We start from the raw sequence: 57,671 nt of genomic DNA on the forward strand, positions 1-57,671 counted from the left end.
TTATATATTTCAGGCCTTGGGGTTGCCCGTGGTTACTTAAACCGCCCTGAACTCAATGCTGAGCGCTTTATTGATAACCCGTTTAGTCACGACCCCGCCCATAGCAAGCTGTACAAAACCGGTGACCTTGCCCGTTTCCTAGACAACGGCGACTTGGTGTACCTTGGTCGCAACGATGAGCAGGTGAAAATTCGTGGTTATCGTGTCGAACTAGGCGAGATTGCCGCTGCTATTGTCGACCAGCAAGGCGTACAAAACGCGGTAGTGATTGATGTGCCTGCACCACAAGGCAAAGCGCTGGCCGCTTATCTTATCGCAGAGCCTAACCTTGAAATTACCGAATTAAAGCTCGCCCTAAGTGCTGCTTTACCTGAATACATGGTGCCCAGTCACTTTACTCTAATTGAACATATTCCACTTACGGGTAATGGTAAGCTTGACCGCAAGGCACTCCCCGCGCCAGAGCTTCAAGCCGACAACCTTTATGTAGCACCACGCAATGCTTTAGAGACCCAGCTTTGTGAGATTTGGCAACAGGTACTTGGCCTTGAGCAAGTGGGGATTGAGGATAACTTCTTCCAAATCGGCGGCGATTCAATTGTCAGTATTCAGCTGGTTTCACGCTTAAGAGAAGCAGGATTAACGGTACAAGTTAAAGAGATATTTGCCGCCCCAACTCCCGCGCGGCTGGCAAAGCTTATCAGTGCGAATGGCGACAAGAAGGTTACGATAAAAACCGAACAAGGCCAGCTTGAAGGCGAGTTCGATCTGCTGCCTATCCAGCAGTGGTTCTTCGCAAATCAGTTTGCTAACCCCGCACACTTTGCCCAAACTTTTGCCACTGTAATGCCAAGCGCAATCAGTGATGAGAGATTAGTTGAGCTATTGTCCGAGCTTGCTGAGCAACATGATGTGCTACGCCTTGTTTTCAATCAAAAGACGGCGCACATTACCCAGCAGTACCAACAAAATAATACCATGGCACCTCTAGTTAAACTTGATGCAGACACACTTAGTGACGACGAGCTTGCCAAGCAATTAACTCGCTTGCAGTCACAGTTTGAGTTAAATTCAGGCCCTTTATGGCAGCCAATTCGTGTCAAACGCCAAAGCCAAGATGTATTGGTACTGGCCTTCCACCACCTGATCATTGACTTTGTCTCTTGGCGGATCCTAATTGAGGACTTAAATAGCCTTTATCAAGGCAAAAAATTGGCGCAAAAAACCTCAAGCTATCGTCAATGGGTTGAGACCTTAACCCAATACGCACATGTTCAAGCCGAACAAATCGATTACTGGCAAGAAGTACTTGATACTTGTCAAACACACTTAACAGCGAAGAACACACCGACAAACCAAGTGATTAGACTTGACTCTGCATTTACACAAACGCTGCTGTTTGACGCTAATCAAGGCTACCACACAGAGCCTCGAGACCTTGTCGTCGCCGCACTGTCCCTAACTCTCGCTCATATCACTGGTAGTAATGATCAGGTTATTGCGCTTGAAGGTCATGGTCGTGAACACATCGCCGAAGATATAGATCATTCACGCACCGTGGGCTGGTTTACGTCATTATATCCACTAGCACTCCATGCGGGTTCTAGTCTCGAAAGCGCTATTGTCAATGCCAAAGAGCAGCTGCGTAAATTGCCAGACAATGGCGTTGGTTTTGGTCAATTCTATTTTTCCAAACAAGTGACGGGGACTTTACCAACCGTTGCATTCAACTATTTAGGCCAAATCGGTGGCACTAAAACGCAGCAACCTCATGGCGACTTTTACTTGACCGAAGCCATTACAGGTCAACCAGTCGCGAGCGAAAATAATGGGCATTACGTTCTTGATATCAACGCGGCTATTATTCATGGTCAGCTTGTCTTAAATTGCACCACAGCATTGTCTGAAACCGAATTTGCCCTATTCCAAAGTCAGTTCACTGCCAGTCTACAAGCGGTGCTGGACACGGCATTGCATACCAAAGCGCTTGGCGCCAAACAAACGCCGAGCGACTATAACCTGACAGGCGTCAGCTTCGCCCACTTAGATGCACTGCGCACACGTTACGACCTAGCCGCGGTTTATCCCGCAACAAACTTGCAGCAAGGTTTTATCTTCCACCAGCTTAATAGCCCAGAAGATACCGCCTATCGCGTGCAGTCACAGATGCAGTATTTTGATAAAATTGACACTGCGCTTTACTGTCGTGCGTGGCAACTAACCTCGCTGCAATATCCAGCGCTGCGCTGTGCTTTTGATGTTGAAGAAACCATGCTGCAACTTATCGTGGATCACACCTGTGTTGATGCAGATAACTTTAGCGTGATTGATATCAGTCAATACTCAAAAGCAGAACAACAAGCACACATAGAAAAGCTTGCAAACCAAGTGCTAAATCAGCCATTTAATTTTGCAAGACCAGGGTTATTTACACTGCATTTGGTAAAACGCGGTGAAGCGCATTATCACCTAATAAAAACAGAGCATCACAGCATTTGTGATGGTTGGAGTGGCCCGTTAGTTATGCAGACCGTTCACCAGAACTATACGCAATTACTACAAGGTCGAGAACCTGTTTTACCGGTGGATAACGCCTATTTAGATGCCCATGCTTACCTAAGAGATAATCAGGCCGCCACCAAAGCATTTTGGCAATATCATGTCGCTGATTTATCACAGGCAAACGATCTTAACACCCTGTTTAGTCACTCAACAGATTTAGAAACGCTCCGTCATAATCATGACCCGCAGACGCTGCATTTTGCTCTACCAAACGAGGCGTTAAGTAAGTTGCAGCAAGCGTGTCAGCAACATTCTGTCACGCTCAATGCTGCGGTACAATTTGCCTGGCATAAGCTTATCCAAATCTATACTCGCGACGAATTTACTTTAGTAGGTACAACTATCGCAGGTCGTGACTTACCAATTGACGGCATAGAGCAAAGTGTTGGAGCTTACATCAATACGCTACCGCTTTATCTTGATTGGCCTACAGATGCTACCATCGCGCAACAACTCGAGAAGATCCAAACTGCCATTTTGGACTTAAATAGCCATGCGAATGTATCACTCGCGTCACTGCAACAAGGTGGTAATCGGCTATTCCAAAGCCTAGTCGTTTTCGAAAACTACCCAAGCCTTGAAAATGAACAAGCAGAGGCACAACAAGCTCGCTGGCAGTTTGACGCAGCACCAGAGCAAGTTGAATACCCACTTGCATTGATAGCAAAGGAGCAAGGAGAGCTGCAACTCGAGCTGATGTACGACGCCAGTTTGCTTTCGCCAGCACGTGCCGTACAACTGCAATCTCAACTGCTACTTATCCTCAAGCAAGTCGCTGACAATACTCACTTACCTCATCAACACATTGAAATTGCCAATACAGTGGAAAAGGCCCGTATTCTCAACGAGTGGAATGAAACCGAGCGCCAGTTATGTGGCTTTGAGAACTTCAACGACTTATTTAGTGAAAAAGTCGCCGTATTCCCAGATGCAACCGCTGTGGTCTGGCAAGATGAAGCACTAAGCTATCAAGCACTCAACCGCCAGGCTTGCCTGCTTGCCCAACAATTATTGGTGATTAAGGCTGAGGTTTACGGCAACGAGTATCAAGGTGATTTCCCAGTCTTATTGCTGCATGAAAAACAGTTGGATTCTATCGTTGCGATCCTCGCTATTCTTAAAGCAGGCGGTGGTTATGTTCCTGTATCACCGGAATTTCCTGACTCAAGGATTGAATATATTGCCAAGGACTGTGGTGCGAAAATCGTGGTCACCCAATCGGGATTAATGGATAGAGTTGAGAGTACAACACTTGCCTCACTGACACGTGTACTCAGCGATGCACCAATGGAGGAAACAAACTTAGACCAAGCGGTATCGGTGAGCCCGTCTGATTTGGCTTATATTATCTATACCTCTGGCACCACAGGCAACCCCAAAGGCGTAGAAATCAACCATGAGGCACTATTAAACTATGCCACGGACGACCATTTTATCGACCCCACACAACTGAACAAGGTACTTAGCTTATCGAGTATTAGCTTCGACGCGTTTATTTTTGACTGCTTTGTCACACTCAGTAACGGCGCAGCGCTACACCTGATAGATAAACAGACTCAACTTGATCCAGAACGACTGATTGAGTACTGCCAAGCACAGCAGATTGATACGTGCTTTGTAACCACTGCGCTATTTAATCGTTTAGCTAGCGAAGACTTCTTCTTACACGCCGGACTTAAACAGATTAATTTTGGTGGAGAGGCGGTCGACTTAGCTATGGTTGAGCGAGTAAAGCACCAAGCGCCAGAGCTGATGCTTTACCACGCCTATGGCCCAACAGAGACCACCGTTTATGCGACTTGCTGCTTACTCAACTCTGTAAATCACGGAGCACCTATTGGCCGCGCTATTGCCAATAAATCTGCTTACGTGTTGTCACCTGCTGGCAAAATACTTCCACCGGGCGTGGCAGGAGAGCTTTATATTGGCGGCGCGGGTATGGCAAGACGCTATTTACACCGTTCAGATTTAACCGAACAAGCATTCTTAGTTAATCCATTCGCATCGGATAGATACCTCGCAAGCGGTTGGAACAAAATGTATAAAACGGGAGATTTGGTTAAATGGCGTGAAGATGGCTTATTAGAGTATGTTGGTCGTAATGATTTTCAGGTGAAAATTCGTGGTTACCGCATCGAACTTGGCGAGATTGAAACTGCAATTAAGCAACAAGCGCAAATTCATACTGCGTTTGTAAACGTGAATGAACAAGATGGGGTTAAACGTATCGTGGCCTACTTGGTCATGGCAAATACTGAGTCACTAGATGAGGCAAAGCTCAAGCAAACACTCTCTCACATGCTACCGAGTTATATGCTGCCAAGTGCCTACCTCACATTAGACGCCCTACCGGTTACGGTTAATGGCAAGATTGATGCCCGAGCACTGCCACAGCCCGATTTTAGCCAAACTGAGACTCACCATGCTCCAAACACAGAACAGCAAAAGCATATCGCTAAAATCTGGTGTGCTGTATTGGGGATTAAGCAGATTGGCTTGGAAGATAACTTCTTCCATATTGGTGGTGACTCAATTATGAGCATTCAGCTTATGTCGGCTCTCAAACGTGCTGGCTATTCGCTGTCGACCAAAGACATATTTACGTATCCAACCCTAGAAGCGCTTTGTGCATTTTTGGCAAATAATGAACAGGTAGAAATCGAGGCTGAACAAGGTGAGCTCAGCGGAGAAATCAAGTTATTACCTATCCAGCAATGGTTCCTCAACTCCCATTACCGTCATAAAGCGCATTTTAATCAGTCGGTCATGCTCGCACTTCCGCACAATACCGCGCTGGATACTTTGGAGCGTGCACTTGCGCAGCTGCATCAACAACATGACATGTTGCGCGCTCAGTTTAGCAAAACCGAGACTTGGCAATCCCAATATCAAAGCGTTGCTGCTTGTCCAACACCAAAGCTTATCCATTTGGACACCTCGGGGCTTGATGAGCAGCAAACCGCTCTGGCGTTGACTAAAATACACGCCCGTTTTGAACTCGGTTCAGGTGCTTTGTGGCAACCGGTTTTACTCAGCGATGATACACCGCTAACTAGGCTTGTACTTATCGTTCATCACCTTGTTATTGATGGTGTTTCGTGGCGTATTTTGGTCGAAGACTTAAGTCGCTTGCTGCAAGGCGACATCTTAAGCGACAAAACCAGCAGTTATCGCCAATGGTCAGACGTTGTGGCCCTGCATCCTTTTGAACAACAAATACCGTATTGGCAAAATGTGCTAAGCACACAACAAAACGTACCTTACGGTAAATCACAACAGCGTCTTACGCATCAATTTGATACTCAGCTTACTGAGCAATTGCTACGCCTTGCTCCTGCTGGGTTTAACACAGAAATCAATGATCTCTTAATGAGTGCGTTTACTCGGGCTTGGTGCAATACCTTTGCTACAAACTATTGCCATCTCACGTTAGAAGGCCACGGCCGAGAACATCTGAGTGACCATATTGATACCTCAAGAACACTAGGCTGGTTTACTAGTATGTTTCCGGTTGCCCTGAAAAATGACACGGATTTATCGACGCTGATTATTCAAAGCAAAGAAACGCTTCGTGCCATTCCAGATAAAGGGCTAGGCTTCAGCGAGTTGGTCAGACGTGGGGAATTTTCCTTCAATCAATTACCTAAAGTTAGCTTTAATTATTTGGGACAACTTGATAGCAACAATGATGCACAAGATCAGGGCATACGAATGCTAAATGCACACTCAGGCGATGCCAGCAGCAAGGATAATCAGGATGAAATGGCACTCATCGTTAATGCCGAAGTGCGTCAAATGAAACTGCAAGTGAGCATTGCAAGTCAGTTAGATGAGACGCAAACCACCGCATTCATAGAGCAGTTCGATGCTGCCCTTCGAGCCGTCGTTTCACATTCGATTACAGCCGCAAGTCCCCAAGGCATAAAAACCCTAAGCGATATTGAGATCGGCGTATTGGTGAATGAAGCCGATGCTCCTATTGAATGGTTTTTCTTCCCTCCGGGTGGCGGTGGTGCTGAGAGTTACTTGCAATCCATTGCTCCCAAGATTTCCGCGCCTTGTTATTGCTTCAATAACATCTATGCCGCACAGGAAAAACCAAAGGGCTCGCTCGCCTATGACTATTATCAGTTCCAAACATTGGCGTTGCAGTATGCTATTCATCTTAAAAAGCTAAAGCCTAGTGGTCCTTATCGGATTTTTGGTTGGAGTTTTGGCGCAACGCTGGCACTTGAGGTTGCCAAACTGCTGCAAAATGAGGGGGACACAGTCGAACACTTGGTGTTCGTCGACCCTTGTTTTGACTATGCCGCGATGCATGATGAAGTTTTTGCTCTACACCCAGAGCTCAGTCATCTTGAGCCCGATAGAATTAATTATCACTACCAAAATGATCCAGCATTTTCTAGCACCGCAAAGGTGACGCTATTTAGTGCTGGTTGTGCGGTTGAAGTGGCTCAGTCGGATAGCCTAGAGTTGCAACTTTCCAGTCATATAATCAACCGATACCTTGATAAGAATCAAAATCTTATCGAAGAAGCAATGCAACCCAGTCAGGTTCAAGTGTTCACCATGAAAGGGTCGCACAACAGTTGGGTAAAAACACCGGAAGACTTAATAAAAATGTCAGAAATTATGAACACTCTTTAACATTTTATTCGTTAATATAATGTTAAATTAGATTTTCTAGAGTGAGGCATTAAAGGGAGCTCCCCTCTTCACTCTAGGATTAATTAATTGCCACATTTTCTCACAATATATGATTAAGGAATTACAAAATGGCTAAGGAAAATGTAGATGTACTTATTATCGGCGCTGGACCTGCTGGGACAATGACCGCTGCAAAGCTAATTCAAGCAGGATTAACCGTGAAGATCGTTGAACGTAGCCACTTTCCGCGCTATGTCATCGGTGAAAGTCTTCTACCACAAAGTATGCAGCATTTGGAAGATGCTGGATTTATGGATGCGTTAGTTGCACGCAATTACCAAAAGAAAATCGGTGCTAATTTTAAACAAGATGACTTCCAAGAGTTTTTCGATTTCTCTAAAAATTACACCGATGGCTGGACATGGACATGGCAAGTTCCAAGAGATGACTTTGACAATGTATTGGCTGAAGAAGTGCAAAAAATGGGTGCACCTATCGAATTTGGCACTTCAGTAGTCGATGCCAACATGGATCTAGAAGAGCCTATTATTAAGGTAGTCAATGAGGCCGGTGATGTGCAGGAAATTCAAGCCAAATTCGTTGTTGACTCAAGCGGCTATGGCCGAGTACTCGCAAACCTGCTTGATTTAAATGAACCTTCATCGGCGCCAACTCGCGCAACTTTGTTCGCGCAATTTAAACCTGCTGATGGCATAGAGACTGGGGCTGAAAACAATAAAGTAACGATTCTGGTTCACGAAGAGGATGTATGGGTTTGGCTAATACCTTTCTCTGACGGTCGTGTTTCAGTCGGTTTTGTTGGTAACCCTGAGTATTTGGAAAGTGCCCAGGGCGATGCTAAAACACGCTTTCTAACCTACCTTGCTCGCGATCAACATGCATCAGCAATGTTGGAAGGAATGGCACTGTGTATGGAGCCAAAGGAAATTAAAGGCTACTCAAAAGGTATTAAACAACTGTTCGGCAAAAACTTTGTGCTAACCGGTAACGCCAGTGAATTTATTGACCCTGTATTTTCAGCCGGTGTTATGTTTGCGATTGAATCAGGCGCGCGCGCCGCTGATCTCATAGTCGCTCAGTTAAATGGCGAGGAAGCAGATTGGCAGCAAGATTATGAGGCGCATATGCTTAAAGGTATTGCTGTCATGCGCACCTACATTGAAGGCTGGTACGACGGACGTTTGCGCCGCCTATTTTTCTCAGACAACAAGCCTGAAAAAATTAAGAGCCAAATCACTTCTGTGCTTGCGGGCTATGTATGGGATGAGACTAACCCATTTGTAAACCGCAGCGAGAAAACCCTGAACCTGCTATCTGAACTCCATAACAACCCTGAAATGGCGTGATTTTAGCTTTTTAGACCGGCGTGGGAATAGTTTCTCACGCCACATAATATACTAACAAAGATGCGTTTCAGTAGTAGTGAAAGTAGTTGTGTGATGCCTATAGTTTCCCTAATTGATGATTAAGCAAAGTGGGAGAATTTTATTGTAGGCCGACCATAGATGTGGCACTTGGCGCTTTAAAGGACTTAGACAATGAAAACTAACTTTGTATACACTGCTGCACTTTCTGCGTTATTAACAGGCGCTGCACTTGCAACTCCCGCGCAGGCCGCTGAATATAAAACAATTCTAATTCATGGCTTTCAAGCGGACCAACTTAACCGCCCTAACAGTACCAATGTCGAGCTTGAGGGTGAAGAATATTGGTCATCTTTTTGGATAAACCACGCTGATGAACGTATTGATTGGCCTTCTTATGAACGCTTGCAAGGCAAAATCGCAACAGATTATATTTGGCCAAAGCTAAAAGCATTTGCAGAAAATGGCACTTGTAATCCTGGCTGCGTCTTTGTTACCCACTCAACGGGTGATTTGGTTGCGCGCTATATCTTAGATAATCAAGCAACTTGGCTTGAAAATGCGGGCCTTCAACCACTTAATATCGTTGCTACTTTTGACCTTGCAGGTGCGGGCGGCGGAAGCGAACTCGCAGACACTGCTATCAACGCTGCGACTTCTGGTGGTGTAGTTGGTGAACTAACTCGCCAAGCTGTTGAGGCTTGGCTTGGTAGCATGCCTGAAGAGTTTGGTATCATGTGGGATTTAAAAGTAAATAACGCGCGACAAGTTGCTCAGTACCCAAGTGACAACGCACCTCGCCTACGTTTCGTCGCTGATGCAAGCGACTACTACGGCCTCACTTCAGGTTTCTTACCAGGTAATGATGATGGTGTTGTATCAACACACTCTTCTTGTGGTGCATCGACAAAAGGTGACTTTGGTAGTTGTAGTACAAGCGTTGCTATCAACGGTCAGCTAGCCTCTCAAGATGATGCAGTAACTAGCTTTATGCCATACCACTACCCATTACTAATGAGCGCGGAATATAGCCACGGTAACCTGCCAGATGCTGGATACCAAGGCAAAGTAACAGCGGCTCGTACTCAGTTTAACGCGGGTTATAAAACGATTAGCTACAACACCTATGAAGAAACAACGGGTAGCTGGTTTTGGAAAAAAACTTACCGTTATGTAAGCGAGTCTAACTCACAAAGTTTTTCACAGTTAATACTAAACTCACTGTAACTTAACGGTTATTTTGCTAATTTCGATACCCAAGGAACTGCTCCATGCAGTTCCTTATATTAACCGAGTATTGCTATGAAAAAATTTTTGTTGATTAGTGTCATTCTTATTGTGATCTGTATCACTGCAGGCTATTTTGCCTTGCAGCGCGAAGCTCTACCCTCACCTGAGTTACCAGCACCACAAGTCACCACAGCTATTTTGACACCACCAACAACGCAACCCACTACACCTAAAACTGCGATAACACAAAAACAATCACTGGTTGAATCACTACCACTGGCACAAGCTGCGCAAACAGCTGCGGCACATTATGAGTATAGTATTTCTCTACCTCCTTATTCACAGCCCCTTGGCAAAGGTGATTTTGATAGGCTCAATCCAAATCATTTTTATGCCGTCGAAATGCCAATTGAAGAAAATAACGAACAGGTGTCTTTGTCGCTGAATCAATATCGCTTTGTGCACCCCGCTACTATCGAGATAAGTTTATCTGGTAGTCAATTTTCTAATGCAACCGCAACGATACTTGACCCTACATCACAGCAAACCTTATCCACCACCCGCCTCAAAGAGTCTGATGGTATTTGGCTTGGTGCAGTCGATGGCGAGACAACATGGCCTCAAGAGCTGAATGTCGTCGTGCGTGCTAAGCCAAACTCGGCTAAGGCTGTTGCATTAACGGCAAGTATCCGCTATTACCAACCCAGCGCCACACTGCTCGCCATTGCTAAACCTTATCCCGAGCAAGCAGACTTGATAATTCCATTGCAGCTTGAAGTAAAGCAAAGTGGTACTTATCGTATCCGTGCAAACCTATTTACTCCCGATGACACACCAATCAGTCATTTGGTTGAAAAACAAAAGTTAAGCGAAGGGAAACAGGTATTCAACTTAAAAGCACATCAGTCAGTGCTTGCTCCTTTTTCAGCTAAATCAGGCCCATCCCAGTTCACGTTAAAGACATTTGTGATTGAGAGAATGTCGCCAATGCCCGGAGAGCTTGCGCAGTTTGGTGATAGCAAAATAACCGAATACCACATCACTGATTTCTACTTTGACGCACTGGAGAAGCGCCCATATCAGCCCTCGGCTGCCGAGCGTCAACGTCTGGGTTACTTGCAAAAAATGGCGGGTAAGTAAAGTAACTAACCTTTGCTTCGGATAATTAAACGGTGACCCTTTTTAGGTCACCGAGTTAGCTAAGCTATATCGCTTCAGCCGTCGTCTTAGGCTTCAGCTCAGCAATGCGATAAAACCCAAGCGCGGTGATAGATACTAAGGTCATGATGATAAACAGCATCATGCCGGAGTAAAAATCTAATATAAGTCCGCCTAAAATGGGTGCTAATGCATATCCTAATGAACACAAGCCAGCAGCACCAAAATAGCTAGCTTTCAGGTTATCTGGTGCCAACCTGTCAATATAGACATTGATGTTAGTAAACATAATTGCTTCGCTCAGACTCAACACCATCATGGCTGCAATCCACCCCCAGATATTTTGCACATCATTCAAGGCCATCATGACTTGTGAAATGATCAATATCACGCCACCCGCATAGAGTCTATTTTCAATACGCCAATTACGCATCAGATGTAGTAATGGAAACTGACAAACGATGATCACACTAGAATTAGCGATGATTAAGCTAGAAATTAGCCAAGCCAGATCGGGGACCTCTGCACGCGTCAAATACTGCACTAGGCTAGAGTCACATTGCGCATAAACCAAATACACTAAAGTTGTAGCGATGAGCACAATTAAAAAGACTTTATCTTTTCGTAAGATCCCCAGCCATTTTGCGAACTTCGGTACCGACTGAGCGGCAGACTGCAAAGCGAAAGTCTGCGCTTCACTCAGTTTAGGTCTAAAGTAAAGCAGCGCGAGCAACAAACCAATATACGAAATACCAGTATAGATAAAGCTAAACTGCTCACCATTAAGCCCCGCCCATAGCCCGTACAATGGTCCTAAAGCCGCTCCCACATTCACGAGAAAATAGAGTAAATGCAGTGCAAGCTCTCTGTCTTTTGCGTCGGCAAGTTCTTCAGTAAGTAACGCTTTACTAGGCGCATCCCAAAGCGTCCTAGGTAGACAAGCTAAAAACACTGAGGTTGCAAACAACCACAACGACTCAGCCACAGCCAACAGTGAAAAAGAAATCACACCAACAAACACTGCCGTGTAGAGCATTTTGGTGCGACCAAAGCGATCAGCGAGATTCCCCGTATAAAACCCCAAAAATACGGCAAAAGTCGCTGACACCGTCAGCAATAAACCGACCTCTGTTGCACTCAGTCCATAATTTTCGTAAAGAATAACAGCCAAAAAAGGCCATACCATGTAGTAACTAGCGCGAACGAAAAAGTTACCAACAAGCATTACCCAAACTAAAGGTGTAAAGCGCTTTAACCGCTCAATTGCAGAGCTATTCTCCATTGATGTTCCTTGATTATTATTGATTTACGCAGAACCCTAATTCCTAAACCTTAGTTTAGGTCAAGCGTTTAACTGCATTCTATTATCTTGGAAACTGGAACTCTATAAAGAAAAAATGACGTTATTTTAGCGTTATTTAGTAAGAAAAAATTTCATCCTTGAAATCACAAAGGGAGATAAAACTAAATCAATGACATTAAGCGTTAAAACCGCTTAACGTAGAACACATTTAAAAAATCAAGACCGGGGTTGTGGTCGCTCAAACCTGCATTAGAATAATGCAGATATCGGATCCCAACTTTAGTACTGGGATTCAAATTAACACTAAGCCCAATGCGGTCTTCAAACTGATAGTGAACACCAATGTCTTTGCCCGCAAATCGAGTATCACTGACGTAGGTCATGCCAATCCCAAACTCAAAATTTACCGGCTTTCCAGCAAACTCGGTCAGCGGAACACTAAGCACAGGTGACAGTGCAATAGCAAACGTCGTGTCTGAGCGTTTTGGTTTGCCGTATTCCCAATAGTTGGTGCTCAACTCAAAATAAACATAGGCACCTTCGCCAAAGCCATAATCCGCTAAACTATAATGCAAGGGACGATACCCAAGCCGCAGTCCTTTTACATCCCCCTCTCCCATCACATAATCAACTGCAACTTCACTAGCATGTGAGTAAGTAGACACAAACAACATAAGCAAGAATAAAACTAAGCGCATAACGACTCCTCTACAACAAGAGCAATTTTACGCCGTTATTTAATTCTTAAAAGACACCAAAAAACCATATAATAATTGCCAATAAAGCACCAATATGGAATTTTAATGGGTACATTAATTTAACCAAAACCAATAACAAATTATGAGTTATACTGTTAAAAACGATCTTGAGAATGTGGTATGCAGTATATAATTGGGAGCGTTATAGGGATATTTAGTGTATTTAGTGCCTTAGCCGCAGCACCGACAAAAGTAGATATCTATACCGAGCATTTTCCTCCGTACCAGATAGAGCAAAAGAACGGCACCATTACTGGGCTTGCCACTGACATCGTACGCCTCATTATGTGGGAAGCAGAGCTAAGCTATCAAATTTATATGTTGCCTTGGACTCGCGCAAAAGCCTTCTCCAAAAAATCCCCTTATTCATTGCTCTACTCGATCGCCAGAACGGAGCAACGTGAAGCAAACCATGTCTGGATTGCGCCACTTTGTGAGCTAAAAGTCGCCTTTTATAAGCGTGCTGATATCGCCGATCAGCAAGAGTGGGAAATATGGAAAATCAAACAACATGTTGTCGCTGTTGCGGCTGATCAACTCTCCGAAAACTATTTAAAAGCACAAGGCTTTGTCGCCGATAAGAACATGCTATCAGTAACTAGTTTGAGTCGAGCAGGTGAGCTGCTTGAAAGAGGTAGAATTGACTTTATTTTTGGTGCCGAAAATTTTGTGGATAGAATGGCTACTAGAATGGGTTTAGTGGAGCAATGGGACAAAGTGCTAGAAGTTCCAGAGTTAAGTAAAACCCTCTATTTAACCGCCAACCCCAGCGCCCCTCCAGAATATATAAATCGGCTACGCGCCGCCGCTGAACGAGTACAGATGCAACGCAAAAAGGTTGACGTCGGCTGCCCTATCGACGAGTAATTCATCGTTTGCTACTGAACTTTGTACGTCGCTGTGATAGCATTTCAAAAATTGTATACTTTATTCAAAAATAAAAATGAAAGTACTCACAGGAATGGTATTACTCGTGCTCTTTGTAGCATGCGAAACGTACGCGAGCCCAAAAATCATCAACGCGGTTTCACGCTTTGGTCACCCTCAGGTAATGATGCCCGCAGACAAGTTTGGCCATAGTCCCTATTCACCACTTTTTGATAACGGCGCATGGCATGGTCACTTACTTCCTGATAGCCCTGCGGAATATGGTGGTTTCACGGGTAACGCGATTATCACCGAAGAGTATTTAACGTATTTATTTGAACGTATTGAGCGCCTACACATTTTTCATGGTGAGACCAAATTGCAATTTGATGCGGCACAGTACAGCCTGCCCGGAGAGCTGGTGCAAACGCTTAGGCATGAGCTCGCGACGGTGACGATCCGCTTACGCTTTGTTAGCGAGCGTGTTTCTCTTATTCAAACCACTATTCATACAAAGCAACGACTTACTTTAAAATTGGACGGCAAATTACTCCACCAGCTTAATGATCAACAAACACTGGACCAACAATACCCTAAGCTCGCACCAACTATGGTTGCCAGCGAAAGTGGGATCAGTACCACTTTTGGTCGTGTTCGCGATCCGTGGGCGCTTCTGACCTCTGGTAGCAACGAGTACTCAATCACCCGCACAATCCCTTTCAAAAATGTGGTAGAAAACAACCGTTATTATAGCGAGACGCAAACTTCTGGTGATCTGCAGTTTTATACCGCAATAAGCTATGTCCACAATCAACAAGAGCGCATAAAAACAGCAAAGGCCGTTGCCAAAATTCTCTCATCCCCAGTTACGTATTGGCAACGCTCTAAAGCTCGCTGGACGGGCTATTTAGCACGCTATCAAACCTTACCTCGAGATAAACAAACATTGGCGATAAAAGCCGTTGAAACCCTCATTGGTAACTGGCGATCTCCTGCAGGGGCAATCGCGTTTGATACCGTATCGCCTTCGGTCACTGCTCGCTGGTTTTCCGGCAATTTAACTTGGCCTTGGGACAGCTGGAAACAAGCATCAGCACTGAGACTATTTGCACCAGATTTAGCCAAGGCCAACATTGATGCCGTATTTTCCTATCAAATAGCAGCGAACGATCCTGTGCGACCCCAAGATAAAGGCTTATTACCCGATTTAATTGGTTATAACCTGCCACCAGAACGCGGTGGCGATGGCGGTAATTGGAGCGAACGGAATTCAAAACCCTCGCTGGCCGCTTGGGCGGTGTTGAATACCTACCATGCCAGCAAAGACAAAGCTTGGCTTGCACAAATTTACCCTAAACTTGTCGCCTATCGTGATTGGTGGCTGCGCAACCGTGATCACAACCAAAATGGTATTCCTGAATTTGGTGCAACCATAGATAAACACCATAATAATCAAGCGGGTGAGTTGTTATTTTATCTACATGAAGGAAAGCAAAAGCATGCCCGCTTTGGGCTAAAAGCCTATCGCGATGCGCAAACACAAGGTAAACAGATAAGTATTCCCGCACAGACCGCAGCGTCATGGGAGTCTGGAAGAGACGATGCTGCTAACTTTGGTTTTATCTCACCACAGCAGCTTGAGATCTATGTGAAACAAGGTGGCGATGCTAAAGACTGGCAAGTCGAATTTGCTAGCAATAAGGACGCCCAAGGCCACCTGCTAGGCTACTCTTTGATGCAAGAATCGGTTGACGGTGCCAGTTATTTTTATTCTGACACCAAAAACTTGAGTACCATCGCCAATATCTTGGCTAAGCCACAGGAAGCCAAAGCCTTTTCAGCACAAGCAAAGCAAATCGCCGATTATATAAACCGCTGCATGTTCGACGATAACAGCGGATACTACTACGACATTCGCATTGCCCCATCTCCGCTTGCAAATGGCTGTGCAGGGAAACCAATCATTGAGCGTGGTCGCGGCCCGGAGGGCTGGGCTCCGCTCTTTAATCAGGTAGCAACAGCGTATCATGCTAAACGCGTCTCTGAAGTAATGCTCAGCCCCAGTGAATTCAACACCTATATTCCTCTGGGCTCTGCATCCCAGACCAACCCTGCATTTGGCGCAAACATCTATTGGCGTGGTCGTGTCTGGCTTGATCAATTGTATTTTGGCTTGATGGGACTACGCTATTATGGTTATGAAACTGAAGCGAACACTTTGCTTCAGCGATTTATGCAAAATGCGGATGGTCTGCTGCAAAACGCGCCTATTCGCGAAAACTACAATCCACTCACCGGCGAGCAACAAGGTGCACCGAACTTTTCATGGAGCGCGGCCCATATTTTGCTCATGATAGAAGCATTTGAGATGGACAAGCCCAAAGTGCCAATTAAAGAAGAAAAGCCAGTTTCACAGCAAATCACCACAAATTAGCCGAAAATTTGCTAGCAATCCAGTGATGATCCGTCTACATTTTTTAAATGATACAAAAACAAAATTAGACGGATCGCAATGAGTTGGTTTTACCGTATTTACCACTTTGCCCTAAAGTGCATTGTTATTTTTATCGGGATCCCGAACCCCAAATTACATCAGGGAAAAACGGGGTTGTTAGACGCCATTAAAGCGCTGGGGTTAAAAAGTGGAGATAACGTCTTAGTCGTGACCGATCAAGTGCTGCTCAAACTCAACTTGTATCAGGTTGTGGAAAACACACTACGTGAGTCAGAGTTAGTCACGCATTATTACGCAGATGTTTTACCCAACCCAACCATAACAAACGTTGAAGATGGTCTAAAGGTCTACCAACAGCATCAGTGTAAAGCAATTATCGCGCTTGGCGGTGGCTCGGTACTCGACACGGGCAAGCTGATCGGTGCTCGGGCTGTCAAGCCGAACAAACCGGTGACTAAACTTAAAGGGTTGTTTAAAGTCTTAAAACGCCTACCGCCGAATATCGCGATCCCAACAACAGCAGGAACCGGCTCGGAAACCACCGTTGCCGCCGTCGTTAACGATCCTACTAATCACGCCAAATATGCCGCGACTGATTTTTGTTTAGTGCCACACCATGCCGTGTTATTACCGGAATTGACCACAAGTATGCCCGCACATATCACCGCGACAACAGCAATTGATGCACTAACCCACGCCATTGAGGCTCTACTGAGCATTAACTGTCTTAAGTTTAGCCGCGAACGTGCTCTTGAAGCCTGTAGAGCCATCTTTGAATATCTACCCAAAGCGCAACAAGACCCACAAAACTTAGAAGCAAGAACACAGCTACTACTCGCTTCCCATTACGCAGGACAAGCGTTTACCAGAACCTCTGTCGGCTACGTGCATGCAATTTCACACCAATTGAGCGCTCAATATGGTACGCCGCACGGGCTTGCCAATGCGGTGTTACTCATGCCCGTGCTAACCTGGTATGGCGAGCGCATTAATCAGCAACTCGCGCTCATCGCCAGATACTGTGGATTAACCTCGTTAGACTATCCCATCGAGCGCCAAGCAGATGATCTTTTAGAGCACATTGAGCGCTTACTGCTTGATTTACATATCCAAACCACGCTCGCCGAAGTACTTCCTGATGATGCTGCACTACTCGCAGAGCTGGCGCTAAAAGAAGCACATCCGGATTATCCGGTGCCCCATTTTATGGATCCCAGCGCCTGCCAGCGCATTATCAAAGGTATCGCTCCTACGCCTTAATAAGCACTGCGCTTAGTGTTTGGAACCAAAGCAATTTAAAATAAAGCTAAGTTTTTTCATAACCTTACAATAAAACATTAAGTAAAAGCACTAAAGACATAAAACCTATTAACGAACAGTTAAAAGCCAACAAACGCAAACGAAAACGATTCTCAATAACAATTTTTAATGCTAGTATGCGCGACTTTTGAAAAGCAAACTGGTGTATTTTGGAACGTTATTACTCAGAAGTATTAAGTTATATCGCTCGTTCAGTGGGGTGCAAAGATAAGGCTCAAAATATAGTCCAAGAGGCGTATACCCGAATACTAAGTTATAAAAACAGCAATCCAAAGCAGGATAACACGCAAGAGCGCGCACTATTTTTTAAAGCCGCGAAAAACATTGTGATTGATCAGTATCGCAAAAATCAAACCGTTGCTGAGCCCGACGACTTCGAATTAGTCGCGCCAAGTTATTATGAGCCCGAGGCTAAGCTCGCAAGTCAACAACAACTGGCATTACTTAATCGAAGTATCGACTCCTTACCTCTAAAAACCAAGCAAGCATTTGTGCTCTATAAATTTAAAAACTTAAGCCAGCCACAAATAGCAGAGCAAATGGGGATATCTGTCAGCATGGTCGAAAAACACTTGGCAACTGCCATGCTCGCTTGCCGTAACGCATTACAAAAACAATAAGAGAATCGCAATGGACCGTCATAATGTATCAATACAGCAGCAAGTAAACCACTGGCTGGAACTCGAAAGGCAAGGGCTCAGTAAAGCGCAGCAGCAAGCGCTCAATCGTTGGCTTGGTGAAAGCCGTGCGCACCAAACAGCCTATCAAGAAAGTAAACAGGTTGAGCGACTGTTATCGCAATTTTCAGAGCAAGACATTGCACAATTAGAGAATCCAGTTACACACTCTAAACTTAAACCAAAGACAACTCAGCGGTACTTCGCCATTGCTGCATGCTTTGCACTTTTTGCGTTGAGTTTCGTTGGTTATCAAACGTGGTTCTTTCAAGTAAACAAAGACACCTTTCACGCCAGCTATCAGTCACCTCGAGGCGAATTACGCACTATCTCACTGCCCGATAACTCTCTACTGACCTTAGATGCCAAAACGTCCCTCGCTATTGATTTTGATGGCAATCGGCGCCGTAATAAGCTACTCAGTGGACGCGTATTGTTTGACGTTGCCAGTGACAAAAGCCGACCATTTGTTATCAGCGCCGGTAGCACAAAAATTACCGTATTAGGTACCCGCTTTTCTGTTGATAAAAAACCCAATAGCGTTCGCATTGTGGTGGCTCATGGCCGTGTAAACGTGCAAAGCCAACATCAGCAAATAACGCTGACAAAAGGACAAATGGCGGTCGTGGACAGTGACGGCATTGTCAAGGCTGAGTTTGATCCAAACCTCAATCTCGTCGATGCGTTTAAGCAAGGACGACTCGTGTTCGACAATACACCACTTAACGAAGCACTTGAGGAATTTAAACGACATCATGCGATGAGTTACACCTTAAGCACTCAATCAACTGAGCAATTGGTTATTTCGGGTACTTTTTTGGCATCAGAGCTCGAAAGCTTTTTAAACTTACTTCCACATGTTCTCCCTGTAGAAGTTAAAGAGTATAATAATCATATAGTTATAGTTAATTCTCGATAACAAGATAAAATATTCAATTTTTTATTGAGGAGTTCTCATTCTCATTCGTTTTCATCTTAGGTAATTTATTTGGATGCATCACAATGAGAACTCGCTCTGTTTTAAACACAAGACTCACTCCCTTAGCATTTGCACTCGGGCTTAGCCTGAGCCTGCCTGCAACCGCGCAGAGTCAAGTTGCTATATATCAATTTAATCTTACGCAGCAACCTATTAGCCATACCTTAACGCAGGTAGCTGAGGCTGCGAGTATGAATCTAATTGCCGATGCGAAACTCTTAAATGGCCTGCAAGCCCCAGCACTTAAAGGAGAGGTAAGTTTAACCGAGGCGCTAGAGCGTACATTGAAAGGCAGCCCGCTAACGGCGAGTATTATTGACAATAACATCGTTATTAAAGCGGCGATTAGCGAGTTAACGCCAGCAAAAGGCCAATCCAACAACACTCAGGCTAAGCACAAGCAAATACCAAATCCGCAAGATAATATTGAAGTTATCACTGTCAAAGGCGATAAACTCAACCTTAATCGTGAACAGATTACTCGAACCAAGGGTTTATCTAACTCGGATATTTTCTCAACGTTTTCTGGTATAGAGGCAAACAATATTCGAAACGAAGCTGGCGCACTTGATATTGGTATTCGCGGCGTGCAAGGCGAAGGTCGAGTGCCGATTTTCATTGACGGTAGTTTGCAATCAACGCACACAAACCGCGGCTATATGGGCTCGTCTGACAGAACCTATATCGATTCAAACTTGATAAGCTCGGTTAATGTCGAAAAAGGCGCATCGGCCAAAGCATCACCTTTTGGCTCAGGTGCAATCGGCGGAACAGTCAATATCCGAACATTGGGCACGCAAGATATTCTCCAAGACGGTAAGCGTTTTGGCGCTTTAGTTAAGGTAAATACGCATAACAACAATAAAACACCTGAAGTACCAGAGAGCTTTGGCCTGCAAAGTTATTATGAAATCAGCAACCACAATGACACACTCGACTTTGCAGGCGGCGGGTTTACGCTAGCAACCGCTTATCAACAGGATAACTTACAAGCGGTACTGGCTTATAGTAAGAAAAAGGTTGGTAACTACTTTGCTGGTAAAAATGGCTTTAACGACTTTGTTGAAACCAAGGAGTACGTGCGTTGGGTGCCTTCAACTGAACACCAAGGGAAATATGATGAAGTCACAGTAGTCGACTTTATCCCACCTCCGGTTAATCAAAATGGCGAAGTCGTCAATACAAGCTTTGAAAGCGACTCATATCTTGCCAAACTAACTTATGCGTTTACAGAAGAACAATCGTTAGAGGTGAATACACGCTACCATAAGCAAGAAGCGGGAGAAATGCTGGCCACCTACTGGTACAAACAAAGAGCCGGTGACACCAAGTTTTGGAAGGTGATCGATGAAAATGGCCAAGAACAATGGATGTCCGAAGAAATTCCAGAAGGTGTAGAAACCATGCCGCAGTGGGCTCCGGGCTCAGCTTTGGTAAACAGCGCCAGTGCGTTATACCGCTTTTTACCGAGTAATAACTCATTAGTCGATCTTAGTGTTAACGTTTGGCGTACCAGCGCGAGGTTACAGCAATATAATGCGCTTGGCAGTAACCTAGGAGCAAATGCGGGGCAATATTTTCACCGTTATAACAATAAGCGTCATGGGATAAGTGCGTTCAACACCTCTGCATTATCGCTGGCCAGTACACCAATTACTTTGACGTATGGCCTATCTTGGCAGGTTGAAAAATTAAGCCCTCATAAAGACTGGAAAGACAATTTTAATCGAGACTGGTACCCTGCTGACTTCAATTTAAAAGCGACTTCGCGACACGGTAAACAAACAAAGCGAGCATTATTTGCCAATGCCAATGTCGATCTTTCCCCGGTAGAGCTTGCACTGAACGTAAACCTTCATGACTCGGTAAACGAGGACTATCAAACAGGCGAAAAGCTTACATTTGATGCCAAAGCGGATGTGACTGTACAAGCAAATTATCAACTACTTGATAATACAGTCATTAAAGCCAAATATAGCAACGCATATCGAATGCCAAACCTGTACGAAACAACGGTTTCTAATGAGGTGTTTTCCTACTCTAGTGAGTACCCGATCACCCCTGAAAAAACGAAGTCGTATGATATTGGCTTTGAGAGTGACTTTAGCAACTTACTCAGCCACGGGGATAAGCTAATTATCTCGGCGGAGTACTTCAACACCAATATTGAAAGTATGTTGGCAACAGGCTTCTTGCCTAAACCCGATGCACCTTCATGGGATCAAAAGTTCACTTTTACCAACTATGATCAGTTTGAACTGCCTGGCACGGAATTTGGTCTTCATTACCAAAGCGACTTATTTTACAGCAGGTTATCTTACACAAAGTACACCGACGTCAAAATGTGCTCACGCTTAATGGCTGAGGCTGCAGGTGTTGATACTTGTAATACGACCGGCTTTGCGGGGAGTTTAACACCACTTCGTGTGCCTCCTGAAAAAAGCTATATCGCAACGCTTGGTATGACACTCTTTAACGACACAATTGATACGGGTTTTACCTACAAAAAACACTCTGAGAAACATCACCCAGGCGGCTTTTTGGCAGGGACTGGAGTAACTGCGCTTGAGTATATTCCAGCAGGCTATCAGCTCGACTTTTACCTTGATTATATCTTTAGCGATAGCATCAAAGGCAACCTAGCGATCACCAACTTGACCGATCAGTATAAAGTTTCAAGCGGCTCGATCGTTGCGATGCCTGAACCTGGCCAGACCATTTCAATTGGCTTAGAACTCAAACTTTAATCAACACTTAAGCGCTGTACTTTTGCTTAAAGACAGCGCTATATTTTTACATCACCTTGGAGCATCAATGACTACCGTTACCTCTGCACTTTCTCGAGCGCAAAACTTAAAACATGCAACTGCAGATACCCACGACAATGTAGACAAATCCATTATGGCGCAAGACCCATTCGCCAATACACAAAGCTATCTCGATTTCTTAAGACTACAGTTTTATTTTTTAAAAGATGTGAGCGCTCTTTATGAACACCCAGAGTTGTCGGCGCTTATTCCTGATTTGGCCGCGCGCCGCCGCTTAGGTTTGCTTGAACAAGACTTTATCGACCTTGGAACCACCATCCCTACTCCCTATTTAATGCCAGAAGTAACCAATCATACCGACGTCGCCAAAGCCCTCGGCTGGCTGTATGTGGTTGAGGGCTCAAAGGTAGGTGCAGCCATGTTGGGTAAACAAGTTGGGGCCAAGCTCAATTTTGATGCGCAGCATGGAGCTAGATATTTAGCAGGCCCAGGAGCTGGTCGCGGCAGCGCTTGGCGAGAGCTTGTGCAAATCATAGACGCAATTGAATTGAGCGAACAGCAAGAACAGGCGCTAATTGAAGGTGCTCGTCAGGCATTCACCCGTTTCCAAGCATTTCAGGCACACGTTTATTCATGATATTTAAAGCCGCCTTAGCCAACTATAAAAAAATAGCCCTACTGCTATGCGGATACCTATTTGTAGCCCTCGGTGTTATTGGTATTGTTTTGCCCGTCATGCCAACCACTGTGTTTTTTATTCTGGCTTTGGCGTGCTTTTCAAAAGCTTCTCCTAAGCTTGCCTTGTGGCTGCTAAATCACCCAAGGTTTGGCGCTTCATTAACGCAATGGAAGCAATATAAGGTTATTCCGCTTAAGGCCAAAATCATGGCAACAGTGGGCATTGCTGCAAGTTATGCTTTACTTATTTTGCTCTCACCAGCGGCTTGGTTGGCCTGTGTAGTTGGCAGTATAAAAATCGCAGTGATGTCTTATATTTATTCCAGACCATCAAAGCGTGTGTAATACCAATTTACATTTTTACAATTTAAAACGCTCAACCAGTGTTGCAAGACGATGCGAGAAGCTACTGAGTGACTCGCTCCCTTTCGCCAAGCTTTGCATCGCCTGAGCGTTGTCGTTTGCGGTACTTTGTGCATCTAGCATCACCTGCTCAATTTGCTGACAATCCGTCGCTTGGTGATCAGCGGCTTGGCTGACTTCTTCACTCAACTGCGTAACCTGTAAAATAGCGTTGGCAATTTCATCCATAGCACTGGCAAGCGCCTCACTTTGTTTAACACATGAAGCAACATCACGTTGGCCGGAATTAATGGCCTCAGAGGCGGTATGTGTATCCTGTCTCAGTGCTGCGATCATTTGGTTAATTTCATTGGTTGACTCCTGCGTCCTAGACGCAAGCGTTCTAACCTCATCGGCGACTACAGCAAACCCTCTTCCCTGCTCACCAGCTCGAGCCGCCTCAATTGCTGCGTTTAGCGCCAACAGATTGGTTTGCTCAGCGATAGAAACAATGGTATCCAAGATACTGCCGATATTCTCGCTATGTGTGGTCAACTTGGTCATGCTCTCTACCGCTTCACTCATGCGCGTGCTGAGCGATAGAATATGTTCTTTATTGTCTTGTGTGTATTTACTGACCTCGGTTTTATGCTGGTTAGCGGTATGGATGCTCGCGAGGCTATCTGACGAGCGTTCGGAAACCGCCAAAGCACTGGCTGAAATACTTTGTGCTAAGCGATTGGCATTATCCATGCGGCGCATTTGCTCAGTCGCATTATTGGCTATTTGTTTACTTTCGCTTAATGATGACTCCGATAGCCCTTCTAACTCATGAACCTGACTATTGATTGACTCTAGCAAAGCACGGAGATTGTCTTTAACCTGATTGATATTATCAATTAACTGACCAAATTCATCATCACTGCGCTTACTCATTTGCTTCGAAAAGTCTCCAGCAGCAAGATATTTAAGCATTTTATTCACCGCAGCCAACGGCCCAAGCATTGCCCGGCTGGTTGAAACCGAGATAAACGCACCTAAAGCAATAAAGACAATCACCAATAAGATGGCGGTATTTTGCGCCCGCTCGATAAGGGTTTCAGCATTATTTTGAGAACGATTAAACGCCGCATTGGCGCTTTGCTGCATTTTCTCAAGCTCGGTTAAAATGGCAAATGCATGTTGCTCTGACTGCTTATATAACATTGCAGCTTGCTGCTGCTGACGCAGTTTCTCTTGTACCGCAACATAAAGATGACCTGGCTCACCCAGCTTTGCTCTGAGCTTAGTCATACCCTCACTAAACTGATTTAACAAATCATCTGCATCCATACCATAGGCTTGGCGCTTCAAAAACGTTAAGTTGTTTTCAATATTATCTAACAAAAACAGCATGTCTTGCTGATGCTGATCAACTTGCTCTAGCGTTAACCCGCTGATCCGCTGACTGTTGTTTTCCAGGGTAAACAACATGTCGTCGATACGAACACCGGTCCCGACCATTTCTTCCAACTGCCGTGTTTTGTCTGTCTCGATTAACTCAAGATCCAGCATGGCATTGCTGGCCTGTTCTTTATCCTGTTTAAGTGCTTGATATTGAGATTGGATCCGTTGCTGCGCCTGTACAACGTCTGCCTTAGCCTGCAACATTTGTTCTGCGGCACGACTGAGCTGCTCACCCAGCGCCAGAGTTTGCTTTAATGGTGTGACAAATTCAGGCATGGCTTGCGTCAATGACGTTAAGTGCTGCTGGCGCTCAACATACAGTTGCTGCTGTGAGGTAAATTGCTGTCGAGCCCGATTGATATCTTGCTCGCTTTCGAGGGTATAAGCTTGGGAAATCAATTTGCTGAGCTTAAGCTGCTCAAGTTGCAAGGCGTCAGCACTGCGCTGAATAGGTAAAGTAACTTGCCCCATATTTTGATTAGCGGACTTTATTTGCGCCAATGCTAAATAGGCAAGCACGCACGCAAGTAACAGCAGCACGCCTAATGCACTAAAGCCTAAAGTAATTTTTTGTTTTATTGTTAGTTTACTTAGCATAATGTCATTGCTCTATTTTGAGTAAACAAACTATGTTACAAACGAGATAAAAAACCAAGTAAATACTCTAAAAATTACCAACATACCTTTTAAAAAGGTAGCTTCAAATTTGCAGATTTGCTTACTTAGTTTTTGATTTTATTTTTAGTTTTAGCGATCATAGCAGTTAGGAGTTGTATTACTTAAGCGCATAACAAGATGAGAGAAACCGCAATCAACGAAGCAAAGGCCTTATGCCAAAGCCATAAGAGCGCATTTTTATCTACCTTCTCTAACAATCAAAAGGGTTTTCCGTTTTCTTCTATCGCTCAATATGTTTTTCTTGAAGATAATCACTTTTACTTCTTTATTAGTGATATCGCCCAGCACACCAAGAATTTAGCCAAGCACCCGGCACTTTCGTTTATGGTGCTTGGTGATGGCGCGGTTGAAGATGTTGAAAATGCGCGAGTTACTATTCTTGGGCATGCACACAAACTGCCAAGAGCGGATAGCGAAAGCCTGATTGCACAATTCGTAATAAAGCACGAAAAAGCTCAGCAATATGCCATGCTCGGTGATTTTCACCTGTGGCGAATTGAAGTGGCTAGGGTTCGATATGTAGGCGGTTTTGGCCGTGCATTTTGGCTAGAAAAACAGGAATGGTACTAAACAGCAAAAGCGTGTTCAAACTCGCTTTCTCGTCCAAGCGATTGATTGGTCATGTCAGCCAAGGTTTTGCGCCAGAACCCGCACGAACTTTCAATCTTATCTTGCATACGTACTTTCCAACGACCTTTGTATACCGACCAAATGTGTGCCATAAACTCAGTGGCGTAACGCTTTCTGCGCTCGGAAGGGGTAATATAAAGCGCGTAGACTTCAAACTCTCGGCGGTTTGAAATACCAATTACGGTAAAGCCAACCAGCTTACCATCTGCATAAAAAAGATAAGCGATATTGGTTGCGCTACACAGTTCAAACGAGCCCACTTGCTTTTGATAATGGCTCGCTTTTAGCAAATGTGTAAAAGTCTGCTCGCTGTATTTATCAACTCGAATTAACTCTAGTTCAACCACTTTTCTAATCTCCCGCTTGGTGTACGGTTGATCATGCTTAAAGTTTGTGGGCGAATTGTGAAGTTTAAAAAAAACACCAATAAAGTATTTTAACAATTTAATTTTATTTGAATTTTAGCGGCTTGACCTTTAACCAAATTTCCAGCGCAATCACCTTTTCACTTGGCGAGCCTCCATTTTCTTGTGAAATTACTTCAGGATAATGTTCTATTAAGGGCGCATCTTCTGGCTCGTACCCGCTTTGTGGCAGCCACTTTGCAAAAATATCTAATTGGAAACTCAACAAGTCTTTAATTGCTCCACGGTAGTCAAAAATTGCGTATATTCCGGCACTGAGCACATTGAGTTGATATGGCCGAGTCACCGCAGATTTTAATTCATCGTTAATCACAATTGCGCCATCGTAACGCGCTTTATCTAGTGGCGTAAAAACGGGATTATCATGACCAAAACCAAACTTTTGTACTTGGCTATAATCCAGTCCATGTGCACTAGCCCACGCTGCAAGCTGCTGCCAACAGGCGCTAATTCCTTGCAATTGGTAGCCTTGTGACGCGCGTAATGTACATAAGGGTAGCTGTGAAATAGAGTGTAGTTTAACCGGCTGAATAACACAGTGTCGCTCAGCTCTTAATGCGTGTATCCGGGTAAGTTGTGTCGTGTTAAGGGCCGGCTCAAAGTTATTGTTTGCCACCAGCTTACGTAGTTGTTCTGTTTTTCGCACACTTGAGGGAGTCACACCAAAGTGCTCTTTAAACGCTCGCGAAAAGTTTGCGCTACCAGAAAAACCAAACTGTAGCGCAATATCTGTCACACTGTACGCTTCGGCTAGCAACAGCATATTGGCCGCGCGCTCCAACCTCACGCGATTAGTGTACTGGCTCAAAGACTCACCAATCACAGCTGCAAAAATGCGCTGGAAATGAAACTTAGAAAAATGGCTCAGGCTCGCCGCTTGCTGTAACGAAAGCGGCGAACTTGGATTGCTATGCACCCATTCAATGACAGGCTGTAACCGCCCTAAATATACCTCTTCAGCGCTTAACTTTTGCTCAGTTGATTGATGCAAGCTGTATCTCTCCCGATTGGCTCTTAGCTTGTTGATAGTGTCGCCAACACAGTATAAGTGTTAACCCTGCCGCTATAAAATCAGCTCCCACAAGTGCCATAAATACACCATTTAAGCCAAAATAGTGTGGCGCAATAACGATTAATGGAACTAGAATAAACATCACCTTCAAGGCACTGTAAAAACAAGCGCGTTTGGCATCACCTTTCGCTTGATAAAATCCAGACGCTAAAATTACCACACCAAACAGCGGCATCCCCCAAAGTGCTGAGCGAAAAACACGCTCTCCTATTTCGAGAAATTCACTCGCTTCGGTAAACAGGCTCAGCCATAGCCTCGGCAATCCCATCAACCCTAGCGTCAATAACAGCGCAAATCCTGTCATACCTAAAAAAGCAACACGCGTACACGCTCTTACTCGCCCACTATGTCCTGCCGCTAAGTTATAGCCGACAATAGTTTGAAATGCGATCAACATTGCAATCGCGGGTAGAATTGCGAAATTAATAATACGTCCCAGCATGCCGTGGGCGACTACCCAATTTTCGTTTGCAAAAGACAACAGCTGCCAGTTAACCACCGCAGTTTGCACGCCAAGGCAAAATTGCGTGATCAAGATAGGCATCCCGATTGCGAGGATCGGTAGCCAAGCACAAGGTTTCCAACACACCTTAACCGCAAGCAAGTCAGTACGCTTTCTTTTGAGCTGAAGCGCAATAATCAATGCCCCCAATTGCGCTGCGATTGTCGCATATGCCGCACCTGCAACCCCCAAGCCAAATTGCGCGATAAATAGATAATCAAGTAGTATATTGAGCACAGCTGAGACTAATAACAACAGCATCATCAACTGCGGTTTACCCTGACCACGGAACATATCAGCCACAATAGGTAATAAAACTCCAGTAATGGCACAAAGATATAACGGCTGTATGTAGCTAAGCGCATCCTTTACAAAAACCGCTTCCACTTGCAAAAGTGATAAGAGCTCAAGTGGATAAAGCCAACCAAGTACCAAGAATACCACGCTAACTATACCGCCAATTATCAGTCCATGGCCGATAACCTCCGCGGCTTTATCTACTTGCTTTGCTCCGATTAACCTTGTCATAGTGGCCGCCATGCCTGCAGATATCATAGCGGTTAGCGCTATCATTAACACCTGCAGCGGGTAAACCATAGCCACCGCGCCAAATGCCATCTCTGACACATAGCGACTAATAAACCAGCCGTCGACCAAGGCATATAAACCCACAACGAGTAAACCGATACAAATGGGAATACAGGTTCGAATAAACAGCGCTAATATGGGCATCTCAGCGAGCTGCACGAGTCCTAATTGATTTTTATCTTTCATGTAAACTAATCCTCAGTTGCCATAACATGGCAAGGTAAAACTACTTATCTGGAGAGGTTACAAATTCCAAACAAAGATAAATATTCAAATATTGCGAAGTTGATGAAATTGACGCACAAAAACTGGCATAACAAAAAATCCCGCTAAGATAACATTCTTTTACAACTCTATTTTGTTCCTAAGTTAGTATATTTTGTAACCTCTACTTCTTTGATTCACTTTTGAAAGGATTTTACTATGCGTTTAGGATTAACTATTGCAGTTGCAACTATTACCCTACTAACTGGTTGCGGTGGCTCTTCAACTGACTCACAAGACCAGGCACCGCCACCCAAAACGGTCACACCACCCCCCTCTCCCACAGAAAACAAACTCAATATCACAGCACTGGACCAAAACAATCATGTTTACTCGAGCGACTTGGGTTACACCACGACTTTGGAGCGCGTCTTCAACTTAAAAGACGACAAACTATTAGTGCTCGGAGAAACATCAAGTGTTGAAGAGCTAGGTAATAAAGAAGGTTTTTATGCGATCACGAACCTAGATGGCCAAACTTATCAATATGAACAAACGCAAGAAGGATTTGTTGATGCCTGTGTTTTTGACTCAGGAGAATACGTCATAGGCCGATTTAAACGTGAAGATACTGATCAGTTCAGTGTACAACTTGAACGCTACGATGGCTCTGGTACTTTGCTACAAAGTGCTGAAATGAAGGCGTTATCAATGGACGTTAAATATGATATCCCAGCTGATAAGAGTGCTTGGCTTAAAAAGCCATTCACTATTATTCCGACAGACAATCCATTGAGCGAGATTCCATATACGCAAACTAGCATTACATGGTGGCGCTTTAACAATGTAAAATTCTCCTGCCATGACAACAACTTGTACGTCAGTTATAACAACGGAGGTCAAAAGATTGCGAAATACGACGTAAACCTCCAACTTAAGTGGCAAAAGCTGATCGATATTCGTTACTGGGCTAACAGTTCGCGTGCGTCTGAAGCAATTGAAATGGCGCTCTCTGAGAACGGATTTTTATACACAGTGCAAAATATTAGTACTGATGCAATTCCTGCCTACAATCATAAGTTCTCAACCAACCATGCGATACCCGATAACACAGAGCAAAGTGCGATGCACATGATTGTAAAAACCTTTAATGTAGACGGCGAACAACTCAATGAACAATTTATCAGTGATACTGACTCATCGTTAGTTGAGGATGTTCAAGTACATCAAGACAGTGTATTTGTTGGTGTATCGGCACGCCGCAGCAAAACGGGTAAAACAAGATATTCAAGCGAATGGGATATTGGCTTAGTAAAAATTTCCCATGGTGAAAGGGCTGCTGAGCGTTATTGGTATGACTTAGATAAAGAAGATGTGCTACGTGGAGTAAAGATCAGCAACGGTACATTATTTGTGTACGGCCATACTGGTGGTGTACAAGTGGACACAAATAGCTGGGTCGAACATAGCAAGGCGTTTATTGGAAAAATCAACCTTGAAAACCTAGCCGATATTGCTGTTGAAACCACTAGCACAGCACGTTCCGCCAGTTTCCAAGATTTAACCATTCAAAATGGCGTGTTAAGCGCTGTGGGACTTGAGAATGCGCCCATGACACATTCTACCGATATTTCTATGGCAGGTTTGCTCATTAAAAAAACACTCAACGATTAGACCTGCCAAGTGGTGATAACGACCAAGTTATCACCACTTATTATTAACGCGAAAGCAAAGTAACCACAGCTTGAGCCCCTTTATTGTCCGGTAAATTCGCTAAATGCAACTCCCCTTGCTGATTACGAATAAGCTCCCTGCTCAACACCAAGCCGATACCCGAGCCATTTGGTTTAGTGGAATAAAATGGTACAAAAAGGTTATCTGGATTGGCGATACCAGCGCCGTTATCTTTTAGGGTAAAGCGCCAATTTTTTGGTTTATCTAGGGTTAGCGTTATGCCATCATTCCCCGCAGATTGATTTGCTTGCTCAGCATTATTGACAAGGTTGATCATAGCCTGCGTTAGCTGAGCTTCATCACAATAAACCAAGCCTTTATTAAGCGCCTTTATCTCAACACCGGGAAATAAAGCTTGCCAGCGCGATACCAGCAACTCTACCTCAATGCTGTGCATATCAACGGGTGGGAGCTGCGCTACTTGTGCGTAGTTTGCAACAAATTGCTGTAAATGTGCGGCACGGTTTTCTATTACCCCGAGCATAGTTTGCTGCATCTCAGGTGAAATGATATTGCCATCTTGTTGTAGAGATTGCGCCATTGAGTAGACCGGAGTTAAGGCGTTTCGCACTTCATGATTGAGCACCGATAGTAGCTTTTGCCATACCTGCTTTTCATTATCTCGCAGTGCTTGCTCTACTGAGAAAAACACCAGTAATTGATAGACCCGCTGCCCCCGATATAGTTTATGAGCTGCAATGCTAAATCGAGAGATGTGCTGCGTATGCTGCCATTGTTCATCCACATACTGAAGCCCCATTGCTTTCACATGTGCACCGTGTACCACCTGCTCTGGATACACGGTATTCATGGCATGATTGGCAAAATACACATGATGATGCGCATCAATTACCACTATTGGCAGGGTGAGTTCGCTAATAAAATTAAATACAAAAGCTTCATTCTGACCATATTCTTGACGCTTTTGCTGTAATCGCTTGGCAGCTTCTTTGAGCTCGGCCTTGAGCAATTCAACCCGACCCTTGCGGTATTGCGCTAACTGCCATACACCAAACTCTTCATTGGTCACACCGTCCAATTGGACAGCCAAATTTTCAAGCACCTGCATTACTGCCCGATAGCCGTAACTCAGTGCGAATACAGAGGGGAGCATCACACCGAGCAACAAAGTGATTGCACTTAACAGCGTAAGCTTAAAATAGTAGATCATCCCAAGCGCGAGCATAGCAAGTGTAATTATAGGTATCGCAAAGCCCACCAGTAACTTGTGCTCAAGTGATGTCAGCTTAGCCATCAAGCTCTGCCTTTGGGCTAATATCATGCTTTTCTAGGCGTCGATAAATTGCAGATTTACTCAAGCCCAAAAACTCTCCAGCGGCCACTACATTGCCATCAAAATGGCGGATCGCTCTTGCAATCATGCGTTTTTCGGCTTCTTCAAGGCTCAAAAGTGGGATCTCTTGCTCTGGTACACCTTCCTCAAGCTCAATATCATCCGCAGTTATCTCAGGCTGAAGTCCTAAGATCACTGCTCGTTCAATGACATGAGATAGCTCACGAATATTACCAGGCCAGCTGTAACTCAATAATTTGTCTAGCGCCTCTGCAGTTAGCGTGCGCTCCCGCCCGGTATCATTACCATGGCGCCTAGTGTGTTTAGCTAAAAAATGGGCTGCTAAGCTTGGCAGCTCTACTAATCTCGCTCTCAGTGGCGGTACCCTTAGCACCACCGTATTTAAGCGATAGAGTAAGTCCTGACGAAACTGCCCGGCGTTAATCGCTTCTGACAAATCCGTATTAGTGGCAGAAACAATCCGCGCATTACTGCGGCGCGTTTCAGAATCTCCCACGACTTCATATTCACCCGTTTCGAGCACGCGTAATAGCTTGCCCTGAAGTGACAACGGCAAACTGCCGATTTCATCTAAAAACAAAGTGCCATTTTCAGCCATTTCAAACCGTCCAGTGCGGTTTGCTTTTGCATCGGTGAATGCGCCTTTGCAATGGCCAAATAACTCACTTTCAAATAATTCCGTTGGAATAGCGGCCATATTCACGCTCACAAAAGCGTGCTCAGAGCGACCGCTCTTCTCATGAATATATTTAGCCAACTGACTTTTTCCGCAGCCATTTTCTCCCAGAATAAGCACGTTGGCATTGGTTTTTGCAACGCGCTGAGCTTGCTGAAATAACTGAGAGGTTGCGTTATTGTCTGCGTGTGATTCATGTGATGACGATAGTGCTTCAGCACTTTTAGTGTAGCGTCTAACGGTGTTCAGCAGCCGCAGATTTTGCCAAGGTTTTTCAATGAGGTCACATGCGCCCAACTGCATTGCTTGGACCGCAAGTTCAACTTTGGCCCACGCGGTAATAACAACCACAGGCACACTTATTTGCGCTTGTCTCAACCAACTAAGAAATTGCAGCCCTTCTTTTCCTGAGGTTGTATCTCTATTGAAGTTCATATCAAGCAAAATAAGCGCAACGGACTGCTCTAATAACATAGCTTTGGCTTCATCTGGGTGTGCGGCTTCAAGACTCATAAAACCATGACTTTGTAGCACTATGGTGGCTGACATTCGCACGTCAGGGTTGTCGTCGATGATTAAAACTGGCGTCATCACTTCCTACTTATATTTTGTTTGGGCTTACGCCCAAACTTTAATGTTTTAATGCACGCATTGGTGTCGAGTTTATTAACTGTTTCATTGGGTAAATTGCCGTGGCTAACGCAAAAGCCAACATGGTAACAATCACCACAAGCAACCAGCTGGATTTTGCCAACAACCAATCTGACGAAACACTCATATAAAATCCCGCAACAACCATAATGGCAGCCAACATCGCCACTAGCATAGGCGCGATGGTATCTGACAATAACAACCGATATAAACGTTGTTTCTTGGCACCAAGTGCCATTCGCATTCCAAACTCGTAGCGTCTTTGTTGAAAGCTATAGTTAAGCACACCGTAAATGCCCACCCCAGATAACAACAAACAAAAACCACAAAGCGCAAAGCTTAGCAGTAAAGTCAGGCGCTCCAAATAGGTAATGCTCTGATATGTCTTTGTTAAGTTTGAAAAACGCCATATTCCCGCCTGACCATTCACGGTGCTGATGGCATTTTGGATCTGAGCGCGAGTAAGTGATGCTCCCGGTTCCATTTCTATCATAAATGGATATCCCAAAGGCAGCGCGGGTAGCCAAACGGTTTTACCTTGAAGTTCATGATGACGTTTAGGGTGATTGAAGTTTTTTGAAATACCTACTATTTCAGCAGGTACATCTGGGTTAAAAATAAAATACGTTTCACCAATCACATCACCGCCTGGCTTTAACGCCTGTGCCGCACCCCAAGAAACAATAGCCACTTCCTTTTCGCCTCGAATTGCAGCTTCGCTAAAAGTGCGTCCGGCAACGAGCTCAAGCCCAGTTAATGCAAAATAATCCGGCCCAACGTTACCTCTAACCATGCTCGGTGTCCATTCACCCGCCATATCTTGCATAGCAACCACAGGGACATCGCTTTGTAATGGACTTTCTCCATGGGCGACGCCTAACACGCCCGGAATGTTAGTCAGCGCGAGTTTGAATCTTTCAATATTGGCGTAACGCGCGGGAAATGGAGTGGGATCTGCGGGAATATGTAGCATCACGCTATACATATTGTCCAACTTTGTTCCGAGCGGTCTAAGCAAGGTATCGGCGCTTTTACATAGCACTAAGGTCGCCCCAAGTACCAGCACTGTGGTAAAAAACAGCTGTACCGCAACCAGTGTTTTTGTCGTCGCTATGCGTACCGCTTTTACGCTGCCCTTACCTGACGACTGCATGCTTTGTTTTAGTTGGCTAAAATCAATCATGCGTGAGGTGACAAACGCAAACAATAAAGCCAATAACAGTGCGGTTAGGATAGCACTGAGCAGCACTGTGGTATCTAAGGTTAAAGTGTCAATCAGCGGCAAATAGCCACTGGTGAGCGATTTAACTAACCTCAGCTCCCACGCGGCGATAAATAACCCCACCAGCACAGCGCCTGACACCAATAACAGCGCTTCTAGCAAAATGCCACGAAACAACAACTTACGCTTCGCACCGAGCATAGCTTGTAAGGCCAGTTGCTGTTGGATGGTGTGAGCTCGAGAGATAAACAAATTACTCACATTAAAAATTGCGATGAGTACCAAGCATGACACACTCAACAACACGATAATGGCAAGCTTGTCATGTCCCGCCAGTTCTACGTCACGGTACGAACGTACTATAGGTTCAATATCAAGTAACGCTTCGTCAGCCGATTTCCATTCGCTTTGGTGCAGTTGAGCATTTTGATATAGCTGCTCTGCGAGGATATCCTGACCACTATTGACTGGTAATATCGCCAGTAACTTCAAGTTGTTTAGTCTGCTACTCCACGGATGATACTCGCCGCGCTGATCACCAAAAAATCGCTCATCTTCAGAGAAACTAAGCCACAGCGCCCCATTTCCTTCACTTAAAAAGTAAGGATCACCATGCGTACGTGCAGCAACACCGATGATGGTGTACAGTCTGCCAACAATCCGCAGACTCTCCCCAAGCACATTGTCATCACCATTGAAGTATTGTTGCCAAAGTTGATAGGAAATAATGACCTCTGGATTTTTCTGGCTAATGCTTTTCGTCGGCGTTAGGTATCGCCCCAGTGCTAGCGGCATTTTCACCATACTAAAATAATCCGAACTTGCAAAAGTCAGCGTAAGCTTTGGCTTGCCAGCTAGATTTTCAACCACATCAGAAAAGCTACTGATCAGAGCTCGTTTTTCATACATGGAGGGGGTCTGATACCAGTTCAGCATATTTTGAAAGCTTTGCAGCCCTTCAGACACCCTATCTTGATATACGTTTTTTTGTTCTACCACCACAAATCGTGATTCATTTTCAATCTCAAGCGGCTTAATAAAAAAGCCACTAAACAGACTCAATGCGACAAAAAAGCAGCTTAACGCGAGTGCCAACGTCAGTACTAACGTGATACAAAAATTCGGTACTTGAAGCAAACTTTTGATTGCCAGCCCTAGTTGACGCCGAAGTTGCAAAAACCCCATTACACCACCTCCGCAGTACAACTATCACGTTTTGCAACGCTTGATGAAACCTGTACCCCATCTAAAAGCTGAATTTGCCGCTTGGCATAACCTGCATAGCGAATATCGTGCGTCACCATGCAAATGGTTGTGCCTTGCCTATTCAACTCCCCCAACAAGGCCATTACCGCATCACCATTTTTAGAATCGAGGTTTCCAGTTGGTTCATCGACTAATAAGATACTTGGCTCACCTGCAAGCGCACGCGCAATAGCCACTCGCTGTTGCTGGCCACCAGATAGTTGGTTTGGTTTATGTTTTGCTCGGTGAGACATTTCAACTTGCTTAAGCGCGCCCATCACACGGCGCTCAATTTCGTCAGTCGCAAGCGCAGGCTCACGATATTGAAGCGGTAAAGCCACATTATCAAATACTGTTAACCCATCGAGTAGATTAAATGACTGAAAGACAAAACCGATATGCAAATTACGCAGCTCTGCTTGCGTGTCTGCGTCTAGCGTACTGGTTTCTATATCTTGGATGCGATAGCTGCCTGAAGTGATGTCATCTAGTAGTCCAAGAATGCTCAATAGAGTGGATTTTCCCGATCCTGAAGGACCAGTTATCGCAACGTAATCGCCCCTTTCAATTTCAAGGTTAATGTTGCTAATGGCGTGAGTTTCAACATCCTCGCCAAAGAACACTTTGCTCACTTGATGTAATGCCAAAATTGTCTTGTCCATTTGTTCTTCCTTTACCGATTGAGTGATTTAATTGTTATTTTTTCTAGGTGCTGGTAGTCAGACATCTCTGACACCACCACTTGCTCACCGGATACACCGCCTTCAAGTACTTCTATGGCATTGCCGGCTAGTTTACCAAACTTAAAACTTTTTTTGATAAGCATGTTGTTTTGTTTATCTAAAACAAATAATTGACTATGAGATTGTGGAGTTACACGCGGTGGCTTAATCAGTGAAAGTGCGGCGGTCTTTTTTGCTGTAAAAATTTGCCCTTCAACAGTCAAAAGTGGGCGAGCATTGCTTGGCAGCTCTCCAAGTAATGTCAGTTCTATCGCAATACGCCCGTCTTGTACGATGGGTACAATGCGGCTAACCTTTGCCTCAACCTGACCAACAAAGGTGTCTACTAGCGCTCGTTGACCTAAGATAATCTCGCTTGCTTCTCGCTCAGGCACCAGTAAGTCGGCTACCAAAGTTCGCTCACTGCCCACCACGGCTAGCGCCTGCCCGCGTGTAATTGCTTGACCTTGACTGACATGTACTTGCTGCAACATGCCGCTGATCCCCGCAGTGACTTGTAATTGCTCCACCGCCTGAAGCGCAACCTGATAGCTCAGTTCATATTCTTTTAATAGCTCTAGCTCAATCTCAATTCTTTGCTTATGTAATGCACTGGTTTGGCTAAGCTGCTGCTGGGCGAGCTTTACTCGCTCGCTTAACTGGGCGACCGTTAAGATTGAGCGCTGATGATCTAAGCTTGAAACTATGCCTTGAGTGATTAGTTGGCGCTCAGCCTGCTCTCGCAATTTGGCATTTTCAAGCTCACTGCTGAGTAGAGTATTTTGCCCTTTCAATACAAGTCGCTCACTTTCTTGGCTTAGCCTTAACGCTTCAACATTGGCTTTTTGCCTAGCGAGTACTAGTCTTTCTCGGTGGAGTTGCTGAGTTAACTCAGGATTGGTTAACTGTAAAATAACGGTGTCTGGCTCTACCCTGCTGCCAGGAAGATGCAGTACGGTTTCAACTTGCGCTGCAAATGAGGTCGTGATCTCTCTACTGATCTTTGAGCGTAATCGGCCATAGCCTTTAACACTAAACTGTATCGGTCCGGATTGAACAGTGGCAAATTTAAGCATTTCAGCATCTATTTGCTGGTCGTGAGGCACCATCCATCCGCCCATTGCAGCGAGCACAATAAGGGTCGTTAACAGCCACCACCGACGAAATGGCTTTTTAGCCGTTTTGGCAAGGCTAGTGTGAATATCCATCGAATTACCATGTTATTATTTTTATACGGTAATACGATATTCAGGCCAAATTTAACCTATTGATTTTTATAAAGTTAAAATAATTCGCCTGTATGAACTTTCCCTAACTTGGGACTGTGTAATATCAGTTATGGGAAACCTGCCGCTCAGCAAAGAACAACTGGTTTAGATAGCCTATTTAATTCGCCAAATTGCTTTAAAGGTTTTACTCGCCAAATAGAAAAATAACAGCGGCATCAATACTAACTTCAGTACCAAAAGCGATACCACGTTTAAGAAGTCGATAAAGAGTGACTCAGCAGCGTCGAGCATATCGCTAATACCACTAGAAACCGCTTTAATTGCTCGGCTTAGCGTCCCCTCATTGCTACCGTGAAGCTGCTCATTGAGCTTTTCGATTGCGTGTTGATGTTGGTCTTTTTCTCTATTGATAAGCGCTATTTGAGTGTCGAGTTTTGTTTTATCGCTGGCCAATCGCTGTTGCTTTTCAATCAGTGGCTTAGCCTCTTCACTTTTGGTAAATGTTAGCCACTCGGATAAACTTCGGTTCGCTTGAGCCGCTTCAATATCACCTTCCAAAGCGGTAATTTCAGCATGTAGCTCGGTAGCTTCACCATGAAGTTGGATCTGTTGTTTCGTCAATAGCGCTATTTGCTCACTATGGCTTTGCTTTTGACTGGTGATTTGAGCCTTTATTTTTGCACTTTGCGTGCTGGTCTTTGTTGCTTGAGATTGAAAGAGGTCAACACTGCTCGACACCACTTCACTTTGTTTATTTATTTCTTGGTCCAGTAACAGTTGGCTAGTGAGACCCGTCGATAGAATTACAAACGGAACCACAAAACGGATCAGTAGCATCGTGGCTAATATTTTAGTCCTTACCGTTTGCCAAAGTCCTAGATAGCAGCACACGAAATATCCAATTACGGTGACGGTAAAAGCAACACTGAATAATATATGGGTGGAAATAGTGTAGAGAATACGTTGGATAAACAAAGAGCCAATGGCTAGTTGCATCACATCAGAAATGTATTCGGCTAAATCATTGATAGGATCGAGTAGCTGCGCAGGCTGAATGCTTGCAACACCAATCCCAACCTCAGCAGATTGCAGCAAAGAAATAGCGCCATTTACCGTACGTGCTGAAGCATAGACAAGCGAAGACTGTAGTAGCGCATCATCAATAAAGGTCATCATGGCGGTATTAAACTCTGGCAGCCAACTTATCACCACAAGGATGGCCAACAGAAAATATAATGCTATTTTTCCACTTTTTGCTTGCATATCAGCCTCAGCCTTTTAGCAGTTTTATTAAGCTTTGTTTGCTTGCTCTAGCACGGTAATAGTGCGCTCAATGAAGCGGGTAAGCGCCCGCTCAGGAAGAAAGGGTTGTCGCCCTTCAAGATTAAACTGTGATAATAAGCGCTTAATCTCCTCATCGTTCTTTATTTGCTCAACCGACTTACCCGCCTGATTCAAAATCTTCACCCGCTCAACCAAAGCGAATGTTTGAATTCTATGTTCTTCGAGTTCTCTTTTCGATGTAGGTTTGCCATGACCTGGCACAATCAACGTATTTTGATCGCCAATCGATAAAAGTAAGTCTACCGCTTTATTAAAACCCATTAAGCCCCCAGCATAAAATGTTGGATGCCAGTTTGTAGTGTAAATGTCCCCGGTGAACAAAATATTGCTCGTGGGGTGATAGAGGATGTTGTCATTGGCGGTATGTGAAACTGCTTGAGTATGCTTTATCACCCCAAATTCCTTTAACCCTTGTGGGCTCTCAACAAGTGTAAAACCTTGTTGTTGGAAAAAAGCATTACCACCAGTGTGATCCGAATGACTATGCGTATTTAGCAGGTATTTTTTCTCGGTCTGAAAGCTATTCTTTATCAAATCATTGAGCTTTGGCAAATCCGCATCTTCAGCTGTGGGGTCAATGATCACCACTCCCCTGTTCGTTGCAAAGATCCCAATGTTTGTGCCATAACTTTTATCTCTAACGACTTTTGCTGTGTCAGATTGATAAAGCACTTCAAACTCACCGCTATAAGTTGGCTGAGCAACAATTAAGCCCAATAAGATGAACCCCGTAATAGACCGCATTTCACACTCCTTTCTACATTAGACTGTTCACGTTATAGCCATTATGACTTCTTTACAAGCCTATTGCTCCACCAGCCTACTTTCCTCTCGGTTTTATGGAGCGGCCAGGCTTTTCCTCGAGCGGTTTATCTGGCCATCGGTGTTTTGGATATCGACCACGCATTTCTTTGGCCACCTCAAAATAAGAAGTTTGCCAAAAGCTGCTTAAATCACTGGTGGTTTGGATTGGCCTTTTCGCTGGAGATAACAGCTCAAATCGCACTGCGACTTGACCGTTGGCGAGCGTTGGCGACGTCAATTGACCAAACATTTCTTGTAACACCACAGAAACGGTTGGCCCTTGGTGCTCATCGTAGCGGATCGCGACTCGCTTATCGCTTGGCGTAACATAAAACTCAGGTGCTTGCGCTTCGAGTTGCTGTTGCTGCTCCCAAGTGAGTGTCGCTTGAAGCAGGTTAAAAATATCCAGTTGCTTCAGTTGTTTGATAGTGTTTACGCCCGTCAAATAGGGCAATAACCAAGTATCAAGCTGCGCTATCAAACTTGACTCAGATATCTGTGGGAAGGTATTCAATTGTTCACTTAACCATTTAGCTCGAGCGAGCCAAGCGTGACTTTTTGCCGACCAATTGAGCAAACCAAGCCCTTCCGATGTGAGAATATCCTTCACACATTGGGCAAACGCTTCTTTGGGAATTTGACTCAGGTTTTGCTCTTTTAATACCAGAGCATGATATTTAACTTGTTGCCGGCCCTGAATCGCCTCTTTTTTACTATCCAGTTGATACTGCACCGCCTCATTCAAGTATGGGGTTAGATGCTCGAGTAATGTGCTCTTTTCGATTGCGCAGCTTAGAAATACCAAGCCATCTTTATTTTTGCCATCCACATCACAAACAATCAAATAGGCCTGACCTTGCAGCGGATCGCCGTCACGTAATGTTACTCCCCGGCCATTCGCAAGCAAGTAGCGGTTATCCCCTTGAGGACGTTTTTGCGCAGCTCTGTCAGGAAAGGCATGGAGCAATAAAGTAGGCACTAAGGTTTGAATATCTACAAGGTTGATTGCTTCACTCTTGAGACTAATTCCCAGTTTGTGTGCAAATGATTTGGCCAATTTTACGGCCTGCTCTGTGGCAGCTCTGTGCAAACGATATGCTTTGGCGGCACGGGTACGGTCTTGAACAAATTCAATCAACGCCAATACTCGCTCACATATATCGCTTGTGTTGGCTTGTACTACAATATCGCGCTCGCTCAATATTGCCGCCAAAAAACAAGCAAGTTGTTGCGAAATTAGCGTCTCACATCGCAGCAACATGCTGGCAAGACGAGGCGAAACGCCTAGTTGTAGTGCACGTTGCCCAGCACTTAACACTTTATTCTGTGCATCGACCAAGCCAAGCGAGTGATTCAATTGACAGGCCACCGAAAAATGTTGCATCGGTGGCGGTGTTAGCCAATTCGCGTCCTTGTATTGTGTCACTCCCCACGCGCTTAGCTCTAACGCTAAGTCAGAAAGGTCCGTGGTGGTTATTTCTTCTGGCTGAAAATCACTTAAATTATGATGCTCACTTTCGCGCCAAAGACGTAAACAATGGCCCGCTTGTAGACGACCCGCACGCCCTGCACGTTGTGTTGCAGATGCCTTTGAGATCATCACCGTATCGAGCCGCGAGAGACCGCTTTTAACGTCATAATTCAAGCGTTTTTCAAGGCCAGAATCTATAACCATAGTGATCCCGGCTATAGTCAAACTGGTCTCAGCAATATTGGTCGCAAAAATAACACGTCTTGATGCACTGGCGCTTTTACTGAGCACCTTTTCTTGTTCAGATAGGGGTAATCCGCCGTACAAAGGCAGAAGCTCAACATTACTTTGTTCAAGCTCTTGGCACGCCTGAATGCAGCGCTGAATATCAGCCTGCCCGGGGAGAAACACCAATACATCGCCATCGCTTTGTAGAGTGAAAGCATGGCGCAGCGCACTTAACACATGATCTGCCAAGTAACGACTCGCTTTACCGATATATTCAATTTCAACAGGATAGGTTTTACCAGGGCAAGATAACCTTGGTGCACCATCCAGATAATTCGATAATAGCTCAGTGTCTATGGTGGCGGACATCACTAGCAATTTGAGGTCGTCACGATATGCTTGTTGCACTTCAAACGAGAGCATTAAAGCTAAATCCGCATGAATCGAACGCTCATGAAATTCATCGAAAATAATAAGTGCAACATCACTGAGTTCGGGATCCGCTTGAAGACGGCGAGTCAATACGCCTTCGGTGACGATTTCCAAGCGGGTGTTGGATGAAACACGTTGCTCGTTTCGAATTTGATAGCCGACTCGCTCGCCGACCGATTCTCCCAGCTGTTTGGCTAAATAGGTTGCAATAGATTTTGCCGCCACACGACGTGGCTCAAGCATAATTATTTTTTTACCTGAAAAAATATCAGCTTGCAGTAAACGTAGCGGCACTAAGGTCGATTTACCTGCGCCGGGTTCGGCCTGTAATACCAGACGGTTATCATTGGTTAAAGTGGAAATAATCTCGGGGATGAAGGCTTCAATCGGCAGCAAAACTATAACGCTTTATTATTCTATCTTGCTCAATATGATACACCTAAACTGGATGTCTCCAAACAGCCGAATTCGCTTATCGGGTATTACAAGCATAAATAAGATCGGATAGATTTGACCACGTTTTTAATTTGCCAGCTTGTAAGTATGAGCGTAAATTTTGCACCATGTGCTCTGCCGGACTTTGCACTTCCTCGTCTCCAGTGTGGACACCAACCCAAGCATTACGATGAGATTCCTTCGCTAGATATAAACCACCGTCGGCTAACTCCAACACATGCTCCCAGCTAAGCTTATCTGGTTGCGTTGGATCAAACGGGAATGGAGCAAAACCGATTGAGCAAGTACAGTTGATAGATTGATCGTTCACCACAAATGGATAGCTCTCCACTTGGCGACGGATCCGCTCTGTCACTTCGTGCGCAGCCGCCCTGTCCATATCTGGCATCACCAGCAGAAACTCTTCCCCACCCCAGCGCACTATAATATCTGACTCACGTGTGCATTGCTTAAGGATTTCAGCAAAATCTTGCAGCACGATATCTCCTGCTGCATGACCAAAACTATCATTGATATTTTTAAAGTGATCGATATCAATAATCACAAAAATCAGATCGGTATTTTGTTGTAATTCAGGTGTTTGCCATCTTTGTTTGTATACTTCAATGGTGCCATCAATGACGCTAAAAAAGTGATGTCGATTACTCAGCCCGGTTAAGCTATCGGTGAAACTGAGGGTTTGCAAACGTTTGTTTCGCTCCGCCAGTTCCTCGGTCCGCTGCGCAACCTGACTCTCTAACAGCTTAGTGTATCGACGATTCTGCCAACGCCAATAAAAAACCAGCAACAAGGTAAATGCAAGCAAGGCTATCAACAACCAACGCTGCTGACTTAATCTTGCGTTTTCTATCTGTTGCTGATGCGCCATAATCTGCTTTGCCTGCTGGGCATTGTCTCGCTCAAGCTCATTAAGCGCCTGCTTTTGTTGTGCGAGAGAATATTGCGCTTCTAGCTTAAGTAGTTTGTTATTACGCTTTTGCAAATTCAGTGACTGCTCAGTAACGGCATAGCGTTTTAAATAACGATGCGCTTGCTGATAGTCTCCAAGCTGGGCATAGGCTGAAGCCAGTATCCATTGCAACTGAGATTGAAAAAGTAAAAAACGTGTGCCGAGTGTATCTCTCAGCCCTGCCTGAGCTAAATCAATTGAAACTGCAAAATCACCACTTTGTAAAGCGACTCTGGCACGCTGCGCCGCTGCCATAATCCGCATTCTTTGGTTTTGAACCAAATAACCTGCATTGTCTAACTCATCTAGAATTTGTTTAGCTGGTAAATATTCACCGAGCTGTAAATGAGCCCAAGAACGCGTCAGCTTTAACTGCGCTAGTGTCTCCTGTCGAATACCTGAAATCTCTGGTACGAAAGAGGACTTGAGCGCTAAACGATAAGCGCCCTTATCCATATTCAAGCGCGACTGCCATAAACTGATATCGGCTTTTATCTGGGCATTATCATCAATTTGCTCAGCCAGCAATGAGGCTTTATCTAAATAACGCTGTGCTAACTCATAGCTCTCTAAGTCAATATCAAGGTGAGCGATGGCGAGATAGGTGTTTGCCTTTAAAAATGTATTGTTATCTGCTTCGGCCAACTGCAATGCTTGTTGGTGCAAGTCCAAACCATCCTCAAACTCACCAAAGTGTTGAACTATACTACCCTCTAACAGTAATGCTTTGATTTGCAGCGGCTTATTACCTTGCGCACGCGCTTGTTCTCGCAGCGCTCTGATGTCCGGTAATAAAGACAAGTCATAATCTTGTTCAGCCGACATTTGTAGCGCATTTAAATTGCGCTGTATTTGTTCCGAAGATTCGTAAGCAAAACCACAAAATGTAATTAGCGCACTTACCAATATGCAAAGCGATACCACAGCTGGCTGCATTAGTCTCCCCCCACCAGCATTTCAGCGTTAGCCACCTGCCAATTCGCCACTTTTTTGTTGATAAAACCAGATTCTGTCAACGCCCGTTTTAGCACGCCTCGTCGTTTAAGTATTTTTAACCCACGATTGAGTGCCGCAAATATTTGCACGCCTTCAGGATGGTTTTTACTGACGACAAAATGCCGAGAGTCTGGCAAGACAACCTTAATATTTTCGATTGGGACATATTCTTTACCTTCAAAATTTAGAGTTAAAGAATCACTCACGCTAAAATTAATCAACATAGTGTCAACGACATCGCTTTCTACCATTGCCAACATGGTTTCCCACGGGCCAATAAAGCTCACCATGTGTAAGTCTGTATTCATCAAGGCACGCCAATCCACTTCCCATTGCGGGTTAGAAACAACATTCAGCTGCCGAAGCTGTGAAAGCGGCGTTTGCTGCAGTGCGACGTTACGCTTGGTGACGTAAAGCCCTGCTTCGTAATCTCCAACTTCAACAAGCGGATCTGAGATAAATAATGAGCCGCGATAGTCCACGATATTTTCATGCCAAACACTACGAGCAAGGATTAAACTTTCCCCAGCGATCAGATCAGAAAACTCTAGAATATTCACCGAAGGTTTTGGATTAAATACGACTTTACGTGTTTCACCACCAAGAAATAGAGCCTGCTGTAATAGTACCATTTCGATGATTTCAATATGAGAACCTTTGGTGGTAGGAAAGAAAGAATCAACGTCTAAGACGTCACGACCAGCAAGAAAGTGCTCATAACGCTGACTGAAATTTTCGCTACTGATTATATCAACAACCAGCTGATTACTCCCCCAACAGAGATTGGAAATAAAAAGGAGTGAAAACAGCCACTTCATCTTCATTGTTGAGTAAAGCCTTATTATTAACAGTTATTCAATTCAGTATACTTGAATTTAGCGCGCTCTGTTAACCACTAAACAACATATTCTAATGAATTTGGATTTGAAATTTATCAGCCCGCAAATAACCGTTAAAACTCAAAAAGTGAAGGCAACAAAAAACCCAGCTTAACTTCGTCTTAGATTAAGTTAAGCTAGGCTTCAATTCGGCTATTATGCGGGTTCATATCCTAAGTTAGGACCAAGCCAACGCTCCGCTTCTTCTAGCGACATCGCTTGACGCGCTGCATAATCTTCTACTTGGTCTCTTTGAATACTCGCAACGGCAAAGTACTTAGAATCTGGATGTGAGAAATACCAACCCGACACCGCTGCTCCCGGCCACATGGCGTATGAGCTAGTCAGCTTCATACCGATACGGTTTTCGACATCTAACAACTGCCAAATTTTTTGTTTCTCGGTGTGTTCAGGGCACGCTGGATAGCCTGGTGCTGGACGGATCCCTTGATAGTTTTCACGGATAAGTTCTTCGTTACTTAGCGCTTCATCCGCTGCAAATCCCCAGTGCACTTTACGCACTTGCTCATGTAAGTATTCAGCAAATGCCTCGGCTAAGCGATCTGCGACCGCTTTAATCATGATCTTGTTGTAGTCATCTTGCTTGGCATCAAATGCATCTGCTAAGTCATCTTCTTCAAGACCACCAGTGACGGCAAATGCACCGAAATAATCAGGTGTGCCTTTAGGTGCAACATAATCAGACAAACAATAGTTTGGGAAGTCGGTTTTTTCGGTTTGCTGACGTAACTGACATGACGTAACCAAGACTTCGCTGCGCGACTCATCGGTATAAATTTCAATATCATCACCGACGCGGTTAGCAGGGAACAACCCAATCACACCCAGTGGCTGCAAAGTACCCTCTTTTTCTAACTGATCTAACATGGCATTGGCATCATGAAACAGTTTTTGCGCCTCTTCACCAACCACTTCGTCTTGTAGAATACGTGGATATTTACCGGCCAATGACCAGGTCATAAAAAATGGCGTCCAGTCAATATAATCACGCAGTGTTTTAATGCTCACGTCTTTAAATTCAGTGATCCCTAATTTACTTGGGACCGGTGGCGTGTAGCTTTGCCAATCAAGTTTTACCGCATTATCGCGCGCACGCGCCAAAGTAACCGGTTTTGAACGTGGCTTTTTACGCGCCTGCTGCTCCCGTACTTTGACGTATTCGTCCGCAGTTTTTGCTAAAAACTCTGGCTTTTGGGTTTTACTTAGCAGGCTAGATACCACACCAACCGCACGACTGGCGTTATTGACGTAGATCACACCTTTGTCGTACTGAGGTTCAATTTTAACCGCCGTATGCGCTTTCGATGTGGTTGCACCACCAATAAGCAATGGAATATCAAAGCCGCGACGCGTCATTTCTTTCGCAACATGCACCATTTCATCAAGGGATGGCGTAATAAGACCGGACAGACCAATAACATCAGCGTTTTCGTCAATGGCCGTTTGCAGAATTTTCTCTGCCGGCACCATCACACCCAAGTCCACGACTTCGTAGTTATTACATTGCAATACCACGCCCACGATGTTTTTACCAATGTCGTGTACATCGCCCTTAACCGTAGCCATGATCACTTTACCGTTACTAGAGCCTTCTTCTTTTTCGGCCTCAATGTAAGGGTCTAGATAGGCAACCGCGCGCTTCATCACTCGAGCAGATTTCACCACTTGAGGCAGGAACATTTTGCCCGCGCCAAACAAGTCGCCAACCACGTTCATGCCATCCATCAGAGGCCCTTCAATCACTTGAATTGGCTTATCAAACTGTTGGCGACAGGCCTCGGTATCCTCGTCGATAAACTCGGTGATCCCTTTAACTAAGGCGTGCTCCAAGCGTTTTTCAACTGGCCAAGAACGCCACTCTAAATCTTCCTGCTTTTCGGCTTGCGCCATGCCCGAGTATTTAGGCGCGATTTCAACCAATCGCTCGCCAGCACCGGCGTCGGTATTGAGGATCACATCCTCAACGGCATCACGGAGCTCTTTTGGAATATCGTCATACACGGCTAACTGACCCGCATTGACGATCCCCATATCCATGCCCGCTTTAATCGCATGGTAAAGAAACACAGAGTGGATCGCTTCACGCACCGGGTTGTTACCACGAAAAGAGAAAGAAACGTTCGATACGCCCCCTGACACTTTACAGTGCGGTAGGTTTTGTTTAATTCTGCGCGTGCCCTCGATAAATTCTACGGCGTAGTTATCATGCTCTTCGATACCCGTAGCGACCGCAAAAATATTAGGGTCAAAAATAATGTCTTCTGGCGGAAACCCAAGCTCGTCAACCAAGATTTTGTAAGAACGCTGACAGATCTCAAACTTTCGCTCTGCGGTTTCCGCTTGACCAACTTCATCAAATGCCATCACCACCACAGCAGCACCAAAGCGCTTGATGATTTTGGCTTGGTGGATAAATGGTGCCTCACCCTCTTTTAAGGAGATTGAGTTTACAATGGCTTTACCTTGAATACATTTCAGGCCCGCTTCAATAACTTCCCATTTAGACGAGTCGACCATGATGGGAACTTTAGAAATATCCGGCTCTGACGCTATCAGATTAAGAAACTTCACCATCGCAGCTTTTGAGTCCAACATGGCTTCATCCATATTGATATCAATCACTTGCGCGCCGCTTTCAACCTGCTCTCTGGCAACATCCAGCGCGGTTTCGTAATCTTCTTCTAAAATTAAGCGCTTAAATTTTGCCGATCCCGTTACATTGGTACGTTCACCGACATTGGTAAATACTGCTGTTTGTGTCATGGTGAATTCCTAATTTAAGTTACAGGCTTCAAGACCTGCCAAACGCATCCGCACTTCGATGTCAGGCAAGCTGCGCGGCTGAGTTCGTGCAAGTCCTCTCGCGAAGGCGCGAATATGTTCGGGCGTGGTACCACAGCAGCCGCCAACAATATTGATAAACCCTTCATTGCCCCAATCGATAATCTCTTTTGCCATGTCGTCGGCTTCTAGGTCGTATTCACCAAACTCGTTAGGAAGCCCTGCGTTTGGATGCACAGAGGTAAAGGTCTCACAAACCCGTGACAGCTCTTCTACATATTGTCTTAATAAGTCTGGGCCTAGCGCGCAGTTGAGGCCGATAGAGATTGGCTTAATATGGCGAATGGAGTTATAAAACGCCTCGGTGGTTTGCCCTGACAGCGTGCGACCGGAAGCGTCGGTGATAGTGCCCGAGATCATAACAGGCAGAGTGACACCCGCTTGCTCGAACGCTTCTTCTACACCGTAAGAGGCGGCTTTGGCGTTGAGCGTATCAAAAATAGTCTCAATCAAAATAAGGTGAGCGCCGCCCTCGATAAGAGCAAGCGTTGATTCAACATAGGCTGCAACCAATTTGTCAAAAGTGATATTGCGAAAACCAGGGTCGTTTACATCTGGAGAAATCGAACAGGTTTTTGACGTTGGACCAAGCACACCAGCCACATAGCGAGGCTTGCTAGGATCTTTGGCGGTAAATTCATCACACACCGCACGTGCAAGCTTCGCCGATTCAAGATTAATCTCACGACTTAGGCTTGCCATATCATAATCTTCCATCGAGATGGTGGTAGCATTAAAAGTATTGGTTTCAATGATATCCGCGCCAGCAGCTAAATAATCGCGATGGATCTGTTTGATTATCTCAGGCTGCGTCAAACTTAGCAGATCGTTGTTGCCTTTGATAAGGACATGCCAATCTTTAAAGCGCTCACCGCGATAGTCTTCTTCTTCTAATTTGTGCTTTTGGATCATGGTTCCCATTGCACCATCTAAGATCAGAATACGTTGCTGCATCGCTTGCTTAAGCTGCTCTGCTATTTGCTCACCGTTTACGGCTACATTATTCGGCATAATTGTTAGTCCTTACATCTTGGCTAACTAAGTTAATATCATAAGGTGTGGTTTGGTAAACATAGTAGTTTAACCAATTTGAGAATAACAAGAATGCATGGCTTTGCCATGTCTTAGATGGACGTTTGCTGGTGTCATTCTCAGGAAAATAGTTCTCAGGCTGCGGTGCGTTGGCCATTTTTTCACAATCGCGAAGGTATTCTTTTTGTAGCGTATCGGCGTCGTATTCAGGATGACCGGTAATATATACTTGACTACCTGAGTGATTTTTAATTAAGTAAGCGCCCACTTTTTCAGAGCCTGCTAACACCACTAGATCTTTACACGCGTTAATTTTGTCGATGTCGATATGACCATAGCGTGAGTGTGGCACCAAAAACTCATCATCAAAGCCGCGAGTGAGCGCCCCGTGATCAAAATAACAGTGGTGCTTAAATACGCCACACAGTTTGTCATTTTTGAGTGCTCGCTTTAACCCATAATGGTGATACAAACCGGCATGTGCGGCCCAACAAGAAAACAGGGTTGAAGTAACATGGTGCTCAGCCCAATCAAAAAACGCCTGTAATTCCTGCCAATACACCACATCGTCATATTCAAGATGCGCCAGCGGCGCACCGGTGACTATCAAAGCATCATAGTTTTGATCTTTCACATCCGAAAAATAGCGGTAAAACATATCTAGATGCTGCTCTGAGTTTTCAGAGCTGCGGTGGGTGTCTAGTCGCAACAAATCAACATTCACCTGCAAAGGGGTATTTGCCAGTAATCGGATAAATTGCACCTCAGTCTCCACCTTATTCGGCATCAAGTTTAGTATCGCGAGCCGCATTGGGCGGATCTCTTGCGTTGATGCACGACTTTGTGGCATCACGAACACATTTTCATGACGCAATTGGGCAATGGCTGGGAGTTCGTCGGTGACGGTGATTGGCATGCGCTGCTCCAGACTAATCGAATGGCATTATTATGGACAAAAACTGGAAAAATTCAACCTCTAGATGTATGGACGTCTAAACATTTATGATAATAATTTAATGCCTCACCTCTCACTGACTATTTCAATTTATGTATACTTGCCACCATATTAATAAACACATGAAACTTGATATTTATGATTGGTATTGGCGAAGCGGCAGCGATTGCGGCGGCTGGGGTATGGGCTTGCTCAACTATACTGTATAAACGATTTAGCCATCACCTTAGTCCATTTGAGTTGAACGTCAGCAAAGGCGTCATCGCTTCTGCTTTGATGATCTTGTGTTTGCTCATCGCAGGTGATGCTATGTACCCGACCTTACTCTCGAGCTGGGGCTGGCTGATAGCCAGTGGGATACTGGGCATAGCTATTGGTGACAGCGCCTACTTTGCCGCACTTAGAAATATAGGTCCTGCTCGCACTTTGGTTATTGAAAGTCTTGCACCTGCCATCGCGGGGATCTTAAACATTGTACTTCTTGGTGTTTATCTCAGCGCATCCGCTTGGCTCGGCATTGCAGTGACAACCGTTGGTGTGATGCTGGCGATTAAGCCAAGTAGAAGCCAGCCGGTATTAGACAAAAAACATTATCTCTTGGGAGTCTGCTTTGCACTCACGGCTGCCATTTGCCAAGCTGCGGGTATGGTACTTTCCAAAGGTGCGCTAAATAACCAAAGCATTAGTAGTTTGTGGGCGGCACTTATCCGCTTGGGATCCGGCACCCTATTTGTGGCCTTTATTGTTGTTTATTTGAAATCACAAAGCCTGTTTAAAGCACTCACACTTAAACAAATCGACGGTAAAAACTGGTTATTCGTTGCAGTGTTTTTTGGCACCTTTATTGGGCTGTGGCTACAGTTGATTTCCGTTAATCATACCGATCCCGCTATCGCACAAACCATCTTTGCAACGGCACCGCTCATGGTCATGACGATTGGACTACTGCGCAGAGAAACTATTACTAAGTCTATGATGTTTGGAGGCCTAATTGCTTTGGCTGGAGTATTTTTATTGCTAAAAGGATAGCCAATATACACACTTAATATGTGTGCATATTGGCCTGAGTTTGGGGTTAATTTGCTACCGAAATAGAAACTGTCGCCGGCGCGCTTGTAATATCATAAAGGTTGTTACCCTTAATGCGATATTGGAACGAATCCTGGCCAATGAACCCAGCTTTTGGTGTGTAAGTAATGGAGTAGTCACTGTTAACAGATACTGTACCGTTAGCTGGTGAGCTAAAAATCTCAACACCATAATAATATGGTACGCCACTATCGTTATCTTTAACGTACACATCAACAGGTTGACCAGCAAAGGTTTGTGCCGAGTCATCACTCGGATACACATCGTAATTACCACCAAACGCTTGGTCTAAGCTAACTCTGATCTCTCCCCACTCCGATGTTTCTCCAGCAGGATTAACAATGCGAAAAGAAATCGTATCTATCTTTTGGTTACCGTTGTCTTCGCCTGAAAAATAAAGCACCTTACCCTTAAATTTAACCCAACGTCTGTCTAATGTGTTGTATGCAACCGCCTGACCGTATGTAGTGTAAGTTTTGTCATAAAAGCCAATTTGATCGTAGCTTTTGCTACTATCCAGTTGAATACGTAGCTCACTATTTGGATAATTTGGATCAGTCACCTTGCCATCGGCAAAGATATTAAATTCCTCTTGGATGTTTAATCCAGCATTGTACTCAAATATGGCTTTATCAAGCTGAGGAGCGGCATTCACTAATGGTGCAAATAACGCGACACCGACGCTAAGTGACTTTAGCCACATTGTATTTAACTTCATTTTTATTTCCTTATGGATTGATTTCCAGCTTCTTCAGCTGGGCCTTAATTAGCAACAAGACCATACCAAAAACACATTAAACTAACAATATTAACAAATCGAGACTTGGTCGTACTGGCAAAGTTAAACAACAGCAGCTAGACAGCAACAAAATACAAAAAATAGTCCACCTGAGATTTATTAAAGGCAGACACGACTTTTTGTTACCATTATATTAATATGTAAAAACAATGTATCTAGACTAATATTTATGCCTTTGCTTTTAGCTTTACTGCTCGTTGTGTTACCGGCGCATGGTTCAGAATGCCCAAGTGCCAATAATGCTAACCTCACAAGCCAAATTTTGTCTTGTAAGCAACATATTGAAACGCTTGAACCCAACGGTGCCCAAGCTTTTGATGCACACCTTGAGCTTGTTAGCTTGTATCGTCGAGCGGGTGACATAAAGCTCAGCAATCAAATTCTGGATGAGTTGATGGCATGGAAGTTAACCACACTCCAACGCTTTCAGGTGTTAAGACAAAGTGGTATTAATCGTTACCGCCAGCGCAATTATATTCAAGCGTTGGAGAGCTTCCACGAAGCGCAAACGCTTGCGGCTAAGTTGCAACAAAACGAACTCCTGGGTAAATCGGCAAACGATTTAGCGAATGCTTATCAGGCACTCGGAGATTTAGACACCGCCCTTACTTTATTTTTAGAAAGCTACCAAATAGCGAAAGCAACAAATGATCTACAGAGACAAGCGATCACGCTTAACAATTTAGGGAATGTATCGAGGGATATTAATCAGTTGGATGATGCCATTCTCTCATTTCGTCAAGCCCATGCGCTCCACCAGCAAGCTGGCGACCAAGTCAAAGCGAATCACACCTTGCTAAGCATCGCGGAGGTATTTTACAAAAAGCGCGACTACAACAAAGCAACTGAAATCATTGAAGATTTACTTCAACCTTTGACACAAAGCGGTGCCTATACTCAATTGTCTCGAGCCTATTTATTATTGGCCGAAATTGCCATTGCACAAAATCATATCGCTCAGGCACAACAGCAACTTGCTTCGTTCAAACGTACTCGGCAACTTATTCAACACGGTAAAGTTGATCAGCGAGCACTGCTTATTGAAGCCAAACTCAAGCAGCTTGAGGGCGATAACCTAACTGCACAAACGTTACTTAAACAGGGGCTTGAAGCACATAATCAGCAAAATAGTAAGCTTACCGAATTATTTTACATTGCCTTATTGCAGTCTCAATTACAAACACACGCTTATAAAGAAGCGGTAGAGACCGCACAGCGTTATAATGACATGCTTAAAAGTAGTCGTGTACAAAGTGAAAACCTTTATCAATTTCGCCTTCAAAGCGCTAACGTCTTGGCCGCGCCTAAGCGCCAAACAGAGACAAGCATGTTGTCTCATGTACTTGTCGGATTTATCGCATTTGTAGTGGGTGTGCTGGTTACTTACTGCATTATTCACTATACCGCCCGTACCAGTACTCATGGAGTGCGCAGTAAACATACGAGCATTGACGAACAGGCCGCTAGACGATTGATGGTTGAGGTAATGACACTCACTTTGACGCTTTGGGAACAAAGTAGTGGCAAAACCCGTGTCGAATTAGCTGAAGAAAGCAAAGTATGGAAAGTGAATATCGATGATGGTCGCTTACGAGTGCGTACTCTTGAACGCTATCTTAATATCAAAACGCTGCCCAAAAAGCCGCGTATTCGAAATATTGTTACCACGGCACAATATGTACTCACTCAATGCCAAGACGCTAATTTCGATACTGCACCTCTTTGTGAAAAAGTTGCACAACTGGAGCAAATCTTAGCGTGCTCCAACGCTACTTGATGCCTACAACAAAGGGGCTTTCGCCCCTTCCGGTATTAACAGGCCCTAATTAACCGTGGCGGTCTCACATAAATAACATGCTAAGGTCACGCCCATACCGGCCTCATACTCTTGGTGATGACGGTCTCCTTTAAATTCAAAAGGCCCTTCAAAGCGTGGATACACTGCCATATCAGGCTTTAAGCTATTACTAAAGCCTTTCATATTTTGATGTAGAGATTGACACATTTTATTACCCATATCATAAGCAAGCCGCCAATCATCAAACTGGCCACAATCTAGTTGTGGTGTAATGCGACCAGAAATACTCTGCTTAGGACTGGTGCAAACGTTACTTCCTTCGCTGTGTAAATATTTAAAGGTCCCAGCTGTTAATGTCATTTTACCTAGCAGAATCGTTTGCCGCTTTGGACATTTCGCCCCATCAGCAACTTCGAGCTGCGCTATCATTTCTGGGCTATGGGCTTGTACAAAGCTCGCAATCAAAGTTGCTCCCAATACTATTACTCGTCTCATAACTGTCTCCTTATTGGTTATGACACCGTTATTCGATTGCGAATGTACTCACGCTGAGACTCCAATAACGGCGATAGCAAAATCCTGCCTCAAGCGAATATTGATTGCAGCAAAAGTTACGGGGCAATTGGGTAAATTCGGGTAAAAATATAAGCAGACCTTTGATATTTAAGTTTTTATTTATCACAGCTTGATATCAAAACTTACCTAACCCAATGCGTCCGTTTAATATCAAAGGTTTTACCCAAGTTGACCCTAACTGGCCCCGCAACCTCCTATTCAATCGCTGAAAAAGTTTCCAACATCACAAGGCAAGTTAACAATGCATGAGGCATGTTGGCTCTGCACAACGATGAAGGAATAGAAAAATGAAACAGAGAAATTTCACCCCCAAATTAGTCAGCCTAGTCACCAGCACGTTGTTACTGGGTAGTATTTCACTACAAGCCGCAGAAGAATATGGGGAAATGGCCCCCTCTCAAGTAAGCCCAGAAGCGTGGCAAGCCATTTCAAACTGGTCTCAAGACCGTGTTTCCTTGCTTGAATATATCTCCGACAACGACGAAGAATATGAATTAGACCGCTACGTCGATAGCTTGATCCGCGACTATCGAGATGGCGAGATGCTAAGCCAAGCAAAAGCTATAGATCAAAACGTGTTATCAGCATGGGAAAATGCTTTTACCGAGCAAGCGCCTGAAGATAACTTTTTCTTTTCTCGATATCTTATTCAATTTAAACCGACGGTATTCGAAAAATGGACACAACAGCAAAAAGTGCCAACGCTCAGCCAACATTTAGAGCTAAATGCACCGCAGCTATACAGCACTTGGCATAAGGAGTACGCAGCTCCGAAACATAAAGGGCTCTCGGTACTCGAATACGATAGGACGCTACCGTCAGATATTCTTGCCGAATTAAAAGAATTGCTGACTAAAAAACCCATCTTCGGACCTAAGTCACAATGTTCATGTCAGATGGTGACCCCTTCAACCAGCACAGGCCAAGTGGTAACTAACTACCCATCAACCCAAACGCCTTGGAGCACATCCACCAGCGATGGTAGTGGTTTTTCTAAGCACCATGCTTATGTCAATACCTCAGCCTACGGCGCCTTTCACTCAGCTAAGGGGAAACGTTGGTCAAAAAATAAAGCGCTCAGTTTCGACAACACCTCAGCCCATAACTCGACAGAGTTCCACGTCAAAATGTTGTGTGCAGACACTGGGGGATTTGCATGTAATCAAAGCAATGCCTGTTCGGGAAATTTAGAAGTCAGAGGCACTTATTCAGCTCGCTACCATGTAACCGGGCAAGCTAAAAAAATCTGGTCAAAAGGTACCAATTCACATGCAACTGACGGCGCAAAATTTGCGGTCGATTTGCCAGGAGCTGCACCTGAAGTCATCTTGTTCAATAAAGCCGGTGGCGCAGCCATGGGATACAACACCACATGGAATTTAAACTCCACCATTGGAGTCGTCAAAGCCGCACTTGGCATTACTTCTGCAATCGTCAATGGCAACCCTGGCAGCTTGCTTGACGGTCAATTGGCCGATGCGCTTATCACCAACTTGGCAGGCATGATCACGCGTTCGGGTAATCAAGCCAGTGTTACCACCACAATGCGCGCGCGCTTCGATTCGTCCGACGTCAGTCCTTTTCTGTTGCAACCCAATGAGGTGTATCACTTTACCCTTGATTCAAAAGGTCGGGTACAAGCCAGAGGCTACGGTGGTTATTCGGACAGTCATTACGAATATGGTAGCTCAGGCGCGGTGATGTATGCGGCAAATCACTTTACCTGTGGCAGCAATGTCAATGCTCCAGCACCAACAGGGTTATGGTTCTATTCGTCACAATCAGGTCCTGATAGCGACGCATCATTACGTAGTGACGTTGAAAACTGGCTCTCTGTGCAGCTCAACAAACCCGTTAATGCAGGCCAACGCCAAGGCATCATTCACTAGGTTTTTGTTAAGGGTGGCTATACGCTGCCCTACTCCAATAAGGAAAGATTATGAATAAGTTCATCGCCACCACGCTTACCTGCTGGGCTTTGTCTTTAAGCGTTAACGCCTCAGCAGAGTCAGAGCACTACGATACATCAACCTTACCGCTATTATTTCACGCAGGACAACAAGGTTATCAAGCCCTTTCACCTTGGTATTCTTTTCAATATCAGGACCAAAGGATCACCTTACAAACATGCGCAGAAGATGCCTGCAAACAAACGTTGCAATTTCCCCAATTAGAGCAAACCGCACCATTCAATAGCGAGACGTATGAGCCCAGCTATCAAGGTGAAGCTGGAAACATGAAAAAGTTAGAGAGTTACTCTCAACTCCAGCTCGGTTATCTAAAAGAAAACAGACTCTATGCCAGCGGCAATCAACGGCGCTTACTGTTCACGTTACAACTCGCGTCGGGTAAAGCTGAGTTGCCCTTTGTGTTTAATGATAACTATGACGAATCTCTGACAAAAGACAAGTCATCCCTTACTCGAAGTTCCCCCTCCTGCGCCAAAGCCTGTAATACCACTTGGCAAGCATTTAGCGTGGATAAATCTGGCCAATATAGTCCGGCTATTTTTGTTCGAGATGAAACCGGAAATTGGCTTATTCAAAGTACTCGCGACGCCATTCGCATTGAACTTACCACCTTAATAGGACAATATCAGCCACCGGTGCTGCGTCATCACCACAATGACACCACACAGTCTAGTTATTCGTTGAATGACGATAGTTTAATTGTTACTCGCCAAGCTGATAGCGTATCTCGCCATATCCTTAATCAAACTCAGGTTGTTGGCCTAAGTGATAAGCATTGGTTGTTGCTTCAAAATACCGACCTCACCCTCACGGATACCCGCTCAAATATACAAGCCAAGCGTCCAATCGCACAACTTGAGCTATCACGCTTACTAGCAAGCTATCTTGATAACGATCGCTTATATTTATTGGGATTATCACCAAGAGACGCTGTGATTAAACCATCGCAGCAAACGATTATGACGCAGTATCCAAAGCTTCATGAAGATGCCCTCGTTGCCACCTCTCTACTAGAACTAGATTTAGGACTACAGGTTATTTCGGCCACAACGGTATTTATTCCTGACACCGAGTTTGCTGATATTCGCATTACTCGCAATGCTTGGGGAATATTGATTAGCTCCGGCGAAGTTTCGGCACGTTCAACAACACATGCGTATGAAAGCAACCAATCGGCATCGGCAATGTCTGGCTGCCCGATGATAGCCAGTGGTTATGGTTATGGCTTGCTATGCTGGAAGGCATTAAATAACCCAACACTCACCTATACTCCCAATGCCGCAAGCACAATGATCCCAACGACTGTAGTTGACAACACAACGCCAAATCTAATGAATCAATTAGAAAACAATCAATATGGGATTATTTTTAAAAATGGGGCAACGCCAACCGATCCAGGTGGAGTGTGGACTCATCCAGATAATGTTGCCACCAGTAAGGAAGATTTAGGATTGGCAGTGGCCATGTACCATTATCGCTGGGGTTCACCTGTCGCGGCAAATATTGTCTACCCATCAGGAAGCCCCGCACATCCTGTGATGTTTAGAAAGGTGGAGTATCA

General features: G+C 44.7%; 39 protein-coding genes (1 of these 39 running past the window's edge). 18 read left to right on the forward strand and 21 right to left on the reverse strand.

Annotated features, from left to right (window positions below; all coding sequences use genetic code 11):
- From EXT47_RS11545 to EXT47_RS11560, 4 genes are all read left to right on the forward strand, one after another.
- Positions 1–7,212 (forward strand): non-ribosomal peptide synthetase (locus EXT47_RS11545; RefSeq protein WP_130126623.1); only part of this gene is annotated, 7,212 nt, incomplete at its 5' end.
- A 128-nt stretch (positions 7,213–7,340) separates the two neighbouring features.
- Entirely contained in the window at positions 7,341–8,579 is a 1,239-nt protein-coding gene (locus EXT47_RS11550) for an NAD(P)/FAD-dependent oxidoreductase (RefSeq protein ID WP_045988380.1), read from the forward strand.
- 192 nt (positions 8,580–8,771) lie between these two features.
- The gene (locus EXT47_RS11555) at positions 8,772–9,824 is read left to right on the forward strand and encodes a hypothetical protein (RefSeq protein ID WP_010604068.1); all 1,053 of its coding nucleotides are present in this window, start codon (positions 8,772–8,774) and stop codon (positions 9,822–9,824) included.
- 75 nt (positions 9,825–9,899) lie between these two features.
- Positions 9,900–10,967, forward strand: a complete 1,068-nt coding sequence (locus EXT47_RS11560; protein WP_130126624.1) for a hypothetical protein — start codon at positions 9,900–9,902, stop codon at positions 10,965–10,967.
- 64 nt (positions 10,968–11,031) lie between these two features.
- Here EXT47_RS11560 and EXT47_RS11565 read toward each other — a convergent pair whose 3' ends face one another.
- On the reverse strand, positions 11,032–12,267 hold the full coding sequence (locus EXT47_RS11565; RefSeq protein WP_069022654.1) for an MFS transporter: 1,236 nt from the start codon (positions 12,265–12,267) through the stop codon (positions 11,032–11,034).
- 203 nt (positions 12,268–12,470) lie between these two features.
- Entirely contained in the window at positions 12,471–12,986 is a 516-nt protein-coding gene (locus EXT47_RS11570) for an acyloxyacyl hydrolase (RefSeq protein WP_045961557.1), read from the reverse strand.
- A 180-nt stretch (positions 12,987–13,166) separates the two neighbouring features.
- Between EXT47_RS11570 and EXT47_RS11575 the strand changes: the two genes are divergently transcribed.
- The 8 genes from EXT47_RS11575 to EXT47_RS11610 all read left to right on the forward strand — a co-directional run bounded on the left by EXT47_RS11575 (position 13,167) and on the right by EXT47_RS11610 (position 23,135).
- Positions 13,167–13,913 (forward strand): ABC transporter substrate-binding protein, encoded by a 747-nt coding sequence (locus tag EXT47_RS11575; protein ID WP_130126625.1) that lies wholly within the window; start codon positions 13,167–13,169, stop codon positions 13,911–13,913.
- 76 nt (positions 13,914–13,989) lie between these two features.
- On the forward strand, positions 13,990–16,347 hold the full coding sequence (gene ygjK / locus EXT47_RS11580; RefSeq protein ID WP_240701609.1) for an alpha-glucosidase: 2,358 nt from the start codon (positions 13,990–13,992) through the stop codon (positions 16,345–16,347).
- Positions 16,348–16,425: 78 nt separating this feature from the next.
- A complete protein-coding gene (locus tag EXT47_RS11585) occupies positions 16,426–17,628 on the forward strand; it encodes an iron-containing alcohol dehydrogenase (RefSeq protein ID WP_130126626.1) in 1,203 nt (400 codons plus the stop codon).
- A 209-nt stretch (positions 17,629–17,837) separates the two neighbouring features.
- Positions 17,838–18,308, forward strand: a complete 471-nt coding sequence (locus EXT47_RS11590) for a sigma-70 family RNA polymerase sigma factor (RefSeq protein WP_039491173.1) — start codon at positions 17,838–17,840, stop codon at positions 18,306–18,308.
- 10 nt (positions 18,309–18,318) lie between these two features.
- Positions 18,319–19,284: a FecR domain-containing protein gene (locus EXT47_RS11595; RefSeq protein WP_130126627.1), complete on the forward strand. Its 966-nt coding sequence runs from the start codon at positions 18,319–18,321 to the stop codon at positions 19,282–19,284.
- 83 nt (positions 19,285–19,367) lie between these two features.
- Complete coding sequence (locus tag EXT47_RS11600; protein WP_039491168.1) at positions 19,368–22,091, forward strand: TonB-dependent receptor; 2,724 nt, start codon at positions 19,368–19,370, stop codon at positions 22,089–22,091.
- Between the two features lie 67 nt (positions 22,092–22,158).
- Positions 22,159–22,749, forward strand: coding sequence for a biliverdin-producing heme oxygenase (locus EXT47_RS11605; RefSeq protein ID WP_039491166.1), 591 nt, complete (start codon positions 22,159–22,161; stop codon positions 22,747–22,749).
- Complete coding sequence (locus EXT47_RS11610; RefSeq protein WP_039491164.1) at positions 22,746–23,135, forward strand: YbaN family protein; 390 nt, start codon at positions 22,746–22,748, stop codon at positions 23,133–23,135. Before EXT47_RS11605 ends, EXT47_RS11610 begins: the two co-directional genes overlap by 4 nt.
- A gap of 15 nt (positions 23,136–23,150) precedes the next feature.
- On the opposite strand, the gene EXT47_RS11615 is transcribed toward EXT47_RS11610, so the two are convergent.
- On the reverse strand, positions 23,151–25,175 hold the full coding sequence (locus EXT47_RS11615) for a methyl-accepting chemotaxis protein (protein ID WP_039491162.1): 2,025 nt from the start codon (positions 25,173–25,175) through the stop codon (positions 23,151–23,153).
- Between the two features lie 198 nt (positions 25,176–25,373).
- Between EXT47_RS11615 and EXT47_RS11620 the strand changes: the two genes are divergently transcribed.
- Entirely contained in the window at positions 25,374–25,826 is a 453-nt protein-coding gene (locus EXT47_RS11620) for a HugZ family protein (RefSeq protein ID WP_039491160.1), read from the forward strand.
- Here the strand turns inward: EXT47_RS11620 and EXT47_RS11625 are convergent.
- From EXT47_RS11625 to EXT47_RS11635, 3 genes are all read right to left on the reverse strand, one after another.
- The gene (locus tag EXT47_RS11625) at positions 25,823–26,233 is read right to left on the reverse strand and encodes a GNAT family N-acetyltransferase (RefSeq protein WP_240701610.1); all 411 of its coding nucleotides are present in this window, start codon (positions 26,231–26,233) and stop codon (positions 25,823–25,825) included. The two genes, EXT47_RS11620 and EXT47_RS11625, sit on opposite strands and share 4 nt — an antisense overlap.
- A 103-nt stretch (positions 26,234–26,336) precedes the next feature.
- Positions 26,337–27,302 carry a GyrI-like domain-containing protein gene (locus tag EXT47_RS11630; RefSeq protein ID WP_130126628.1) on the reverse strand — a complete coding sequence of 322 codons (966 nt, stop codon included), beginning with the start codon at positions 27,300–27,302 and terminating at the stop codon, positions 26,337–26,339.
- Positions 27,286–28,659: an MATE family efflux transporter gene (locus EXT47_RS11635; RefSeq protein WP_069022672.1), complete on the reverse strand. Its 1,374-nt coding sequence runs from the start codon at positions 28,657–28,659 to the stop codon at positions 27,286–27,288. The genes EXT47_RS11630 and EXT47_RS11635 overlap by 17 nt, the downstream gene beginning before the upstream one ends.
- Before the next feature lie 237 nt (positions 28,660–28,896).
- On the opposite strand from EXT47_RS11635, the gene EXT47_RS11640 reads away from it, so the two are divergent.
- Positions 28,897–30,351, forward strand: coding sequence for a hypothetical protein (locus EXT47_RS11640; protein ID WP_130126629.1), 1,455 nt, complete (start codon positions 28,897–28,899; stop codon positions 30,349–30,351).
- Between the two features lie 43 nt (positions 30,352–30,394).
- Here the strand turns inward: EXT47_RS11640 and EXT47_RS11645 are convergent, their stop codons facing one another.
- From EXT47_RS11645 to metA, 13 genes are all read right to left on the reverse strand, one after another.
- A complete protein-coding gene (locus tag EXT47_RS11645) occupies positions 30,395–31,666 on the reverse strand; it encodes a PAS domain-containing sensor histidine kinase (RefSeq protein WP_130126630.1) in 1,272 nt (423 codons plus the stop codon).
- On the reverse strand, positions 31,659–32,993 hold the full coding sequence (locus EXT47_RS11650; protein ID WP_130126631.1) for a sigma-54 dependent transcriptional regulator: 1,335 nt from the start codon (positions 32,991–32,993) through the stop codon (positions 31,659–31,661). Before EXT47_RS11650 ends, EXT47_RS11645 begins: the two co-directional genes overlap by 8 nt.
- A 40-nt stretch (positions 32,994–33,033) precedes the next feature.
- A complete protein-coding gene (locus EXT47_RS11655) occupies positions 33,034–35,460 on the reverse strand; it encodes an ABC transporter permease (RefSeq protein ID WP_130126632.1) in 2,427 nt (808 codons plus the stop codon).
- Complete coding sequence (locus EXT47_RS11660; protein ID WP_069022682.1) at positions 35,460–36,182, reverse strand: ABC transporter ATP-binding protein; 723 nt, start codon at positions 36,180–36,182, stop codon at positions 35,460–35,462. Before EXT47_RS11660 ends, EXT47_RS11655 begins: the two co-directional genes overlap by 1 nt.
- Positions 36,183–36,193: 11 nt before the next feature.
- Entirely contained in the window at positions 36,194–37,450 is a 1,257-nt protein-coding gene (locus tag EXT47_RS11665) for an efflux RND transporter periplasmic adaptor subunit (RefSeq protein ID WP_130126633.1), read from the reverse strand.
- A gap of 174 nt (positions 37,451–37,624) precedes the next feature.
- Entirely contained in the window at positions 37,625–38,734 is a 1,110-nt protein-coding gene (locus EXT47_RS11670; RefSeq protein WP_130126634.1) for a hypothetical protein, read from the reverse strand.
- Positions 38,735–38,761: 27 nt separating this feature from the next.
- On the reverse strand, positions 38,762–39,559 hold the full coding sequence (locus EXT47_RS11675) for an MBL fold metallo-hydrolase (protein WP_130126635.1): 798 nt from the start codon (positions 39,557–39,559) through the stop codon (positions 38,762–38,764).
- Between the two features lie 76 nt (positions 39,560–39,635).
- Complete coding sequence (hrpB, locus tag EXT47_RS11680; RefSeq protein WP_130126636.1) at positions 39,636–42,146, reverse strand: ATP-dependent helicase HrpB; 2,511 nt, start codon at positions 42,144–42,146, stop codon at positions 39,636–39,638.
- Positions 42,147–42,222: 76 nt separating this feature from the next.
- A complete protein-coding gene (locus EXT47_RS11685; protein ID WP_130126637.1) occupies positions 42,223–44,091 on the reverse strand; it encodes a GGDEF domain-containing protein in 1,869 nt (622 codons plus the stop codon).
- Complete coding sequence (locus EXT47_RS11690) at positions 44,091–44,975, reverse strand: hypothetical protein (protein ID WP_069022693.1); 885 nt, start codon at positions 44,973–44,975, stop codon at positions 44,091–44,093. Before EXT47_RS11690 ends, EXT47_RS11685 begins: the two co-directional genes overlap by 1 nt.
- 210 nt (positions 44,976–45,185) lie before the next feature.
- A complete protein-coding gene (metH, locus tag EXT47_RS11695; RefSeq protein ID WP_130126638.1) occupies positions 45,186–47,813 on the reverse strand; it encodes a methionine synthase in 2,628 nt (875 codons plus the stop codon).
- Between the two features lie 9 nt (positions 47,814–47,822).
- On the reverse strand, positions 47,823–48,902 hold the full coding sequence (locus tag EXT47_RS11700) for a homocysteine S-methyltransferase family protein (RefSeq protein ID WP_039491124.1): 1,080 nt from the start codon (positions 48,900–48,902) through the stop codon (positions 47,823–47,825).
- Positions 48,892–49,839, reverse strand: coding sequence for a homoserine O-succinyltransferase (gene metA / locus EXT47_RS11705; RefSeq protein ID WP_130126639.1), 948 nt, complete (start codon positions 49,837–49,839; stop codon positions 48,892–48,894). Before metA ends, EXT47_RS11700 begins: the two co-directional genes overlap by 11 nt.
- A 177-nt stretch (positions 49,840–50,016) precedes the next feature.
- Between metA and EXT47_RS11710 the strand changes: the two genes are divergently transcribed.
- Positions 50,017–50,907 carry a DMT family transporter gene (locus tag EXT47_RS11710; protein ID WP_130126640.1) on the forward strand — a complete coding sequence of 297 codons (891 nt, stop codon included), beginning with the start codon at positions 50,017–50,019 and terminating at the stop codon, positions 50,905–50,907.
- A 46-nt stretch (positions 50,908–50,953) separates the two neighbouring features.
- On the opposite strand, the gene EXT47_RS11715 is transcribed toward EXT47_RS11710, so the two are convergent.
- Positions 50,954–51,685: an Ig-like domain-containing protein gene (locus EXT47_RS11715; protein WP_130126641.1), complete on the reverse strand. Its 732-nt coding sequence runs from the start codon at positions 51,683–51,685 to the stop codon at positions 50,954–50,956.
- Between the two features lie 250 nt (positions 51,686–51,935).
- On the opposite strand from EXT47_RS11715, the gene EXT47_RS11720 reads away from it, so the two are divergent.
- On the forward strand, positions 51,936–53,543 hold the full coding sequence (locus EXT47_RS11720; RefSeq protein ID WP_130126642.1) for a tetratricopeptide repeat protein: 1,608 nt from the start codon (positions 51,936–51,938) through the stop codon (positions 53,541–53,543).
- A 45-nt stretch (positions 53,544–53,588) separates the two neighbouring features.
- On the opposite strand, the gene EXT47_RS11725 is transcribed toward EXT47_RS11720, so the two are convergent.
- Positions 53,589–54,059 carry a hypothetical protein gene (locus EXT47_RS11725; protein WP_039491112.1) on the reverse strand — a complete coding sequence of 157 codons (471 nt, stop codon included), beginning with the start codon at positions 54,057–54,059 and terminating at the stop codon, positions 53,589–53,591.
- A 368-nt stretch (positions 54,060–54,427) separates the two neighbouring features.
- Between EXT47_RS11725 and EXT47_RS11730 the strand changes: the two genes are divergently transcribed.
- Both EXT47_RS11730 and EXT47_RS11735 read left to right on the forward strand, forming a co-directional pair.
- Positions 54,428–56,029, forward strand: a complete 1,602-nt coding sequence (locus EXT47_RS11730; protein ID WP_039491110.1) for a hypothetical protein — start codon at positions 54,428–54,430, stop codon at positions 56,027–56,029.
- A gap of 50 nt (positions 56,030–56,079) precedes the next feature.
- Positions 56,080–57,671, forward strand: the 5' portion of a protein-coding gene (locus tag EXT47_RS11735) for a hypothetical protein (protein WP_130126643.1). It continues 397 nt past the right edge of the window; 1,592 of the gene's 1,989 nt are visible here — the first part of the coding sequence; its start codon is at positions 56,080–56,082; the stop codon falls past the right edge of the window.

The sequence above is a fragment of the Pseudoalteromonas sp. CO342X genome (assembly GCF_004208915.1).
GTDB lineage: Bacteria > Pseudomonadota > Gammaproteobacteria > Enterobacterales > Alteromonadaceae > Pseudoalteromonas > Pseudoalteromonas maricaloris.

Bases quoted from the DNA above. Each gene is read 5' to 3' on its own strand.
- EXT47_RS11550 (WP_045988380.1), top strand. From the start codon at position 7,341: ATGGCTAAGGAAAATGTAGATGTACTTATTATCGGCGCTGGACCTGCT.
- EXT47_RS11675 (WP_130126635.1), bottom strand. From the start codon at position 39,559: ATGCGGTCTATTACGGGGTTCATCTTATTGGGCTTAATTGTTGCTCAG.
- EXT47_RS11710 (WP_130126640.1), top strand. From the start codon at position 50,017: ATGATTGGTATTGGCGAAGCGGCAGCGATTGCGGCGGCTGGGGTATGG.
- EXT47_RS11715 (WP_130126641.1), bottom strand. From the start codon at position 51,685: ATGAAGTTAAATACAATGTGGCTAAAGTCACTTAGCGTCGGTGTCGCG.
- EXT47_RS11565 (WP_069022654.1), bottom strand. From the start codon at position 12,267: ATGGAGAATAGCTCTGCAATTGAGCGGTTAAAGCGCTTTACACCTTTA.
- EXT47_RS11595 (WP_130126627.1), top strand. From the start codon at position 18,319: ATGGACCGTCATAATGTATCAATACAGCAGCAAGTAAACCACTGGCTG.
- EXT47_RS11700 (WP_039491124.1), bottom strand. From the start codon at position 48,902: ATGCCGAATAATGTAGCCGTAAACGGTGAGCAAATAGCAGAGCAGCTT.
- EXT47_RS11615 (WP_039491162.1), bottom strand. From the start codon at position 25,175: ATGCTAAGTAAACTAACAATAAAACAAAAAATTACTTTAGGCTTTAGT.
- EXT47_RS11605 (WP_039491166.1), top strand. From the start codon at position 22,159: ATGACTACCGTTACCTCTGCACTTTCTCGAGCGCAAAACTTAAAACAT.
- metH (WP_130126638.1), bottom strand. From the start codon at position 47,813: ATGACACAAACAGCAGTATTTACCAATGTCGGTGAACGTACCAATGTA.
- EXT47_RS11725 (WP_039491112.1), bottom strand. From the start codon at position 54,059: ATGAGACGAGTAATAGTATTGGGAGCAACTTTGATTGCGAGCTTTGTA.
- EXT47_RS11650 (WP_130126631.1), bottom strand. From the start codon at position 32,993: ATGACGCCAGTTTTAATCATCGACGACAACCCTGACGTGCGAATGTCA.
- EXT47_RS11575 (WP_130126625.1), top strand. From the start codon at position 13,167: ATGCAGTATATAATTGGGAGCGTTATAGGGATATTTAGTGTATTTAGT.
- EXT47_RS11555 (WP_010604068.1), top strand. From the start codon at position 8,772: ATGAAAACTAACTTTGTATACACTGCTGCACTTTCTGCGTTATTAACA.
- EXT47_RS11600 (WP_039491168.1), top strand. From the start codon at position 19,368: ATGAGAACTCGCTCTGTTTTAAACACAAGACTCACTCCCTTAGCATTT.
- EXT47_RS11665 (WP_130126633.1), bottom strand. From the start codon at position 37,450: ATGGATATTCACACTAGCCTTGCCAAAACGGCTAAAAAGCCATTTCGT.
- EXT47_RS11670 (WP_130126634.1), bottom strand. From the start codon at position 38,734: ATGCAAGCAAAAAGTGGAAAAATAGCATTATATTTTCTGTTGGCCATC.
- EXT47_RS11610 (WP_039491164.1), top strand. From the start codon at position 22,746: ATGATATTTAAAGCCGCCTTAGCCAACTATAAAAAAATAGCCCTACTG.
- EXT47_RS11730 (WP_039491110.1), top strand. From the start codon at position 54,428: ATGAAACAGAGAAATTTCACCCCCAAATTAGTCAGCCTAGTCACCAGC.
- EXT47_RS11645 (WP_130126630.1), bottom strand. From the start codon at position 31,666: ATGGCTAAGCTGACATCACTTGAGCACAAGTTACTGGTGGGCTTTGCG.
- EXT47_RS11690 (WP_069022693.1), bottom strand. From the start codon at position 44,975: ATGAAGATGAAGTGGCTGTTTTCACTCCTTTTTATTTCCAATCTCTGT.
- EXT47_RS11570 (WP_045961557.1), bottom strand. From the start codon at position 12,986: ATGCGCTTAGTTTTATTCTTGCTTATGTTGTTTGTGTCTACTTACTCA.
- EXT47_RS11635 (WP_069022672.1), bottom strand. From the start codon at position 28,659: ATGAAAGATAAAAATCAATTAGGACTCGTGCAGCTCGCTGAGATGCCC.
- EXT47_RS11660 (WP_069022682.1), bottom strand. From the start codon at position 36,182: ATGGACAAGACAATTTTGGCATTACATCAAGTGAGCAAAGTGTTCTTT.
- EXT47_RS11640 (WP_130126629.1), top strand. From the start codon at position 28,897: ATGCGTTTAGGATTAACTATTGCAGTTGCAACTATTACCCTACTAACT.
- ygjK (WP_240701609.1), top strand. From the start codon at position 13,990: ATGAAAGTACTCACAGGAATGGTATTACTCGTGCTCTTTGTAGCATGC.
- EXT47_RS11620 (WP_039491160.1), top strand. From the start codon at position 25,374: ATGAGAGAAACCGCAATCAACGAAGCAAAGGCCTTATGCCAAAGCCAT.
- metA (WP_130126639.1), bottom strand. From the start codon at position 49,839: ATGCCAATCACCGTCACCGACGAACTCCCAGCCATTGCCCAATTGCGT.
- EXT47_RS11685 (WP_130126637.1), bottom strand. From the start codon at position 44,091: ATGCAGCCAGCTGTGGTATCGCTTTGCATATTGGTAAGTGCGCTAATT.
- EXT47_RS11560 (WP_130126624.1), top strand. From the start codon at position 9,900: ATGAAAAAATTTTTGTTGATTAGTGTCATTCTTATTGTGATCTGTATC.
- EXT47_RS11720 (WP_130126642.1), top strand. From the start codon at position 51,936: ATGCCTTTGCTTTTAGCTTTACTGCTCGTTGTGTTACCGGCGCATGGT.
- EXT47_RS11655 (WP_130126632.1), bottom strand. From the start codon at position 35,460: ATGGGGTTTTTGCAACTTCGGCGTCAACTAGGGCTGGCAATCAAAAGT.
- EXT47_RS11585 (WP_130126626.1), top strand. From the start codon at position 16,426: ATGAGTTGGTTTTACCGTATTTACCACTTTGCCCTAAAGTGCATTGTT.